At 65.8% G+C, this 54,938-nt stretch carries 56 protein-coding genes, 1 tRNA gene and 1 other RNA gene; 40 read left to right on the top strand and 18 right to left on the bottom strand.

The window, feature by feature from the left end:
- On the top strand, positions 1-1,055 hold a 1,055-nt coding region (locus tag RTN46_RS04100; protein ID WP_312179227.1), incomplete at its 5' end, for an AAA family ATPase.
- A 28-nt stretch (positions 1,056-1,083) separates the two neighbouring features.
- On the opposite strand, the gene RTN46_RS04095 is transcribed toward RTN46_RS04100, so the two are convergent.
- Positions 1,084-1,815: a glutamine amidotransferase gene (locus RTN46_RS04095; protein ID WP_312179225.1), complete on the bottom strand. Its 732-nt coding sequence runs from the start codon at positions 1,813-1,815 to the stop codon at positions 1,084-1,086.
- Complete coding sequence (locus tag RTN46_RS04090; protein ID WP_312179223.1) at positions 1,812-3,050, bottom strand: MFS transporter; 1,239 nt, start codon at positions 3,048-3,050, stop codon at positions 1,812-1,814. The genes RTN46_RS04095 and RTN46_RS04090 overlap by 4 nt, the downstream gene beginning before the upstream one ends.
- 77 nt (positions 3,051-3,127) lie before the next feature.
- On the opposite strand from RTN46_RS04090, the gene ftsY reads away from it, so the two are divergent.
- The gene (gene ftsY / locus RTN46_RS04085; protein ID WP_312179221.1) at positions 3,128-4,324 is read left to right on the top strand and encodes a signal recognition particle-docking protein FtsY; all 1,197 of its coding nucleotides are present in this window, start codon (positions 3,128-3,130) and stop codon (positions 4,322-4,324) included.
- A 117-nt stretch (positions 4,325-4,441) separates the two neighbouring features.
- Here ftsY and RTN46_RS04080 read toward each other — a convergent pair whose 3' ends face one another.
- Positions 4,442-6,112: a hypothetical protein gene (locus RTN46_RS04080; protein WP_312179219.1), complete on the bottom strand. Its 1,671-nt coding sequence runs from the start codon at positions 6,110-6,112 to the stop codon at positions 4,442-4,444.
- A 296-nt stretch (positions 6,113-6,408) separates the two neighbouring features.
- On the opposite strand from RTN46_RS04080, the gene RTN46_RS04075 reads away from it, so the two are divergent.
- The 15 genes from RTN46_RS04075 to RTN46_RS04005 all read left to right on the top strand — a co-directional run bounded on the left by RTN46_RS04075 (position 6,409) and on the right by RTN46_RS04005 (position 17,796).
- Complete coding sequence (locus tag RTN46_RS04075) at positions 6,409-7,704, top strand: ammonium transporter (protein WP_312179217.1); 1,296 nt, start codon at positions 6,409-6,411, stop codon at positions 7,702-7,704.
- Complete coding sequence (locus tag RTN46_RS04070) at positions 7,701-8,039, top strand: P-II family nitrogen regulator (RefSeq protein ID WP_312179215.1); 339 nt, start codon at positions 7,701-7,703, stop codon at positions 8,037-8,039. Before RTN46_RS04075 ends, RTN46_RS04070 begins: the two co-directional genes overlap by 4 nt.
- A 224-nt stretch (positions 8,040-8,263) precedes the next feature.
- Positions 8,264-9,847: a signal recognition particle protein gene (ffh, locus tag RTN46_RS04065; protein ID WP_312179213.1), complete on the top strand. Its 1,584-nt coding sequence runs from the start codon at positions 8,264-8,266 to the stop codon at positions 9,845-9,847.
- A gap of 134 nt (positions 9,848-9,981) precedes the next feature.
- Positions 9,982-10,689 carry an alpha/beta hydrolase gene (locus RTN46_RS04060; RefSeq protein WP_312179211.1) on the top strand — a complete coding sequence of 236 codons (708 nt, stop codon included), beginning with the start codon at positions 9,982-9,984 and terminating at the stop codon, positions 10,687-10,689.
- The gene (locus RTN46_RS04055; RefSeq protein WP_312179209.1) at positions 10,683-11,237 is read left to right on the top strand and encodes a GNAT family N-acetyltransferase; all 555 of its coding nucleotides are present in this window, start codon (positions 10,683-10,685) and stop codon (positions 11,235-11,237) included. Before RTN46_RS04060 ends, RTN46_RS04055 begins: the two co-directional genes overlap by 7 nt.
- Before the next feature lie 22 nt (positions 11,238-11,259).
- A complete protein-coding gene (locus RTN46_RS04050; RefSeq protein WP_312179208.1) occupies positions 11,260-12,147 on the top strand; it encodes a VOC family protein in 888 nt (295 codons plus the stop codon).
- Between the two features lie 194 nt (positions 12,148-12,341).
- Positions 12,342-12,749, top strand: coding sequence for a 30S ribosomal protein S16 (gene rpsP, locus RTN46_RS04045; RefSeq protein WP_312179206.1), 408 nt, complete (start codon positions 12,342-12,344; stop codon positions 12,747-12,749).
- Between the two features lies 1 nt (position 12,750).
- Positions 12,751-12,993 carry an RNA-binding protein gene (locus RTN46_RS04040; protein WP_055240819.1) on the top strand — a complete coding sequence of 81 codons (243 nt, stop codon included), beginning with the start codon at positions 12,751-12,753 and terminating at the stop codon, positions 12,991-12,993.
- Between the two features lie 124 nt (positions 12,994-13,117).
- Positions 13,118-13,687 (top strand): ribosome maturation factor RimM, encoded by a 570-nt coding sequence (gene rimM / locus RTN46_RS04035; RefSeq protein WP_312179204.1) that lies wholly within the window; start codon positions 13,118-13,120, stop codon positions 13,685-13,687.
- A complete protein-coding gene (trmD, locus tag RTN46_RS04030; RefSeq protein ID WP_312179202.1) occupies positions 13,688-14,500 on the top strand; it encodes a tRNA (guanosine(37)-N1)-methyltransferase TrmD in 813 nt (270 codons plus the stop codon).
- Positions 14,501-14,766: 266 nt separating this feature from the next.
- Entirely contained in the window at positions 14,767-15,126 is a 360-nt protein-coding gene (rplS, locus tag RTN46_RS04025) for a 50S ribosomal protein L19 (RefSeq protein ID WP_312179201.1), read from the top strand.
- A gap of 64 nt (positions 15,127-15,190) precedes the next feature.
- Positions 15,191-15,841: a signal peptidase I gene (lepB, locus tag RTN46_RS04020; RefSeq protein ID WP_312179232.1), complete on the top strand. Its 651-nt coding sequence runs from the start codon at positions 15,191-15,193 to the stop codon at positions 15,839-15,841.
- A gap of 11 nt (positions 15,842-15,852) precedes the next feature.
- Entirely contained in the window at positions 15,853-16,632 is a 780-nt protein-coding gene (gene lepB, locus RTN46_RS04015; protein ID WP_312179200.1) for a signal peptidase I, read from the top strand.
- Entirely contained in the window at positions 16,629-17,465 is an 837-nt protein-coding gene (locus RTN46_RS04010) for a ribonuclease HII (RefSeq protein WP_396157291.1), read from the top strand. The genes lepB (RTN46_RS04015) and RTN46_RS04010 overlap by 4 nt, the downstream gene beginning before the upstream one ends.
- A gap of 7 nt (positions 17,466-17,472) precedes the next feature.
- Positions 17,473-17,796, top strand: coding sequence for a DUF2469 domain-containing protein (locus RTN46_RS04005; protein WP_312179198.1), 324 nt, complete (start codon positions 17,473-17,475; stop codon positions 17,794-17,796).
- Here RTN46_RS04005 and RTN46_RS04000 read toward each other — a convergent pair.
- Complete coding sequence (locus tag RTN46_RS04000; RefSeq protein WP_312179197.1) at positions 17,793-18,428, bottom strand: GNAT family N-acetyltransferase; 636 nt, start codon at positions 18,426-18,428, stop codon at positions 17,793-17,795. The genes RTN46_RS04005 and RTN46_RS04000 overlap by 4 nt on opposite strands.
- Positions 18,429-18,479: 51 nt before the next feature.
- Here RTN46_RS04000 and RTN46_RS03995 point away from each other — a divergent pair, with 51 nt between their 5' ends.
- Positions 18,480-19,118, top strand: a complete 639-nt coding sequence (locus RTN46_RS03995; protein ID WP_312179196.1) for a hypothetical protein — start codon at positions 18,480-18,482, stop codon at positions 19,116-19,118.
- A gap of 48 nt (positions 19,119-19,166) precedes the next feature.
- On the opposite strand, the gene RTN46_RS03990 is transcribed toward RTN46_RS03995, so the two are convergent.
- Genes RTN46_RS03990 through otnK form a run of 3 tightly spaced genes read right to left on the bottom strand, consistent with a single transcriptional unit; the run spans position 19,167 to position 21,861 of the window.
- Entirely contained in the window at positions 19,167-19,973 is an 807-nt protein-coding gene (locus RTN46_RS03990; protein WP_312179195.1) for a DeoR/GlpR family DNA-binding transcription regulator, read from the bottom strand.
- 14 nt (positions 19,974-19,987) lie between these two features.
- The gene (locus RTN46_RS03985; RefSeq protein WP_312179193.1) at positions 19,988-20,635 is read right to left on the bottom strand and encodes a class II aldolase/adducin family protein; all 648 of its coding nucleotides are present in this window, start codon (positions 20,633-20,635) and stop codon (positions 19,988-19,990) included.
- A complete protein-coding gene (gene otnK, locus RTN46_RS03980) occupies positions 20,632-21,861 on the bottom strand; it encodes a 3-oxo-tetronate kinase (RefSeq protein WP_312179191.1) in 1,230 nt (409 codons plus the stop codon). Before otnK ends, RTN46_RS03985 begins: the two co-directional genes overlap by 4 nt.
- A gap of 179 nt (positions 21,862-22,040) precedes the next feature.
- Here otnK and RTN46_RS03975 point away from each other — a divergent pair, with 179 nt between their 5' ends.
- From RTN46_RS03975 to RTN46_RS03930, 10 genes are all read left to right on the top strand, one after another.
- Positions 22,041-23,411 (top strand): homoserine dehydrogenase, encoded by a 1,371-nt coding sequence (locus tag RTN46_RS03975; protein WP_312179189.1) that lies wholly within the window; start codon positions 22,041-22,043, stop codon positions 23,409-23,411.
- Positions 23,412-23,474: 63 nt separating this feature from the next.
- The gene (locus RTN46_RS03970; RefSeq protein WP_312179187.1) at positions 23,475-24,830 is read left to right on the top strand and encodes an SLC13 family permease; all 1,356 of its coding nucleotides are present in this window, start codon (positions 23,475-23,477) and stop codon (positions 24,828-24,830) included.
- A gap of 185 nt (positions 24,831-25,015) precedes the next feature.
- The gene (locus RTN46_RS03965) at positions 25,016-25,390 is read left to right on the top strand and encodes a YraN family protein (RefSeq protein WP_312179186.1); all 375 of its coding nucleotides are present in this window, start codon (positions 25,016-25,018) and stop codon (positions 25,388-25,390) included.
- A complete protein-coding gene (locus tag RTN46_RS03960; RefSeq protein WP_312179185.1) occupies positions 25,390-26,946 on the top strand; it encodes a YifB family Mg chelatase-like AAA ATPase in 1,557 nt (518 codons plus the stop codon). Before RTN46_RS03965 ends, RTN46_RS03960 begins: the two co-directional genes overlap by 1 nt.
- Positions 26,943-28,187, top strand: coding sequence for a DNA-processing protein DprA (gene dprA, locus RTN46_RS03955; RefSeq protein WP_312179184.1), 1,245 nt, complete (start codon positions 26,943-26,945; stop codon positions 28,185-28,187). Before RTN46_RS03960 ends, dprA begins: the two co-directional genes overlap by 4 nt.
- Before the next feature lie 61 nt (positions 28,188-28,248).
- Positions 28,249-28,773: a methylated-DNA--[protein]-cysteine S-methyltransferase gene (locus RTN46_RS03950; protein ID WP_312179182.1), complete on the top strand. Its 525-nt coding sequence runs from the start codon at positions 28,249-28,251 to the stop codon at positions 28,771-28,773.
- A gap of 31 nt (positions 28,774-28,804) precedes the next feature.
- Entirely contained in the window at positions 28,805-29,863 is a 1,059-nt protein-coding gene (locus RTN46_RS03945) for a tyrosine recombinase XerC (RefSeq protein WP_312179181.1), read from the top strand.
- Positions 29,864-30,049: 186 nt separating this feature from the next.
- Positions 30,050-30,553 carry a DUF3145 domain-containing protein gene (locus RTN46_RS03940; protein WP_312179179.1) on the top strand — a complete coding sequence of 168 codons (504 nt, stop codon included), beginning with the start codon at positions 30,050-30,052 and terminating at the stop codon, positions 30,551-30,553.
- Positions 30,554-30,698: 145 nt separating this feature from the next.
- Positions 30,699-31,166 (top strand): hypothetical protein, encoded by a 468-nt coding sequence (locus RTN46_RS03935; RefSeq protein WP_312179177.1) that lies wholly within the window; start codon positions 30,699-30,701, stop codon positions 31,164-31,166.
- Positions 31,159-31,467, top strand: a complete 309-nt coding sequence (locus RTN46_RS03930; protein WP_312179175.1) for a transcriptional regulator — start codon at positions 31,159-31,161, stop codon at positions 31,465-31,467. The genes RTN46_RS03935 and RTN46_RS03930 overlap by 8 nt, the downstream gene beginning before the upstream one ends.
- Before the next feature lie 125 nt (positions 31,468-31,592).
- Here RTN46_RS03930 and fabF read toward each other — a convergent pair whose 3' ends face one another.
- The 6 genes from fabF to aceE form a co-directional block, all read right to left on the bottom strand.
- Positions 31,593-32,834 (bottom strand): beta-ketoacyl-ACP synthase II, encoded by a 1,242-nt coding sequence (gene fabF, locus RTN46_RS03925; RefSeq protein ID WP_312179173.1) that lies wholly within the window; start codon positions 32,832-32,834, stop codon positions 31,593-31,595.
- Positions 32,835-32,930: 96 nt separating this feature from the next.
- Positions 32,931-33,176, bottom strand: coding sequence for an acyl carrier protein (locus RTN46_RS03920; RefSeq protein WP_055240832.1), 246 nt, complete (start codon positions 33,174-33,176; stop codon positions 32,931-32,933).
- A gap of 78 nt (positions 33,177-33,254) precedes the next feature.
- Positions 33,255-34,316: a beta-ketoacyl-ACP synthase III gene (locus RTN46_RS03915; protein WP_312179170.1), complete on the bottom strand. Its 1,062-nt coding sequence runs from the start codon at positions 34,314-34,316 to the stop codon at positions 33,255-33,257.
- On the bottom strand, positions 34,313-35,269 hold the full coding sequence (locus RTN46_RS03910; RefSeq protein ID WP_312179169.1) for an ACP S-malonyltransferase: 957 nt from the start codon (positions 35,267-35,269) through the stop codon (positions 34,313-34,315). Before RTN46_RS03910 ends, RTN46_RS03915 begins: the two co-directional genes overlap by 4 nt.
- A 109-nt stretch (positions 35,270-35,378) precedes the next feature.
- On the bottom strand, positions 35,379-36,611 hold the full coding sequence (locus RTN46_RS03905) for a helix-turn-helix domain-containing protein (RefSeq protein WP_312179167.1): 1,233 nt from the start codon (positions 36,609-36,611) through the stop codon (positions 35,379-35,381).
- A 77-nt stretch (positions 36,612-36,688) separates the two neighbouring features.
- Complete coding sequence (aceE, locus tag RTN46_RS03900) at positions 36,689-39,427, bottom strand: pyruvate dehydrogenase (acetyl-transferring), homodimeric type (RefSeq protein WP_312179165.1); 2,739 nt, start codon at positions 39,425-39,427, stop codon at positions 36,689-36,691.
- 369 nt (positions 39,428-39,796) lie between these two features.
- On the opposite strand from aceE, the gene RTN46_RS03895 reads away from it, so the two are divergent.
- The 5 genes from RTN46_RS03895 to RTN46_RS03875 all read left to right on the top strand — a co-directional run bounded on the left by RTN46_RS03895 (position 39,797) and on the right by RTN46_RS03875 (position 42,884).
- Positions 39,797-40,216, top strand: a complete 420-nt coding sequence (locus tag RTN46_RS03895; RefSeq protein ID WP_312179163.1) for a DUF3052 domain-containing protein — start codon at positions 39,797-39,799, stop codon at positions 40,214-40,216.
- A gap of 6 nt (positions 40,217-40,222) precedes the next feature.
- Positions 40,223-40,714, top strand: coding sequence for a peroxiredoxin (locus RTN46_RS03890; protein WP_312179161.1), 492 nt, complete (start codon positions 40,223-40,225; stop codon positions 40,712-40,714).
- A gap of 1 nt (position 40,715) precedes the next feature.
- The gene (locus RTN46_RS03885) at positions 40,716-41,672 is read left to right on the top strand and encodes an NAD-dependent protein deacetylase (protein WP_312179159.1); all 957 of its coding nucleotides are present in this window, start codon (positions 40,716-40,718) and stop codon (positions 41,670-41,672) included.
- Between the two features lie 84 nt (positions 41,673-41,756).
- Positions 41,757-41,829: transfer RNA gene (locus tag RTN46_RS03880), tRNA-Val, on the top strand.
- Positions 41,830-42,017: 188 nt separating this feature from the next.
- A complete protein-coding gene (locus tag RTN46_RS03875; protein ID WP_312179157.1) occupies positions 42,018-42,884 on the top strand; it encodes a serine hydrolase in 867 nt (288 codons plus the stop codon).
- A gap of 105 nt (positions 42,885-42,989) precedes the next feature.
- On the opposite strand, the gene RTN46_RS03870 is transcribed toward RTN46_RS03875, so the two are convergent.
- Complete coding sequence (locus tag RTN46_RS03870; RefSeq protein ID WP_312179155.1) at positions 42,990-44,189, bottom strand: cation:proton antiporter; 1,200 nt, start codon at positions 44,187-44,189, stop codon at positions 42,990-42,992.
- Between the two features lie 200 nt (positions 44,190-44,389).
- On the opposite strand from RTN46_RS03870, the gene RTN46_RS03865 reads away from it, so the two are divergent.
- Positions 44,390-45,910, top strand: coding sequence for a DUF2252 domain-containing protein (locus RTN46_RS03865; protein ID WP_312179153.1), 1,521 nt, complete (start codon positions 44,390-44,392; stop codon positions 45,908-45,910).
- Between the two features lie 175 nt (positions 45,911-46,085).
- Positions 46,086-47,522 (top strand): NADP-dependent phosphogluconate dehydrogenase, encoded by a 1,437-nt coding sequence (gene gndA, locus RTN46_RS03860; RefSeq protein ID WP_312179151.1) that lies wholly within the window; start codon positions 46,086-46,088, stop codon positions 47,520-47,522.
- 83 nt (positions 47,523-47,605) lie between these two features.
- Here gndA and epsC read toward each other — a convergent pair whose 3' ends face one another.
- The 3 genes from epsC to msrA all read right to left on the bottom strand — a co-directional run bounded on the left by epsC (position 47,606) and on the right by msrA (position 49,775).
- The gene (epsC, locus tag RTN46_RS03855; protein WP_312179149.1) at positions 47,606-48,190 is read right to left on the bottom strand and encodes a serine O-acetyltransferase EpsC; all 585 of its coding nucleotides are present in this window, start codon (positions 48,188-48,190) and stop codon (positions 47,606-47,608) included.
- Positions 48,191-48,232: 42 nt separating this feature from the next.
- Positions 48,233-49,168, bottom strand: coding sequence for a cysteine synthase A (cysK, locus tag RTN46_RS03850; protein ID WP_312179147.1), 936 nt, complete (start codon positions 49,166-49,168; stop codon positions 48,233-48,235).
- A gap of 76 nt (positions 49,169-49,244) precedes the next feature.
- Entirely contained in the window at positions 49,245-49,775 is a 531-nt protein-coding gene (gene msrA, locus RTN46_RS03845; RefSeq protein ID WP_312179145.1) for a peptide-methionine (S)-S-oxide reductase MsrA, read from the bottom strand.
- A 374-nt stretch (positions 49,776-50,149) separates the two neighbouring features.
- Here msrA and RTN46_RS03840 point away from each other — a divergent pair, with 374 nt between their 5' ends.
- The 3 genes from RTN46_RS03840 to RTN46_RS03830 all read left to right on the top strand — a co-directional run bounded on the left by RTN46_RS03840 (position 50,150) and on the right by RTN46_RS03830 (position 52,808).
- A complete protein-coding gene (locus RTN46_RS03840; protein WP_312179230.1) occupies positions 50,150-51,007 on the top strand; it encodes a Nif3-like dinuclear metal center hexameric protein in 858 nt (285 codons plus the stop codon).
- Positions 51,008-51,080: 73 nt separating this feature from the next.
- Positions 51,081-51,821, top strand: a complete 741-nt coding sequence (locus tag RTN46_RS03835) for a C4-type zinc ribbon domain-containing protein (protein WP_312179144.1) — start codon at positions 51,081-51,083, stop codon at positions 51,819-51,821.
- A gap of 3 nt (positions 51,822-51,824) precedes the next feature.
- Positions 51,825-52,808, top strand: a complete 984-nt coding sequence (locus tag RTN46_RS03830; protein ID WP_396157281.1) for a reverse transcriptase-like protein — start codon at positions 51,825-51,827, stop codon at positions 52,806-52,808.
- On the opposite strand, the gene RTN46_RS03825 is transcribed toward RTN46_RS03830, so the two are convergent.
- Complete coding sequence (locus RTN46_RS03825) at positions 52,805-53,587, bottom strand: peroxide stress protein YaaA (protein WP_312179143.1); 783 nt, start codon at positions 53,585-53,587, stop codon at positions 52,805-52,807. The genes RTN46_RS03830 and RTN46_RS03825 overlap by 4 nt on opposite strands.
- Before the next feature lie 43 nt (positions 53,588-53,630).
- On the opposite strand from RTN46_RS03825, the gene rnpB reads away from it, so the two are divergent.
- Both rnpB and RTN46_RS03815 read left to right on the top strand, forming a co-directional pair.
- An RNA gene (rnpB, locus tag RTN46_RS03820) (RNase P RNA component class A) lies at positions 53,631-54,012 on the top strand.
- Positions 54,013-54,207: 195 nt separating this feature from the next.
- The coding region (locus RTN46_RS03815; RefSeq protein ID WP_312179141.1) for an MFS transporter at positions 54,208-54,938 on the top strand (731 nt) is incomplete at its 3' end.

Raw genomic sequence — 54,938 nt, 5'->3', positions numbered from 1 at the left:
CCGACGCCGCCGCAGCGGTCAGCCGCTGGGCGGAAGCGTCCCTGGAAGCAGCAGTGGCCGAACGGGAGGAAGCCGAAGCGGTGCGCGCCGAATGGGACGCCGAGCTGGCCGCAGTGCGGACCGCAAATGCCGAAGCCGTGGCGGAACTGGCCAAGCTCACCGACTCGGTGCACCGGGAGGAGCTCCTCCGCGCCGAGAAGCTGCTGCGGATCGAGGCGCTGGAAGCCCGGGCCCTGGAAGAACTTGGCCTCACCGCCGACCATCTGGTCGCGGAGTACGGGCCGGACCAACCGGTGCCAGTGCCAGTGGAGGCTGCCGAGGCAGCGGGCAAATGGGCCGCGCTCCACGTGCCTGTTGATGATGGCGGCAACCCGCTCACGGAGGGCGTGCCCTACAACCGTGCCGAGCAGGAGAAACGGCTCAAGCGGGCCGAACGGGACCTCACTTCCCTGGGCAAGGTCAATCCGCTGGCGCTGGAAGAATTCGCGGCCCTCGAGGAACGCCACCAGTTCCTGAGCACCCAGCTCGAGGACCTGAAAGCCACCCGCAAGGACCTGCTGGACATCATCCGCGAAGTGGACCAGCGGGTGGAAGAAGTCTTCACTGCAGCCTTCCAGGACACGGCCGTGCAGTTCGAGCGGGTCTTTGGGCGGTTGTTCCCCGGCGGCGAGGGGCGCCTGGTGCTCACGGACCCCGGAGACATGCTCACCACCGGCATCGAGGTGGAAGCGCGCCCGGCCGGCAAGAAGATCAAGCGGCTCTCCCTGCTCTCCGGCGGCGAACGGTCCCTGACCGCCGTCGCGCTGCTCGTGGCCATTTTCAAGGCCAGGCCTTCACCGTTCTACGTGATGGATGAAGTGGAAGCGGCACTGGATGACACCAACCTGGGCAGGCTCATCACCATCTTTGAAGAGCTGCGTGAATCCAGCCAGCTGATCATCATCACCCACCAGAAACGCACCATGGAAGTGGCCGACGCGCTGTACGGCGTGTCCATGCGCGGCGACGGGGTTTCGGCTGTGATCAGCCAGCGGCTGGATAAAGCGGCCGTCTGACCGGAGCCGGTTAGCCGCCTCCGGACGGCTACTGCGCGTAGCGGGCCGTGAAGTTCCGGAGGATCAGCGGAGGATCGGTGACCTTCTGGAAGCGGATCGAGTCCATCACGGCATCGGCTTCCTCCGGCGGGAAGTACCCGGCGTTGCGGTAGACCGAGATGCGGGTCAGCAGGCCGGCCACGTCGAGCTCGGGATGGAACTGCGTGGCATAGAGGTTCGACCGCACCCGGAACATCTGCACCGGGCAGCCGGGAGAACCGGCCAGGTTGACGGCGTGGGCCGGGAGTTTGGAGACGGCCTCTTTGTGGCCGACAAACGCGGCAAAAGTATCAGGGAGCCCCTCCAGCAGCGGATCCCTGCGGCCCTCGGGAGTGAGGGACACAGGAACCGCGGCGATGGCCTCACCGAACTGCCGGTCAACGACGGCGCCCTGGTGCCGGCCCAGCGTGCCGACTCCGTAGCAGGCGCCGAGGAACGGGAAGTCCCGGGCCACCACCATGTCCAGCAGGGCGCCGAGCTCCTTCTCCACGCGCAGCTGCAGCGGAGATTTGGTTTCCTCCGCATCAGAGGAGTTGAAGGGGCTGCCGCCCACGATGATCCCGCTGTAGCGGTCGAGGTCTATCCCCGGCAGGGGAGCGGCTTCTACCCGGACTCTGTGCAGCTGCGCCGGCGAAAGGCCGCCGAACGTCAGGTAGGACTCATACTCCTCCTCGGCGGCACCGTCTTCGGCGCGCGAGGCCAACAGCAGGAAGGGCTTCATTCCTCGATGGTAGTTTGCGTCCTGCGGGTGCGCGTCACGCGCATCTCCGGAGCCAGGCTTTCGCGGGCGGTGAGCCAGACCAGCAGGGCCGCGGCAGCGATCGCGCCCGTCACGGCAAAGGCCCAGGTGTATCCGAGGCGGTCCGCCAGGAGCCCGGCGAGGATGGGGCCGAAGATCGCACCTGTATCGGAGGACATCTGGAAAGCCGCGAGGACTTTGCCGCCACTGCGGCCGGAGCCAACGACGTCGGCCACTGCTGCCTGCTGTGCCGGGTTCAGCAGTCCGGTGCCGAGTCCGGCGATCCCGGAGACGATGAGGAATGCCGTCACTGAACCGGAGAACCCAATGGCAGCGGTGGCGGCGGCGTTTATAGCCAGGCCGGTAATGACCAGGGGCCGCCGGCCCCAGCTGTCTGCGAGCCGCCCGGAGAAGGTCAGGGCGAGGGCTGTTCCGACCGCGAATGCCGTCAGCGAGATGCCCGCGATTTCCGGGCCGGCGGACAGCACGGCGGCTGCGAAAAGCGGCAGCAGGGAGTTCCGGACGCCGAAGGAGGACCAGCCATTGGCGAAGCTGGACACCATGGCCGCCCGGTACGCGGAATCGGAGAGGGCCTCTCGGACCGTCATGTGCGTCGGGGCCGGCGCATCGGAGGGGACGGGGCTGTTTCCCTTGGCATCCCGGAGCAGGAACGCCACCAGGACGGCGGTGACCAGCAGCGCCGCCGCATAGACGAGGAACGGCACCCGAAGCCCGAAGCCGGCCAGCAGCCCGCCGAGCAGCGGTCCGCCGATGTTCCCGAGGAGGAAGGAGGAAGCATACGCTCCCGAGATCCGCCCCCGGATGGCAGGCGGGGCCAGGCGGATGATCAGCGCCATCGCCGAAATCGTGAACATGGTGGATCCGATGCCGCCCAGGCCCCGGAAGATCAGCAGCTGCCAGTAGCTTCCTGCGAAGGCACAGGCCGCGGTGGAGAGGGCGACAATCAGCAGCCCCATAACGTAGACCGGCCGCTCGCCGAGTTTCTCCAGCAGCGCTCCGCCGGCTGGGGCGAACACCAGCCGGGTGAAGGCGAACGCACTGACAACCACCGAGGACGCTGCGACGCCCACGTTGAAACTCTGGGCAAACTGCGGCAGGACCGGCGCCACCAGGCCGAAGCCCAGGGCGATAAGGAACGCCGCAGCGATAAGGACTTTGATTTCGCGGGGGATCGGAATCCGGGGAGAACGCACCATGATGTTCTGATTCTCGCAGAATCCACGGTGTTTAATGCGGGTGCCCTACGGCTGTGGCGTATGACATGCTGGAAGACGTGAATGAGACTCTTTCGATTGTGATCTATGTGGTCATTGGGCTTGCCGTGATCGGTTCGATCGCCGCGCTGCTGGTGCGAACCCGGCGCATGCCCAAGGGCACGTACCCCACGACCCGCGATGCCGACGACCAGCCCGGAGGCAGTACCACCGTCCTGGACCGACCCGGGACTGCCGAGCCTGGGACGGACACCTCCGTCACGGTCCCCGACGATCTCCGGGGCCTGGAGGAAGCTCCGGCCGAACCCCAGGCCCCGGCGCTGGAGACGCCCGAACCTGTCCAGGGCCGCCTCGCCCGGCTGCGGGCCCGCCTCTCGAAATCCAACAACGCCTTGGGCAAGGCCCTGCTGGCGCTGCTCGCCAGCGACAAGATCGACGAGGACGTCTGGGACGAAATCGAGGAAACCCTGCTGCTGGCAGACCTCGGCACCGAACCGACCATGGAACTCGTGGACGCCCTGCGCGAACGTGTGCGGATCTCCGGCAGCCGCGACCCCGAAGAGGTGCGCGGGATGCTGCGTGAAGAGCTGATCAAGCTGGTCGACCCCACGATGGACCGATCGCTGGCAGTGGACCGCCATGCCGACAAGCCCGCCATTGTGATGGTTGTGGGCGTCAACGGCGTCGGCAAGACCACCACCGTGGGCAAACTTGCCCGAGTTCTCGTCGCCGAGGACAAGGACGTGGTGCTGGGCGCCGCGGACACCTTCCGTGCCGCAGCAGCCGAGCAGTTGGCCACCTGGGGCCAGCGCGTGGGCGTGCCCACCGTGAGGTCCGACGTCGACGGCGCCGATCCGGCGTCGGTCGCCTTTGAAGCCGTGAAGGCCGGAATCGACGGCGAAGTCGACACCGTGCTGATCGACACGGCCGGGCGCCTGCAGAACAAGGTGGGCCTGATGGACGAGCTTGGCAAGGTCAAGCGAGTCATCGAGAAGCAGGCCGAGGTGGACGAGGTCCTCCTGGTCCTCGACGCCACCACCGGCCAGAACGGACTGACCCAGGCGAAGGTCTTCGCCGAGGTCGTCAACATCACCGGCATTGTGCTCACCAAGCTGGATGGAACCGCCAAGGGCGGCATCGTCGTCGCCATCCAGCGCACCCTTGGCGTGCCGGTCAAGCTGATCGGACTCGGCGAGGGCCCGGACGACCTGGCCCCCTTCGATGCCGAAGGATTCGTGGACGCGCTGCTTTCCTAGCCAGCCCGGCAGGACTTCAGCAGGCAAACACAAAAGTGCGGCACCCCCGGAACATCCGGGCGTGCCGCACACTTGTCTGTTAGTGCCGAAAGCAGGCTGGGGCTGCCCGTGGTCTAGCTAGCGGTATTCGAAGTTCAGGACAGTGACCGTCCCAGCGGTCACCGGCAGCGTGAGCTCCCCGGTGCGTCCGGTTTCTGCGGTGTACCCGGGAATGCGGTCCCTGTCGGCTACGGGGATCTGGGTTCCGCCGTCGAGCAGAGTGGAGTCTGTGGACGTGTAGCTGTCGCCCGTCAGCTGGGACATACTGCCGTATCGGCTGCCTGCGGGAATTTTGAGCGAAACTGATGTGGGTGCCACCGCCTCCGGGTCATTAAGGTTCACGAGGACCACGCTGATCGATTCGTCCGGCTGGCGCAGGGCATACCAGTAGGTGTTGGTGCCACCCTCGGCTGAGCCGGTGAGGAAATCGCCGGTCCCCAGCATCCCTACGATCGAGAGCCCGTAATAATTTGCACGGGGCTCAAAGGCAAAGTTATTCGAACCCCATTCGCCGGTGGCGCACAGCACCGACATAGGCGGTCCGCCGCCGCAGGCCATCAGCGAACTGTGGAAAGCGATCCGGCTGACCCCGGCCCGGGCGGCCGTTAGGGCGAAGTTGGCGGACCACAGGGAGGAGGCATGTGTCTTGGTGTACTCATTACTTCCGGTGCAGGCGGAGGCGCTGGTCTCGGCCAGCCACGTTTCCAGCTTCGCATCTGAGCCGATCCGGACAGCAGCTTCGCTGTACTTGACGCTGCGCGCGGCGGTCTGCGGACTGACCAGGTTGGCCATGGTCGGGGCTTGCTCGGGGTCGGCCCCGGTGCAGCTTGAAAGCGGGTAATTGTGGTAGGCAACGGCAGCCTTGTTCGGAATCTCCGAAGCGGAAAACTCCTTCCACCAGTCTTTGGTGAAGGTTCCTGGACCTGCGATCGGAGTTCCCGGAGCGGCCGCTTCAATAGCCTTGCTGTACGCCGCGAGTTCGGTGAGGTAATCCTGTACGCTCCAGCCCGCAGGCCGGAGGTCGTTGTAGGCGCCAGCCGCCTCGCTGAGGCCATTGGGTTCGTTGCCCACAATGACTCCGACCAGCCGCTTGCCGAAGATGTCCCGGGCATGCTTTGCCTGGTCGGCAGCACGCTCGGGATCGTACTGCCCCAGAGTCACATTCATGATGATTGAGGCATTTACGGTGTTGGCCAACGCGCTGACCCGTTCCAGATCCGCCGGCGTGACAGTGGTAAATGGACCTCCGGAAGCGGCATTCCAGCCAGGCGGAACGGCTTCGTCGGAGGAAGTCCAGAAGAACCGGCGGTCCACTGCGTTGCCGCCGAAGCGGAGGGTGGGGCTGCCAAGTCCGCGCAGATGTGCCACCAAAGTGGTGTTGTCAGCGCTGAGCCGCGGATCGGCCAGGTCAGTGGCTTCCAGTGACAACCCCACGGAGCCGGCTTCCAAGGACGTGCCCGCTGGAGTATCGGAAATCGCCAGCGAGACCGGATCGGCGGCAGCCAACCCGGCGTCAGCCGACGGCGCCGCCTGCACATACTCTGGCCGCGAGAGTTTTTCGGAATCCGGCAGCGGAGCCGCTTCGGAACGTGCCGAGGCCTCCGGTCCGGTGTTGGAAGCGGCAGGTGGATCATCTGCAAGGAATGGCAGAACGGCGATCGCAGCGGCGCAGGTTACAGCAATTCCTGCAACACCGGCGAGCAGTTTGGTGCGGCGCGGCGATCGGCGGGGCGGCCGACGACGTTGCAATGCCGTGCCGTTGCCTGGTCCGGTTGGAGAATGGTCTGGGTATTCAGGAATCTGGTCCGTCCTTGGGGTGTGAGACTCAGGGAACATACTAGCCGCGGGCAGCGTGCAAGCCCTCGGGCAGCACCGGCAAGTCTTCCCAGATCCGGGTAACCTCCGCGAAACACCCCTGTCACCACGCTTTAACCCAGCGGGCTGCTTCGTAACCTTCCGGCAATCTGCCCGGGTCCCCGCGGAAATCTCTCCCCGGCAGAGTTCTCTACGCGGGAGATTCCCGCGGATCGTGGAAGGACGTGGAGATGGATCTGTCAGCAGGTCACGTCTGGGTGATGGTTTCGGCAGCCCTGGTGCTGCTTATGACTCCCGGAGTGGCATTCTTTTACGGCGGCATGACCCGCGCCAAGGCCGCATTGAACATGATGATGATGAGCTTCGTGTCCATCGGGCTCGTCGGTGTGGTCTGGGTCCTCTGGGGTTTTTCGATGACGGGCGGCGAGGGTATCGCGGGCCTCTTCGGCAGCCCCTTCGCGTCCTTCGGCCTTGAGGACCTGATTGGCACCGAGGACATGATCGGTGCCGGCTTCGGGGCAACGTTCGCCATCATCACCGTCGCCCTGATCAGCGGTGCCATCGCCGACCGCGCGAAGTTCAGCGCCTGGGCCGTCTTCGTTCCGGTCTGGGTCACCCTGGTCTACTGCCCGCTGGCCTTTATGGTCTGGGGCGGTGGCCTGCTCGGGGCCGACGGCGCCATCGGCTCGGTGGTCGGGGAGGCAATCGACTTCGCCGGCGGCACAGTAGTGCACATCAATGCAGGCGTCGCAGCCCTGGTCCTGGCCCTGATCATCGGCAAACGCCGCGGCTTCGGGACTGATCCAAGCCACCGTCCGCACAACATCCCCTTCGTAATGCTCGGAGCCGCACTGCTGTGGTTCGGCTGGTTCGGGTTCAACGGCGGTGCGGCCGGAACCGCAGAGGAAGCAGGCCTGATCTGGGTCAACACCCTCGCTGCACCCGCCGCCGCGATGGTCGGCTGGCTGGTGACCGAACGGATCCGGGACGGCCGTCCCACTTCCCTCGGCGCTGCATCGGGCATCGTGGCCGGCCTGGTCGCGATCACTCCGGCCTGCGCCAACGTCAGCCCTATGGGTGCCCTCGGGCTCGGCCTGGTGGCCGGCATCGTGTCTGCGCTCGCGGTTGGCCTAAAGTACAGGCTCGGCTATGACGATTCCCTGGACGTTGTGGGTGTCCACCTGGTCGCCGGCCTGATCGGAACCGTGGCCCTGGGCTTCATCGCCCTGCCGGTCGACGGCGTTGGCGGCGGCCTGTTCTACGGCGGCGGATTGACCCAGCTCGGCGCCCAGATCGTGGCGACGGTCGTGGCCATCATCGTCTCGGCCGTGATGACCCTCATCATTGGCCTGGCGATCCACAAGACCATCGGCTTCCGGGTCTCCGAGGAGCAGGAACTCAACGGCGTCGACCTCAGCGAACACGCTGAGACCGCCTACGAACTCGGCGGAGTAGGCGTAGGCGGCTCGTTCCGCCCGGTCGCCGAAACCGCACCCGCAGCCACCAAGGAGAGCGTCAACTCATGAAACTCGTAACCGCAATCGTCCGGCCGGAGAAGTTCGACTCGATCCGCGGCGCACTGGAAAGCTACGGGGTCCAGGGGCTGACGGTCAGCCAGGCCAGCGGCTACGGCCGCCAGCGGGGCCACACCGAGGTTTACCGGGGTGCGGAGTACACCGTGGACCTGCTGCCCAAGCTCCGGGTCGAAGTACTGGCCGCCAACGAATGGGTTAATGACATCGTGGACGTCCTGGTCTCCACCGCCAATACCGGCCGTGCCGGTGACGGCAAGGTCTGGGTCACCAACGTTGAGGAGACGCTCCGCGTCCGGACCGGTGAACGGGGAAACTCAGCCCTGTAACTACCCTCACGGGGCCTCACCCCGGGGACCACCCTGCTGGTTTTCAGCCGTGTGGTCCCCGGTTCTCGTGGCGCGGGTGCGCCGGTGCCGGCGGCCTGGGCCGCCCCACGGGCCGTCCGGAGGCAGATCGGGGGCATGCGGCGAATACCCACCGGTGCTTGGTACCCTTAACAGCTGGGCCTGGCAAACATGGCGAACTACCCGACGAAAGAAGTGCGCAGCGCGTGTTCAATTCACTGTCTGACCGGTTGACTTCCACGTTCAAGAACCTGCGTGGCAAGGGGCGGCTGACCGAAGCCGACGTTGATGCCACAGTTCGCGAAATCCGCCGGGCGCTTCTCGACGCCGACGTTGCCGTTCCCGTGGTCCGCAGTTTCACTGCGTCGGTCAAGGAACGCGCGCTCGGGTCCGAGGTCTCCCAGGCACTGAACCCAGGCCAGCAGGTCGTCAAGATCGTCAACGAGGAGCTTGTTGGCATCCTGGGCGGACAGACCCGGCGCCTCTCCCTGGCAAAGAATCCCCCCACGGTCATTATGCTCGCCGGCCTTCAGGGTGCCGGTAAGACGACGCTGGCCGGCAAGCTCTCCCGTTACCTCAAGGACCAGGGGCACAGCCCCCTGCTGGTCGCCGCTGACCTCCAGCGCCCCAACGCCGTAAAGCAGCTGCAGGTCAACGGTGAACGCGCCGGTGTTCCGGTTTACGCGCCCCACCCCGGCGTCAGCTCCGAATTCGAGGCCGCGACCGGCGATCCGGTGGCAGTTGCCCGCCAGGGCGTTGCGGAAGCCCGCACCAAGCTGCACGACATCGTCATTGTTGACACCGCCGGACGCCTGGGTGTTGATGCGGAACTGATGCAGCAGGCCGCGGACATCCGTGCCGCGATCACCCCTGACGAAGTCCTCTTTGTCATCGATGCCATGATCGGCCAGGACGCCGTCGCCACCGCGCAGGCGTTCAACGAGGGCGTGAACTTCACCGGCGTCGTCCTGACAAAGCTCGACGGCGATGCCCGCGGCGGCGCGGCGCTCTCCGTCGCGTCGATCACCGGCAAGCCCGTGATGTTCGCATCCACCGGTGAAGGGCTGAAGGACTTTGAAGTCTTCCACCCGGACCGGATGGCGAGCCGCATCCTGGACATGGGCGATATCCTCACGCTCATCGAGCAGGCGGAGAAGTCCTGGGACAAGGACGAAGCCGCCCGCATGGCGCAGAAGTTCGCCGATCAGGAGGACTTCACCCTCGATGACTTCCTGGCGCAGATGCAGCAGCTGCGCAACATGGGGTCGATGAAGAAGATGCTCATGATGATGCCCGGCGCAGCCGGCATGCGGGAGCAGCTGGAAAACTTCGACGAGCGCGAAATTGACCGAGTGGAAGCAATCGTCCGCTCCATGACCCCGCATGAGCGCGTGGCACCGAAGATCATCAACGGTTCCCGGCGTGCCCGCATCGCCCGCGGTTCCGGTGTCCACGTCTCCGAGGTCAACGGACTGCTCGAACGTTTTGTCCAGGCCCAGAAGATGATGAAGAAAATGGCTGCCGGCGGCGGTGTCCCGGGAATGCCCGGTCTCGCCGGTCCGGGCGGCTTCGGCGGCGGACGCAAGAAGCAGCAGGCTGCCAAGGGCAAAAAGAAGGCCCGATCCGGCAACCCGGCCAAGGCAGCCCAGGAGCTCGCCGAGGCTGAGGCCAGGCGCGCCGGTGCCCGCAAGTCCCTGCCCACGGGATCGGCATTCGGAGCGCAGGGCGGCGACTTCGATCCCTCGTCCCTGAACCTGCCCAAGGGCTTCGACAAGTTCCTCGGCAAATAGGCAGCTGAGCGCCTCCCCGTCCCGGCGGGGTGGCGCTCAACTGCGCCGGCGCACCGGCCCGCATGCGGCGATTGACGGAAGTGTCACACCGTCTGGGGTAAACCGGTGTCCCCGTGCGGCGATACGCTGTTTGGATGGCTCAGCAACGCGTTGTCTTCGTGCACGGTGCCGGTCGATTCGGGGCCGCGGCGTGGCCACGGCAGCACGTGCTGGCTGGCAGGTATGACTGCCTGTTCCTGCGCCGGCACGGCTATCGGCCCGATTTGCCGCCGGCACCGACCGATCACCGGGCCGACGCCGCCGCCGTCCTGGCAGCGCTTGGCGACGGCGGACATGTGGTCGCCCATGCCGAAGGTGCCATTGCGGCCATGATGGCAGCGGTCCAGTCCCCGGAGCGGGTCTGGTCCCTTTCCCTGTGCGAGCCGGCCGTCTTCTCCCTGACCCGGGACCTGCCGGCCACCGCTGCACACCGTGCACATTTGGACGCACTCTTCCGCGATGCCCGCCAGCTCGATGACGACGAATACGCTCGTGAATACCGCCGCCTGGTGTACTCCGCGGAGGCTGCCAGCGCATCCGCTGCCGATCCGCAGGCGGCCGCCCGGCAGCGGCTGCAGTCACCACCCTGGGACGCCCCGCTGGAGATAGTGCCCGGGATCCCGACGCTGGTCCTGACAGGGGAGTGGGAGCCGCTCTACGAAGAAGCCGCCCGGTTCCTGGCCTCCACCGGAGCGGACCACCGCGCCGTCGGCGGCAACCACCGGCCCCAGGACATCGAAGCGGGGCAGGAAGCGATCACCGGTTTCCTGGCCCGCTGCGCTGCAGCCTCGGTTGCATGCTGATGGCAGCAGTGCGGGCCGCCACGGAGGCCGACCTTGCCAGGCTGCCCGCCCTCGAGGCCGCTTCGGATACCCTGCTGACCGGTATGCCCGGCATTTCGAGTGGTGCGCTGCTTCGGCTTCCGCCCCCGGCCGCGGCCGGAGAGCTGGCTGCCGCCCTGCAGATCCTGGTCGCAGGCGACCCGGTAGCGGGGTTCGCCCGGATCGAGGAGGCCGGAGGGTTTGCCCATCTGGAGCAGCTCTCCGTCCACCCTGCTGCCGCCGGGGCGGGACTGGGACGGGCATTGCTCAACGCCGCGCTGCACTGGGCTCGGGAGCGCGGCTACCCAGGAATGACCCTCTGCACCTTTTCGGAGGTTCCCTTCAACGCACCCTTTTACCGCAGCGCCGGGTTCGTTGTGGTTGAGCCGGAGGGCGCGCTGGCCAGCCTGCGCCGGCATGAGGCAGAGCTAGGGCTGGACGACGTCGGGCCCCGGGTGGCTATGCGCGTGCTTTTCGGATCCGGCCTTCCGCCCTCGGATGATTCCAAGCATTCCCTTGGCAATACGTGAAGCTTCAAGTAATGTATATTGCATGAACCTTCAAGTAAATGCACAGGACCTGCTGCCTGCCGACCTGTCAATGGGTACGGTCATGCTCAAGGTGGGTGACCTGCCCAAGGTCGCCGCCTACTATCAGCAGGCCCTGGGGTTGGAAATCGTTGCGGAAGCCGACGGCGGACTTTTCCTCGGGCGCGGCAGCGTCCCCGTGGTGCATCTGGCTCCTGCCGGAGGGCTGCAGGTTGCGTCCCGCGGAGAGGCCGGATTGTTCCACACTGCCATCCTGTTCGAAACCCAGGCCGATCTCGCCGCCACCGTGGCATTGGCCGCCCAGTACGACCCGGCGGCTTATGTCGGCAGCGCTGACCACCTGGTTAGTGAGGCCTTCTACTTCACCGATCCCGAGGGCAACGGCATCGAACTCTACTGGGACCGTCCGCGCGAAAGCTGGAGCTGGGACCAGGCTGAGTCTGGAAGGACGGTAAGGATGGCCTCCCTCGCCCTGCCGCCGCAGGACTACTTCCGCACCCACCTCTCGCAGGAGGCCATGGATGGGCTGGCCGGCGCGGGGGCCGGGGTGGGTCACGTGCACCTGCAGGTGGGGGACACTGCCACGGCAGCCGCGTTCTACGTGGACACACTGGGATTCGAGCGGACCGCCGACCTGCACGGGCAAGCACTGTTCGTCTCGGCGGGCGGCTACCACCACCACATGGCCATGAATGTGTGGAACAGCCGCGGGGCTGGTCCGCGGCGCGACACGCTGGGGCTGGGTGAGGTGCTCATCAGCGTCCCGGGGGAGGACGCCGTCGGCGCCCTCGCAGACCGGCTAACATCCGCCGGGATCACCAGCCATCACACCGGAGCCGAACTGCGCTTCGAGGATCCCTGGCGTAACCGGATCCGGATCGCGGTGGGCTGACGGGACGGCGGCGCACCCCGTGCCGCCGGTGAGTCGCGAAAAAAGGAGTCATCTGGCACAATGGACAGGTACTCGATCTGCGCGGCCCCTCTCTCCGCGCATGCATCTTGTCCTTTTGAACCCCAACGTATGGCCCGCCCCACGGGAGCAGAAGTACGGGTTCGCCCCATTTCAGATCAGGAGTGACCACAAAAGTGGCCGTAAAGATTCGCCTTAAGCGCCTTGGCAAGAAGTTCTCAGCACACTACCGCGTTGTTGTCATGGATTCCCGTGCCAAGCGCGATGGCCGTGCCATCGAGGAAATCGGACTGTACCGTCCGACCGAGGAGCCGTCGTACATCGACATCAAGTCCGACCGTGCGCAGTACTGGCTCGGCGTCGGCGCCCAGCCGACCGAGCAGGTCGCAGCACTGCTGAAGATCACCGGTGACTGGCAGAAGTTCAAGAACATCGAAGGCCAGGAAGGTACCCTGCGTACCAAGGCTCCGAAGGAGCCCTTCGTGGCTCCCGAGAAGAAGTCAGTGATCGTTCCCGAAGCCATCACCCCGAAGGCCAAGAAGGAAGAGGCAGAAGCCGCTTCCACTGAGGCTGAGGCTGAGTAATTTGCTCGCTGAAGCGCTGGAGCACCTCGTACGCGGAATCGTTGACTCCCCTGAGGATGTCAAGGTTTCCGCCAAGAACAACCGCCGCGGGGAAACCCTCGAGGTCCGTGTTCACCAGGATGATCTCGGCCGGGTTATCGGACGCCAGGGACGCACTGCGCGCGCCCTGCGCACGGTGATTTCTGCCCTGGCCGGCAGTGACCAGGTCCGTGTTGACGTCGTCGACACCGACCGCCGCCGCTGACGCACCAGCAATTCCAAGCAGTTCCTAGCATCCGGCCCCGGCACCAGATAATGGTGAAGGGGCCGGATGCTTTTTTTACGGCTCCGGCCCAACCGGGCCGCACCAATCGATCCAAGGAGATTCCATGCAGTTACAGGTGGCACGCATCGGCAAGCCGCACGGCATCCGGGGCGAGGTAACCGTTCAGGTGCTCACTGACGCGCCCGAGGACCGGTTTGTGCCCGGCGCCGTCCTCACCGTCGAACCGGCAGCGAAGGGCCCGCTGACCGTGCTGAGTGCCCGCTGGAACAAGGACATCCTGCTGCTCGGCTTCGATGAGGTGGTTGACCGCAACGGCGCAGAGGAACTGCGTGGCGTGAAGCTGTTCATCGACACCGAGGAAGCCGACGCCGAGGACGACGGCGAGGGCTGGTACGAGCACGAACTGGTTGGCCTGAAGGCGAAGGTGGGCAACGACGTCGTTGGCACCGTCAGCGCGCTGCGCACCCTCACGGTGCAGGATCTCCTGATTGTCGAGGACACGGCCGGCCGCGAAGTGCTGGTTCCATTCGTCGAAGCGATCGTCCCGGAAGTGAACATCGAGGACGGATACGTACTGCTGACGCCGCCGGCTGGCCTGTTCGAACTGAACCTCCCGGAGGACAAGGACAAGGACAAGAATAAGGACATGGACAAGGGCGGGGCTGGACGCTAAGTGCGTATCGATGTCTTCACCATTTTCCCGGAGTACCTCGCTGCCCTTGACCTGTCACTGATCGGGAAAGCGCGTCAGGACGGAATCCTTGACGTCCGGGTCCAGGACCTGCGCAGCTTCACCACCGACCGGCACCGCACTGTCGATGACACACCCTACGGCGGCGGCGCTGGCATGGTGATGAAGCCGGAACCCTGGGCAGAGGCGCTGGCGACGGCGCTCACGGGTGGCCCGGCCAGCCCGGGTGAAGGGGACTCCAATGCTGACACCCGCCCGACGCTGATCGTTCCCTCGCCCGCGGGGGAGGTCTTCACCCAGGCCGCGGCGTACGAACTCGCGGAGAAGCAGCAGCTGGTCTTCGCCTGCGGCCGGTACGAAGGCATCGATGAACGGGTGCTGGAGTGGGCCGGTGAGCATTTCGATGTCCGCCCCATGAGCCTGGGCGACTATGTGCTGAACGGAGGAGAGGTCGCGGTTCTGGCGATGGTCGAGGCCATTGGCCGTCTGGTACCCGGGGTCGTCGGCAATCCTGAATCCCTGGTCGAGGAATCCCACTCAGACGGCCTGCTTGAGTACCCCGTCTACACCAAGCCCTCCCTTTGGCGCGAGCGGCCCATCCCCGAGGTGCTGCTCAGCGGTAACCACGCGAAGATCGCCCGCTTCCGGCGGGATGAGCAGCTGCGGCGGACCGCAGACCGCCGGCCGGATTTGGTGGCGAAGCTGGACCCGGCCACCCTGGATAAGGCCGACAAGGCCACCCTGGCAGCCCTGGGCTGGACTGTCACGGCGGAGATGGTCCTGCCGCAGGCCTGACTTACGCCCGGGCCGCAGCCCGGGCGCCAGTCCCGGCGCACATCCCCATGTTGGCCGGTCCAACACGGGTGTGGCAGAATGGATAGTTGTGTCATCTGGGTCCGCGCCTGCCACAGGGGGAGTGAGACCAACAGCACGGCACACCGGCAACCGATTCCCGGACCGCCGGTTTATTTAGCTTCGGCAGCATCTGTGCGCTTACGGGCGCATCCTTGCCGCCGTGACCAAAGTGGATGACCTGTGGCGTTCACCAGGAGTGATCAACAATGCACATCCTAGATTCTGTTGATGCAGCTTCGCTGCGTTCAGACATCCCCGAGTTCCGCGCCGGTGACACGGTCAAGGTTCACGTCAACATCATCGAAGGCAAGAACACCCGTGTTCAGGTCTTCCAGGGCTTCGTTATGAAGCGCCAGGGCGATGGCCTCCGCGCGACCTTCACGGTCCGCAAGGTCAGCTTCGGTGTCGGCGTGGAGCGTACCTTCCCGGTACACTCCCCGGTCATCGACAAGCTCGAGGTCGTCACCCGCGGTGACGTCCGCCGCGCCAAGCTTTACTACATGCGCGACCTGCGCGGCAAGGCTGCCAAGATCAAGGAAAAGCGCGACTTCCGTCCCGCCAAGTAACTTCTTCTTGTCTGATACATCCGCGGACGGGGCCAGGCCTCGGAAGCACACGAAACGCCGGTCCATTGTGGGCTGGCGTTTCGTGCTCTGGGCCCTTGCGGCCGCCGTCGTCCTGGCGGCCCTGGTCCGTGCCTTCGTGGTCGACGTCTACTACATTCCCTCGGAATCGATGGAACCGCTGCTGGAACCGGGAGACCGGGTCCTGGTCTCCCGGACCGAGTACCGCTCCGAAGGCATCCAGCGCGGCGACGTCGTGGTTTTCGACGGGCGTGGATCCCTGGCTCCGCTGCACAGCTCCGATCCGGTCCTGACACAGGGGGCGAAGAAGGTTGGGCAATGGCTGGGCCTGGCCGGCAGCGACACGGTGTACGTCAAGCGGGTCATCGGCGTTGCCGGCGACCGGGTCGCTTGCTGCACCGGCGACGACCGGCGCATCACGGTCAACGGAGTGCCCGTGGACGAGCCATACCTCTACCCGCGGGACACCCCAAGTGACCAGGCCTTCGACGTCGTTGTACCCGACGGACGGCTCTGGCTGATGGGCGATCACCGGTCCGAGTCGGCGGACTCCCGCTCCCTGCTCGGAGCGCCCGGCGGTGGCCTCATCCCCGAAGACCGTGTAATTGGACGCGCACAGCGAATCCTCTGGCCATTCGAAAGAAGCACGGAGATTGAGCGGCTAGAGTTGGGATCCGTATGGAATTCAGCGGAATAAGAGGACGGCACATGGCGCAGGACTTCCCGGAAGATCCCAAGGACGGGAACCCGCCCTCCGGCGAAGCGCGCTCCCATGCCGCCGGCAAGGACGGCCGGAACCGGGGGTTCGGATCCTGGCTGCGCGAAGTCGCAACGATCGTCATCATTGCGCTGCTGTTGTCCTTCCTGATCAAGACCTTCCTTTTCCGGGCGTTCTTCATCCCGTCCGGGTCGATGGAAGAGACCCTGGAAATCGACGACCGGATCTTCGTGAACCTGCTCGTCCCGCAACCCTTCGACCTCGAGCGCGGCGACGTCATCGTCTTCAAGGACACCAAGGCCTGGCTGCCGCCCATGGAAGACGGGGGCGGCGGGAACTTCGTCCAGGACGCCCTCACCTTTGTTGGCCTGTTGCCGGACGAGTCCGAACAGCACCTGGTCAAGCGGGTCATCGGGATGCCCGGCGACCATGTGGTGTGCTGCACCGCTGACGGCAAGATCACAATCAACGGGCAGCCTATCGACGAACCCTACCTGTACCCCGGAGCGCTCCCCTCGGAGACCCCGTTCGATGTTGTGGTGCCCGATGGCAAGGTATGGGTCATGGGCGACCACCGCAACGCCTCGGCTGATTCCCGCGAGCACCAGAACGGTGAGGGCGGCGGGTTCATCGACATCTCCGACATCGAGGGCAAGGCTTCCGTTATCGCCTGGCCGCTGGGGCGTGCCGGCTTTATTGGAAGCTACCCCGAAGTCTTCGAAAACGTGCCGGACCCGGCCGGGGCAGGCACAACAACAGGTGCGCCGTGACGGCTGAGCCACAGCAAAAACAGCGCGGCCCCGTCGGTGCGACAGCGGTAACAGCCCCGGTAACTACGCGGGCTGTCCGGGTTCCCAAGGCAAAGACCGCCACGGCAAAGACTCCTGGGGCAAAGGCTCCGACCCTGCGTTACGAGCGGACCTTCGCCGCCCTCGGGCACGGCGTGCTCGCCGGCTGCGACGAGGTCGGGCGCGGTGCCCTGGCAGGACCCGTCAGCGTAGGCCTGGTAGCAGTCCAGCTAGACACCGTTCGGTCGCTCAAAGGCGTGAAGGACAGCAAACTGCTATCCGCCGCCGACCGTGAAGCAATGGTCCCGCTGATCAAAAAGTGGTGCCCAGCCTGGGGCGTTGGCCACGCCAGCGCCGCGGAAATCGACCTGCTGGGTTTGATGGGCGCCCTGCGCCTGGCCGGGACCCGCGCCTGGACGCAGGTGTGCGAAACCCTGACGCCCGACGTCGTACTCCTGGACGGCAATCACAATTGGCTTTCGCCGGCGGTCCAGGCCAGCCTCTTCGACGATGTGGAGGAAGAGGACGCCGCGGCCTGCACGGCACCGGTCCATACCCGGATCAAGGCGGATATGACCTGCCTGAGCGTTGCCGCGGCCTCGGTCCTGGCCAAGGTCGAACGCGATGCGATGATGACCGAATATGCCGAACTGCATCCGCAGTACGGCTGGGAGATCAACAAGGGATACGCCACTGGGGCGCACCGCGCGGCGATTGACTCGCTCGGTCCCTCACCGCTGCACCGCCTCTCCTGGCGGCTGGGTTCGGCGCGATCCGAGGACGCAGGGCCCGCCCAGGGCCCGCTTGGGGGATGATAGGGCCATGAGCGCAGAGGATCTTGAGAACTACGAGACGGATATGGAGCTTCAGCTCTACCGCGAATACCGGGACGTCGTGGGACTGTTCAGCTACGTCGTCGAAACCGAACGGCGCTTTTACCTGGCCAACCACGTGGACCTGCAGGCCAGGTCAGCCGATGGGGAAATCTACTTTGACCTGACGCTGCAGGACGCGTGGGTGTGGGATGTCTACCGCTCGGCGAGGTTCGTCAAAAGCGTGCGGGTGATTACGTTCAAGGACGTCAACGTCGAAGAACTGTCCCGGAACGATGACCTCACGCTGCCAAAGGCCGAAGACCTCAGCTAGCCGGGCGGCCTTCCGCTGTCCGGCGGCGGGGGCGGGACCCGGGGAACATCCGCCTGGGGGACATCCGGCAGCAGCCGGAGACAGTCACTCCACAGGATCCTGGGTGTCCGCGCGGCCTCGGCCTCCAATTCGGAGAACCAGCCGTCCACCATCTGCCCGCGGTGGGCGAGCATCCGGGGCACCGCCACCGGCAGCGGAAACCCATTGCGCCAGACCGGCTTGTAGCTGCCAAGGTTCCCGACGTTCGAGGTCCAGTTGACCCGTTCCCAACCCAGGGTGTCGAAGGCGAACGCGACCGCGAGGCGAACCGCCCGGCTCATCAGTCCCTGTCCGCGGAACTCCGTAGCCGTCACGAAGCCCAGGCCACCGGTTCCCGCCCCCTGCCAGCGCAGGTCAATGCTGCCCGCGTAACTGCCGGCATATTCCATGGCCCACGCGACTCTGTCCTGCTGTGGAACGCCCACCGCAGCGATGTAGTTCAGGGCCATTTCGCGGGTGTAGTCCAATGGGACGGTGGTCCATTCGATGGTCAGCGGGTCCCTGGAACGCTGCAGCACTCCGTCAGCATCCGCCACTGTGTGAGGCCGCAGCAGAAGTGATTCGTCCTGCAGCCGCGGGATCTCCAGCACCATTTTTCCAAGGTACCGCGCAGGCGGGTGCCGGCGGCATCATAGACTGCGTTCGTGGCCCCTTCGCTGCCTGATCCAGATCCCGGCCCCCGCCGCCCGCTGCTTCCCGGTGTACCTCCCGGGGCGCGTATCTATGCGCAGCTAAAGCCTGACGACGCCGGGCTGGCGGAACTGCTCCGGTTGCAGTCGGTGGCCCGGGAACGGGCACCGGGGACCCGGCGGGTGTCCGCGGAGCGGCTACACCTGACCCTGATCCATTTCGGAAGGGCTGACAACGCCTTTTCCAGGCTTACCGTAGCCACCGGTGTCGACGCGGAGGCTTATGGCCGGGCCCTGTCCGGCTACCTTCACGCGACAGTTGGGGCCCTGCCCAAAGACGCATTTCTGTTGGAACCGCGCGGATTGGCGGGCTTCGGGCGGGACGGTTCCACCCTGGCCGTGGAGTATGCCACTACGTCAGGGCTCGACTCGGTCCACCGCACCCTGTACGGCCTGCTGCTGGAGTTCCTGTCCGCCTGCGGGGTTCCGGACCCGGCGGGCTATGCGGCGCAGGACCCGGCATTGGGTTTCGCGGCGCGGCTGCATCCTCATATCAGCCTGCTGCACGGATTCCATGGCTTCAACGGGCCGCCGCCGCTGCTGGACCTGGGGCCTGCGCGGCTGTGGGCGACGCCGGTGCTGTACCGGAGCTGACCGGCCCGCGGAACCCAGGGGTGGACTGACCGGCGGCCTGAGCGACGCCTAGCGGAGGGCTGGGGCGGGCAGGAGGCTCTCCCGGACAACCTCGACGCCGCGCTCCTGAATCTGGCCTACAGCGCTTTCGGCGAGGCCCGAATCGCTGATGATGAGGTCAAGTTCTTCCAGGGCCAGCACCCGGTACTTGGCGTAGCGGCCGAATTTACTGCTGTCCGCCAGCAGCACCGTCTTCTCGGCGGATGCCATGGCGGCGCGCTTCGGATCCACTTTGGCCTCCACCGGCGTCGTGATCCCGTGCTGGACATCCCAGGAACTGGAGGAAAGAAACGCGATGTCCAGGGACAGCTCGGCCAGGGTGAGGGTGGCCAGGCGGCCGATCATCGACTTGTTGTCCCGGTCCACCCGCCCGCCAACACAGATCAGCTCGACGCCCGGAAACTCGAGGAAGGCTGCGGCCGTGGCCAGGTCGTTGGAGACGACGGTGAGGTTCCGGCGGTCCTGCAGGTAGGGGCACATGGCCTGGACGGTGGTGCCGGCGTCCAGGTAGACGGTCATGGAATCGGCCACCAGCCCCGCAGCCTGGCGGGCAATCGCGGCCTTGGCCGGGAGATCGGCTGCTTCCTTCACGGAACGGCTCGGTTCCTCCAGGAGCCTGCTGACGGCGAGGACGCCGCCCTGCGTCACTTCAACGTCTCCCGCCTCGGCGAGAGCCGCGACGTCACGGCGGGCTGTCATGTGGCTGACGCCGAGCAATTCGGTGATTTCCCGGTAGCTGAGCACTCTTTGGGCGCGCAGGTGCTGGAGAATCTGCTGCCTGCGCTGCTCTGGAATCAGGGATATCGACTTTGCCATTGGTGCCTCCCGGATCAATCTACCGGAGAATGCGTCCAGGGACTGTTCCACCGCTCAGCGAGCTCGCCGATCTGGATTGGCGTGAGTTCGCGGCGTGGGGAGTTCTCCGTCAGCAGGGCGATCCGGCACGCTTCCTCCAGTTCGGCAGCCCGCTCGACGGCGTCGTCCAGGTCCTTGCCGGACACCACGGACCCGTGGTTGGCCAGCAGGGCGGCACGGAAAGGTCCCCGCGCGCAGCGGATGTCTTCGCCGAGTGCCGCGTCGCCGGGATGCCGGTAGGGGAGCAGGGGGGTCTGCCCGACCCGCATCACGAAGTACGGAGTGAGCGGTGGAACGGCGTTCGCGTCCGACCAGGGGGTCCGGCAGGACAGGGCGACGGCCTGCGGAGAGTGCAGATGGACGATCGCCTGGTGTTCTGCGCCCCGCTGGTAGAAACCGGCGTGCAGGGGTGTTTCCTTCGAAGCTGGAGCGCCGCCGAGGTGGACGCCGGTGAGCGAGACCCTGGCGAGGTCAGCTTCGGTCAGATGCCCCAGGGAGGCGCCGGTCCCGGTGATGAGGAAGCTGTCCCCGTCCCGCAGGCTCAGGTTGCCGGTGGCTCCCGGGCTCAGCCCCATATCAACCAGCCGGCGTCCGGCGGTAATGAGCTGGTTCTGGATCCTCATGCCAGGTGCTCCCATGCCGAAACGAAAAGGTCCTGTTCGCCGAAGTTGCCGCTCTTGAGGGCCAAGGCAAACGGGCGCCCGCCGGCCTCCGCCGTGGACCAGCACACGCCCGGCGCGAGCTCGGGGCCGATCTGCAGGGACTGGATGCCCAATCCGCGCACCACGGCTCCGCTGGTTTCCCCGCCCGCGACGATGAGCGCGGAAACGGCTGGGTCCGCCGTGAGGTGAACGGCAATCTGAGTCAGCACGTGTTCGATGACGGGCGCGCTCTCCACGCCGTCTACCAGGGTGTGGACGTCATCCCGGCTCCGGGCCGCGCACACCACGGGGGTGGAATCCGGTGCCTGCGCCAGGAACCAGGCGGCCAGGTCGGCGGCCACCGTCCCGGGATCGGAGATGGCGGCGCGGACGTCGATCTGCCGCACCGGCTGGGTGCGTGCGGCGTGCGCAACCTGGGCCAGGGTGGTGCTGGAGACGCTCCCGCACAGGACCCCTCCCCGCCCGCGGCGCGGCGGCGCCCAGGAAGCACCGGACATACCGGGGCCGGTCATGCCCAGAGCCAGCCCGGATCCGCCGGAGACCAGCACATGCTCCGAAACGGCCGCGGCAATGATGCCAAGGTCCTCATCGTCGATGGCGTCAACCACCACGTACCGGCCCTCGGCTGCGTCGATCGCTGCGCGCAGCTCCGCTGCCCCGCTCCGGACCACCGGCCGGGCAACTTCACTGACCGTGTGCGGGGTCTGCGGGCCCAGCAGCTCGGTCAGACGCGAGCGGGTCATGGGCGTCAGGGGATGGTGCCGCATGGAGGAGTTCTCCAGGAGGACACCGTTCACAAAGAGGTGACCGCTGTAGACGGTGCGTCCGTTGGCCGGAAGCGAAGGCACCACAACGCATCTTTCCGCGCCGAGCTCATCCGCAACGGCGTCGAGCACCGGCCCGATGTTGCCCTCAGCTGTGGAATCAAAGGTGGAGCAGTACTTCACGTAGAAGCGGGCAGCACCCCAGGCGCGCAGCCGGCGGAGCGCATCCAGCGAGGCGGCGACTGCGTCCTCCTTTGGTTCGGACCGGCTCTTCAAGGCAATAACGACGGCGTCCAGGCCGGCCAGTTCCCCGGCGGCGGGCGTTCCGCCCTCGATGACGACGGCCACCCGGTGGCCCGAGCGCCGGAGCATGGTGGCTATATCCGTGGCGCCAGTGAAGTCGTCAGCGATGATTCCAAGCACTTTTGTGATCCTTTCCGAACCGGCCGTTGAGGCGGCAGTTATCGGACTCGACTGTAACACCGCACTGTGAATCGGTGTTAAGCATTGGTAATTTGTTGTACGAAATTAGAAATGTGTGTCACAGTGATTCCCGGCACGTTCGAAGGTCGAGCGGTGCTCACGAAGATTTGGACGCCACCGTGATTCTCCCTCACCGCGCTCGACGACGAGCTCCCCTCCGCGTAGCCCTCACCGGGGCTAACGGCGGTTACGGGCGTACGTTCCTTGCCCAGCTGGCCTGCACCCCCGAAATCCTGCCTGCGGTCCTGGTGGATCCGGATGCCGCCGGTGTGCTGGCCATGCTCGAAGAACTGGGCATCCCCGCCTCCCGTGCCGCCGCGTCAAGCGGCCCGGCACAGACCGCGGAAATTATCGCCAGCGGCCGCATTGCGCTGGTCGGCTCGCTGGACGCCCTCGACTGGGCAGGCATCGACGTCCTGGTTGAGGCCTGCGGCCGGGTGGGCGCCGGCGCCGCCTACGCAGAGGCAGCGCTGGAGAACAACACCCACGTGGTGATGGTGAGCAAAGAGGTGGACACCGTTGTCGGCGTCGAACTCAGCGCGCGTGCGGCGGACAAGGGGCTCAGTTACCTCCCGGGCGACGGCGACCAGCCGGCCAACCTCCTCCGGCTCGTGGACTGGGTCAGCGCCGTTGGGCTGGATATCGTGGCGATCGGCAAGGCGGGGGAGTACGACCTCCAGTTCGACCCCGCGACCGGCCGCGTGAGCCAGGCAGGCGAAAGCATCGAGGCCCCGCAGCTGACCGGACTGCTGGAGCTTGGAAGCAGTATCACCTCCACCCTGGCCCAGCGGGCCGAGGCGGTCAGCCCGCTCAAGCGGGCAGCAGCAGCCGATTCATGCGAAATGACGGTTGTCGCCATGCGCACCGGCATGATGGCCGACGTGGAGGCCATGCATTATCCCGTGGCCCGGATCAATGAACTTGCCGACATCTACGCCGCACGCGAAGACGGCGGGATCCTGGCGAACGACGGCGTGGTGGACGTTTTCTCCGCCCTCCGGCTGCCGGGGGAGGCGAGCTTCGCCGGCGGCGTCTTTGCCATCGTCCGCACCGGCGATCCTGCCACCTGGGAAATCCTCCGGGGCAAGGGCCACGTCGTCAGCCGCGACGGCAAGTACGCGTGCATCTACTGGCCGTACCACTACATGGGTGTGGAGACACCGCTCACGGTGCATGCCGCCGTCGACCTGGTTGAGGCTCCTCCGGCGGTGCCGGGAATGATCCTCGCCGGCCGCGCCCTGTGCGACCTGCCGGCCGGAACCGATCTGGCCGTAGCAGGACACCACCACGAGATTGACTCAGTTGCGCCCGTGATGATCGCGGCTGACCCCGCGGCCTCCCCGTTCTACCTGCTCGACGGCGCCCGCCTGATCCGGCCGGTTGCCCAGGGCAGCCTGATCGGCTTTGCCGATGTCGAAGGCGTGGACGCCGGAGCCCTGACCCTGTACCTCGCGGGAGCTTCCCGCGGACGAACCACCCGATCGGAGTAAATCAATGACGTTCTTTACTTCCCCCGCCCCCTGCCGAGGGCTCGTCTCCTTTGAGCGCGCGGCATGAGCCCCGAGATTATTGCCCTCATCGGGCTCGCGGCAGTGTTCACCATCTCCTCTGTCCGCAACGTGCACATGGGTGCACTGGCCCTCGTGGCCGCCTTCATTATCGGCATCGGCGTCGTAGGCGAGAGCCTGAAGGACGTCCTCGGTGGCTTCCCGGTGGACGCCCTGATCATCCTGGTGGGCATCACCTATCTCTTCGGACTGGCGCATGAAACCGGCACCATCAAATGGCTGGTTGACCGTTCCCTGGACCTCATCGGCGACCGTGTGGCCCTGCTTCCCTGGGGCCTGTGGGCCATTGCAACGGCAGTTGCCTGCATGGGCACCTCCCACGCCGCCTTCGCCGTCGTTCCCATTGCGATGACCCTGGCGCACAGCCATAAGATCAACTCCACCATGATGGGCATCGCCATGAGTTCGGCGATTGTCGGCGGCGCGCTGGCGCCCACCAGCATCGTCGGCATCACCGTCCAGACCGTTGCCTCCGAAGCTAATGTGCCCTACAACGCCGCGCTGATGTTCGGCCTCTCCATTGGTGTGAACGCCCTCGTTGTCCTGGTGGCCTTCTTTATGTTCGGCGGACGCGAACTCATTGCCCGTACCCGGGCCGGCTCGGCTAACCGTGGCCGTAACTCCGGCGATTACCCGGTCTCGGGCGGGAACCGCACCGACGGCGGCGGAACGCTGACGCTGAACCGGACCGAGACCAAGGCGAAGGCTGCACCGCGTCCGAAACTGGAACCGATGCAGATGCTGGTCATTGTCTCCATCTTCGTGCTCGTGGGCGGGTTCTTTACCCTCAACCAGCTCGACGTTGACGTCAACCTTGGCGTGGTTGCGCTGACCATCGCCGTCATCCTCTCCCTGGTCAATCCGGATGTGGGACGCAAAGCCATCACGCGCATCGACTGGAGCACCACACTGCTGCTTGGCGGCATCATCACCTACGTCGCCGTCCTGACCCGCCTCGGCGCCATCGACCAGCTCGGGGAGGCAGCCCGCTCGGTAAGCCAGCCGCTGCTCGCAGCGTTTGTCATTTGCGTTATTGCAGCCCTGGTCTCGGCCTTCGCTTCCACGATCGGCATCATCGGTGCATTGATTCCGCTTGCGGTGCCGCTGCTGGTTCCCGGCGGCGGACTGGAGATGACTGGTTTCATCTACGCACTGGCTATCTCGGCGTCGCTGGTGGACTGCGCCCCGTTTGGAACGACCGGTGCGACCATTGTTGCCTCGACCGTGGAGGAACACCGCGCCACGGTTAACAAGCACCTCACCATCTGGGGGCTGGCAATGGTCATCATTGGCCCTGTCATCACGCTCGCAGTGCTCGTGGTTCCGTTCCTCTGGGCCTAGGCCTGACACTTCCCTGCAAGGGCGGACGCTGCCATCAGCAGTGTCCGCCCTTGCGGTGTTTCCGAGGCAGTATTCCACAGGGGCGGGGGCTGGCTTCTCCTGCACAGCCGTGACGCCGGGCTGCTCTGTCCACATTCCGGTCCCATCCCGAGCCGGCACCTGATCCGCCGGTCCAGACTCGGGTCATGAAAGCCAAAGACGTATTGGGCAGGACGGGCGAGGAGCTGGCGGCGGATCACCTCACCGCTGCCGGCTACGCCATCATCGAGCGGAACTGGCGGTGCCGGCAGGGTGAAATCGACCTCGTTGCGAGGGACGGAGCGACGCTGGTGGTAGTGGAGGTCAAAACCCGGTCCTCCCTGGACTTCGGGCACCCGTTTGAAGCAGTCAGCTCCGCTAAGCTGACCCGGCTGTACCTGCTGGCCGCCGCCTGGGCCAGGGCGCACCCGGCTGCCGCCCACGACTGGCGGGTGGACGCCGTCTCCGTGCTGCTGCCGGGATCCTTCGCGTCATCCGGCAGCCCTGACCCCGTGATCGAGCATCTCAAGGGGATCGGCTGATGGGGCTCGGACGCACGTACGGGATTGGCCTGACCGGCCTGGAGGGCCGCATCGTCGAGGTCGAGGCCGATATCGGCCAAAACCTTCCCGCCTTCATCCTGCTGGGACTTCCTGATGCGTCCTTGAACGAGTCCCGTGACCGCGTGAAGTCTGCGGCGAAAAACTCCGGCCTGCCGCTGAGCCGGCGGAAGATCACAGTGAACCTTATGCCGGCGGATGTCCACAAGCGCGGCTCCGGCTTCGACCTGGCGATCGTAATGGCGGCGTTGGCTGCTGCAGGCGACATCCGCAGCACCGGGAAGACCGTTTTTCTTGCTGAGCTGGGATTGGACGGGAGGCTGCGTCCGCTGCACGGTGTCCTACCCTCGGTCATGGCAGCGGTCGACGCCGGTTTCCAGGACATCGTCGTGGCGGAGGCCAATGCAGCCGAAGCGGCGCTGGTTCCTGCTGCCCGGGTCAGTGGCTTCATCTCGCTGGCGGCTGTTGCCGAGGCGTTCGGGGCCGGCCATGAGCATCTGGTCTTCCCGCCGGCTATCCCGCCTGACAGGCAGGCCCGGGGGCTGGGAGAGGAAGGGGAAGGGGCTCCGCGGGCGCAGCTTCCTGACCTCGCGGACATTGCGGGTCAGTCCGAAGCCCGGTTCGCACTGGAGGTTGCCGCGGCGGGCGCACACCACCTGTTGATGACCGGCCCTCCCGGAGCCGGAAAGACCATGCTGGCGGAACGCCTGCCAGGCCTGCTGCCGGATCTGGGGGATACAGCTGCCATGGAGGTCACCGCCATTCATTCCCTGAATTGGCGGGGTGGGCCCTGCACCGGATTGATTCGCCGCCCGCCGTTTGAGAGTCCGCACCACACTGCGACAGCGGCGGCAGTCATCGGGGGAGGGGCAGGCATCCCAAGGCCGGGAGCCGCTTCCCGCGCCCATCGCGGCGTCCTGTTCCTGGACGAAGCACCCGAATATGAGGCACGGGTACTGGATGCCCTGCGCCAGCCGCTGGAGAGCGGCACCCTGGTGTTGCACCGCGCCGCCGGCACGGCCGTTTACCCCGCACGCTTCCAGCTGGTCCTCGCAGCCAACCCCTGTCCATGCGGCCTGGCCAGTGGAAAGGGTATCGACTGTACCTGCAGCGCGCAGCAGCGGCGGCGCTACTTCGGCAGGCTCTCTGGTCCGCTGCTGGACCGGGTAGACCTGCAGCTGGAAATCCGCCGCGTTTCACTGCCGGAGTTCGCCGCGGCAGGGAAGGCGGAGGGAACGGCCGACGTCGCCCGGCGGGTTACCCAGGCGAGGCAGCGTCAGCGGAAACGCCTGGCCCCCTGGGGATGCGAGACCAACGCGGAAGTCCCTGGACGGGTGCTGCGCGGTGCCTTGAAGCCGGAGGCGAACGCCACCAGGGCCCTGGACCGCGCCATGGACCGGCAGTTCCTTACCGCCCGGGGTTATGACCGCGTCCTGCGGGTAGCCTGGTCAATCGCTGATCTGGCGGAGCATAACGCGCCTGACGCGGATGACATCGGGCAGGCACTGGGTTTCCGGCAGCAGGCGGTGGCGGCATGAACCGGCCCTCTCAGGAAGTGCTGGCAGCGAGGGCGGCCCTGTCCCGGCTGGTTGAGCCCTCCGATGCTGTGGGCCAGGCCCTGGTTGCGGCCGTCGGTCCGGAACGAGCCGCCGGGATAGCAGCGGGCCGGGAACCTGCTCGTGCAGCAGCCCGCCGCGGTGTCGCATCACTGCTGGAGGACAATGGCTTCCGCGGCAGCGGCCAGGCGTTGACCGAGGCCCTGGAACGCTGGCGGCCCCGGGCCGCCAGCCTCGCACCAGAGCGGGACCTGGCCACAGTTTCCCGGTTCCGCGGAACGATGCTCGTTCCGGAGGACGACCTGTGGCCGCAGGCACTCCACGAACTGGGGCTGGGCATGCCGTTCTGCCTGTGGACCCGCGGGAATGCCGCTATCCCGCCTGCCGGGAAATGCGTCGCCGTGGTTGGTTCCCGGGATGCGACGGCGTACGGGCTCGCCGTCACCGGAGAATTGTCGGCCGGGCTGGTCCTGCGCGGACGGACGGTCGTCTCCGGCGGAGCCTACGGAATCGATGCCCAGGCGCACCGGTCGGCGCTCGCAGCAGCCGGCACCAACGGGCCGGACGCAGGTGAGCCCGTACGCACCCCCACAATCGCCGTGCTGGCCGGCGGCATCGACCGCTTTTACCCGGCGGGGAACGAGGACCTGCTTCGAGCAGTAGCGGACCGGGGCCTGATCCTCAGCGAAGTACCGCCAGGCTCAGCGCCCACCCGGTGGAGGTTCCTGCAGCGCAACCGGCTCATCGCTACCCTCAGCGCCGCGACCATCGTAGTGGAAGCACGCTGGCGCTCGGGAGCGCTGAACACCGCCCACCACGCCGCCGGACTGGGCCGGGGCGTCGGCGCGGTGCCGGGCCCGGTCCACTCAGCCAACTCGGCAGGCTGCCACCGGCTGCTTCGGGACGGAAGCGCGGTCTGCGTGAGTGACGCCGCTGAGGTGCTGGAGCTTGCTGATCCCTTCGGCGCGGGCCTGGCAGAGAACAGCTCGGGGAATGTACTTCCGGGACAGAACCAGCCCGTACGTGCGGACCACGATGACTTGGCGGTTGAGGACATCCTGCTGCTCGATGCGCTGCCGCTGCGGAGCGGGTCACCGGTGGAGAAGCTGGCGATGGTCGCAGGCCTGGGCATCCCGGCCGTGCGGGCAGGGCTGGCACGACTGGAACTTGAGGGCTTGGCCCGGTGCTCGGGTTCCGGGCTATGGCGGCGGGCCGGACGGTGAGGAAACGGGCAACAAGATCACCGGAACATCCGATTTCTCCAACAACAAAAGGACTAACATCATGCGTTTTCACAAGGTCATCGCCTCACCCCTGGGAATCCTCACCCTGGTCGCAGAGGACTCCGTCCTCGTTTCTGTGGAATCATCAGCGCCCGACCCGGCGGCACCGGTCGCTGCGCGATACGGTCTGGCCGCGGAGAGCGGTTTCGAAACGGCGGAACGGCAGCTCGAGGAGTACTTTGACGGGCGGCGGTGCTGCTTCGGCCTTTCTGTCGCACAATCCGGAACGCCGTTCCAGCAGCAGGTGTGGACCGCCGTCAGGGCCATCCCGTACGGCCAGACGCGCAGTTACAAGCAGCTGGCCCTGGAACTTGGCGACGCAGCTAAGGCACGCAGCGTCGGTGCTGCGCTGTCCCGCAACGCACTGAACATTGTGGTGCCGACCCACAGGGTAGTCGGCACCCGCGGTGCCCTCACGGGATACTCCGGCGGGGTGGATGCCAAACGTTCCCTCCTGGAGCTGGAAGCGGCTCCCGGGAACGAGGCGCTTCGCCAGCAGTGTTCCGGGGCCGGTGTGCCTGCTTGAAGCCGGCCGGGAAAGCGGGGAAAGTGGGACAGTGAGCCACACCAGCAGGAATACCGCAGAGACCGGGGGACCAGGACACGGCTCCGGAGGCCCGTCCGGGAAAGCCGCCGTCCCGGAAACTGGCGCGGCTAACGGGACCGCGGGCAACACGACGGACCGGCGCAGGCCGCCCGGGGGCAGGCCGGTTGAATTCAGCCAGGCACTTGAGGCCTTCTGCAGCTACCTTTCTTCCGAACGCGGACGCTCGGAACACACCGTCCGTGCCTACGAGGGAGACATCGCGGGACTGGTGGACTACGCTGCCGGACTCGGACTCACTGCGCTGGCCGAAATCGATCTATACGTCCTCCGCGGATGGCTGGGAACACTCAACGAGGCAGGACTTGCGCGGGCGACCCTGGCCCGCCGGGCGGCGACAGCACGGTCCTTCACCGGCTGGGCGCTGCGGGAGGAACGGATCTCCGTGGATCCGGCGCTTCGCCTGAAGGCCCCGAAACGGACCAAGACACTCCCCGGTGTGCTCCGCCCTGCCCAGCTTGAGGCCTTGTTCGAGACGCTCGCTGCGGCCGCCGCAGATGGGGGAGCGCTGCCCCTCCGTGACAGGGCGCTGGTGGAAGTGCTTTACGCCACCGGCATCCGTGTCGGGGAGCTCGCCGGGCTGGACGTTGACGACCTGGACCAGGACCGGCGCACCCTGAAAGTCCTCGGCAAGGGCAACAAGGAACGCACCGTGCCCTACGGGCTCCCGGCTGCCCTTGCATTGGACGACTGGCTCCGCCGGGGGAGGCCCGCGCTCGCCAAACCGGAGAGCGGGCCAGCGCTCTTCCTGGGCCAACGGGGACGGCGGATCGACCAGCGCCAGGTTCGTGCCGTCACCTCCGCGCTGTTCGAATCCCTCGGGGACACCTCGGCCAGCGGACCCCATGCCCTGCGGCACAGTGCCGCCACGCATCTCCTGGACGGCGGTGCCGACCTGCGCAGCGTGCAGGAGATCCTGGGGCACAGCAGCCTCGCCACAACGCAGCTCTACACCCATGTCTCCGTGGACCGGCTCCGCAAGAGCTACCAGCAGGCGCACCCCCGTGCCTGACCTTTCACTTACAACCAAGTAGTTTCATTGGCGTAATTGCGTAACATACGGCACAATGATGCTAGGTCTCACACCTAGCAGTCCCGCGATGCCGTAGGACTGCGACAGTTTCAGGGCACACAGGCAGATTTTCGTCCCGCTATGCAGGTCGTTGGGGAAGACGCACCTACAGCTACGGAGGATGGAATGACTGTTGTGATGGCGCACGGCGTATTGTTCGTGCACTCAGCCCCTTCTGCGTTGTGCCCTCATATCGAGTGGGCCATCGGATCCGTCGTTGAGAAGCGCACGGATTTCAAGTGGATCCCGCAGCCTGCCGCGCCCGGAATGGTCCGCGCCGAACTTGCCTGGTCGGGCCCGCAGGGCACCGGTTCCCTCCTCGCCTCCGCACTGCGGGGCTGGGCGCACCTCCGCTACGAGGTCACCGAAGAACCCAGCGCAGGCGCTGACGGCAGCCGCTGGTCCCACACTCCGGAACTCGGGATCTTCCACGCCACCACGGATGTGCACGGGAACATCATGGTGACCGAAGACCGCATCCGCTACGCCTACGAAAACGGCGCAGGCGACCCCGCCGCGGTCTACCACGAACTTTCCCTCGCCCTGGGCGAGGCCTGGGATGACGAGCTGGAGCCTTTCCGCCACGCTGCCGACGGCGCTCCTGTCCGCTGGCTGCATCAGGTCGGCTGACCTTCGCCCACCCCCCCCGCGGCCTATCACGAAAGACCGTCTGAAGGAGACGCTCCGGGAAGACGCGTACGTCATCCGGAACCGGTCGACATAACATTTCTGAAGTGACTTGCCACAACGGAAACCATTTATTAGTGTTTCCATTATGGAAAGTGAACATAAACGACCGACGCGCGCCGAGGCGACCAGCGCGCTGAGCGCATTGGGAGCCGACCGGGATCGGCTTGCGGAGAGCATCCGGGTTCCCTGGCCGCTCCTGGCCGGCTTTGGGGCAGCGGCTGCATTGTGGGTCGGAGCGGCCGCCTCGGCATCGCCCGGCCAGGGCTACGACCCGCCGGCATCCGGTGCCCTGCCGCTGGTCATGGTCCTGGTTCTCCTTTACCTAGTACGGCGGGAAACGGGTGTCCGGTTCCGGAGCATGGGGGTCCGCGCAGCGTTGGCCGTGGCCGGAATCGCTGCCATCTGCCTGGCGCTGTTCAGTACGTCCCTTGGATTGGTGTCTTTCGGTCTGCACTGGGGAGTCCTCTTCACCAGCGCCGCCGCGTTTGCCCTCACAACGTGGCTGGCTGCTGTGGCCTACCGGTCCGCGGCCGTAAAGCTGCGCCGTGGATGAGCCGCGCTTCGACGAGGTCATCCACGCACCGCTGCGCCTGCGGATCTGCGGGCTCCTCCACCCCGTCGACCGGCTCGACTTTGGAGTACTGCGGACCGCCTTGGGCGTCTCGGACGCCACACTGTCCAAGCATGTGAAAACCCTGGCGGAGTCCGGTTATGTCCGCACCGACAAGGCAGCAAAGGCGGACCGTGGAGACGCCCGCCGGGTTATGTGGCTATCACTCTCCCGGACGGGCCGGGCAGCCTTTGAAGCACACGTGCGGGCACTTCAGCAGATCGCCGGCACAGCCGCAAAGTAGACAACCCCAGCAGCTGCCCTCAGCAGCCTGCCGAAAACCCGCTGCTCCTCGGCGCACCTCCTCCGCTTAAAGCCGAAGGCCGGGACCCCATCAGGGTCCCGGCCTTCGGCTTATGCAGTGGGCCTTTAGTGGTTCCGCAGGGCGACGACGGCGTTGTGCCCGCCGAAGCCAAAGGAGTTGTTCAGCACCACAATGTCACCGGACGGCAGGTTGCGGGCCGAGGTGACGACGTCGAGCGGGATCTCCGGATCCTGGTTGTCCAGGTTGATCGTGGCCGGAGCCTGCCGGGTGTAGACGGCCATCGCCGTCATTACCGCTTCGACGGCGCCGGAAGCGCCGAGGAGGTGGCCGGTCTGGGACTTCGTCGCGGAGACGGCCACATTGTCCACATGGGCGCCAAGGGCGCTCTTCAGGGCGGTGTACTCGGGCTTGTCTCCCACCGGGGTCGACGTGGCGTGCGCGTTGACATGCACTACGTCTTCGGCGTGCGCGCGGGCATCAAAGAGGGCGGCCTTCAGGGCGCGGGTGGCTCCGAGACCCTCGGGATCGGGTGCGGTGATGTGGTAGGCATCCGCAGTGACCGCTGTTCCGGCCAGCTCCGCGTAGATCCGGGCGCCGCGGGCCAGGGCATGTTCCTCCGCCTCAAGCACCAGGGCACCGGCGCCTTCGCCCATCACGAAGCCGTCGCGGTCCTTGTCGTACGGACGCGAGGCACGCTCGGGATCGTCATTGCGCTTGGAAAGGGCCTGCATCGAGGCAAAGGAGGCCAGCGGCATGGGATGGATGGCTGCTTCCGCGCCGCCGCAGACCACGACGTCGGCCTTGCCCGAGCGGATCAGCTCGAGGCCCTGATGCAGGGACTCCGTCCCAGAGGCGCAGGCAGACACCGGTGTATGGGCGCCGGCGCGGGCACCGAGGTCAAGGCTGACGGCTGCGGCGGGGCCGTTCGGCATCAGCATGGGAACCGTCATCGGCAGTACCCGCCGGGGGCCCTTTTCGCGCAGGGTGTCCCACGCGTCGAGCAGGGTCCAGACGCCGCCGATGCCGGTGGCGAAGGAGACGGCCAGCCGGTCGTGGTCAATGTCCGACTCTTCCAGCCCGGAGTCGGCCCACGCTTCGCGGGAGGCGACGACGGCGAACTGGGTGGAGGGGTCCATCCGCTTGGCTTCGACCCGGGAGAGGACCTCAGAGGCAGGCGTGGACACGCGCGCCGCAAAAGTAACCGGAAGACTGTACTTCTCGACCCAGTCGTCTTCCAGGGTGCGGGCACCGGAGACGCCCTTCAGTGCGTTCTTCCACATGGTCGGAACATCTCCGCCGATCGGCGTTGTTGCGCCGAGGCCGGTTATGACTACTTTGCGGGCCATGATTCACTCTCTCGGAAAAATTGGTGGTTCGCCCGGGGGCGATGCGAGGTGCTGCAAAGGGCGGCCGCTGCACCGGCAGCGGCCACCCTCCACGGGCTACGCCTGGGCGTTGGAGATGAAGTCCACCGCGTCGCCAACGGTCTTGAGGTTCTTGACCTCTTCGTCGGGGATACGCACACCGAACTTCTCTTCGGCGTTGACCACGATGGTCATCATCGAGATCGAGTCGATATCCAGGTCATCCGTGAAGGACTTGTCGAGCTCAACGGCCTCGGGGGCCAGGCCGGTTTCCTCGTTCACGATCTCGGCGAGACCGGCCAGGATTTCTTCGTTGCTAGCCATGGGGGCTCCTTCTTTCTGTGGTACCGGTGCTGGACCGGTCTGGGTTTTCCAACCGCCTCAGGCGGTGTGGCTTGGAAACTAGGGGAGGACGACTACCTGCGCGCCGAAGACGAGCCCGGCGCCGAAGCCGATCTGCAGTGAGAGTTTTCCGCTCAGCTCGGGGTTTTCGGTGAGCAGGCGGTGTGTGGCCAGCGGGATGGACGCCGCGGAGGTGTTGCCGGCGTCGGCAATGTCCCGGGCGATGACCACGGACTCGGGCAGCTTCAGCTGCTTGGCCATTTCATCAATAATGCGCATGTTCGCCTGATGCGGGACGAACGCGGAGATATCCTCGGCGCTGACGCCGGCCGCGTCAAGGGCCTGCTGGGCGGCCTTCGCCATTTCCCAGACTGCCCAGCGGAAGACGGTCTGGCCGTCCTGTCGCAGCGTGGGCCAGAGCTTGGTCTCGCGTTCGGCGAGGACAGACGCGGGAAGCGTGCCGTCGTCTTCCGCGGCCAGGGAGAGCTCCCGCACCTCCAGCATCGAGTGGGTCATGCCGATGGCGCCGGACTTGCTGCCATCCGAACCCCAGACGGACGGACCGATGCCGGGCGTGTCCGAGGGGCCCACAACGACGGCGCCTGCGCCGTCGCCGAGCAGGAAGGAAATGGTGCGTTCGGTGTTGTCGATGAAGTCCGACAGCTTCTCCACGCCGATGACCAGGACGTACTCTGCGGTGCCGGAGCGGACGAGGGCGTCTGCCTGGGCGATCCCGTAGCAGTAGCCGGCACAGGCGGCGGAAACGTCGTAGGCCGGAGCTGGAGTGGCGCCGAGCCGGTCAGCGATCTGCGTGGCTGCGGAAGGCGTGGCGTAGGGATGGGTCACAGTGGAGACGATGACGGCACCCAGGGCGGACCCGTCGATCCCCGCCTTTTCCAGCGCTTCGCGTCCAGCCATCTCGGCCATGTCCACCACGGACGTGCCCTTATCAGCGCGGTGGCGGGTGATGATGCCCGTGCGCTGGCGGATCCACTCGTCCGAGGAGTCAATCCACTGGCAGACGTCGTCGTTGCTGACGATCACGTCGGGCCGGAAAGCTCCGATCCCGTGGATGCGGCTGAACTCGTGAACCGGTGACTGCTTCAGGGTAGGCGTGCTCACGCATTTCCTTCTTGTGTCGTAACTGCTGCGGCGCCGGAATGCTCTGCCACGAAGGCCCGGGCTGCTGGGAGGTCTTCAGGAGATTTCAGGGCCAGCGACGGGACGCCGCGCATGCCCCGTTTGGCCAGACCGGTCAGGGTGCCAGCCGGCGGAAGCTCCAGTATGCCGGTGACTCCCATCGCTGTCATGGTTTCCATGCACAGGTCCCAGCGCACAGGACGGGATACCTGGGCGATCAGGCTGTCCAGGTTGGACCCGCCGCTGACTACCGCGGCGCCGTCGTAATTGGAGAGAAGTGTGGGCCGCGGTTCGGCGGGGGAGAGCGTGGGGCGCAGGGCCTCCAGAACGCTGGCCGCCGGTGCCATGTGAGAGGTGTGGAAGGCCCCGGCAACCTTCAGCGGAATGACGCGGGCCTTGGCGGGCGGATTGGCGGCCAGTGCCTGAAGCTGTTCCAGCGTGCCTGCGGCTACAACCTGGCCGCCGCCGTTGGCGTTGGCCGCCGTGAGTCCGGCTTCCGCAAGTACGCGTGCGACGTCGTCCGGGTCGCCGCCCAGGACGGCGCTCATACCGGTGGGCTGTTCCGCTGCGGCCCGGGCCATGGCGTTGGCCCGTTCCCTGACAAAGAGAAGTGCATCATTCTCGGACAGCGCCCCGGCGACAGCGGCGGCGGTGATCTCGCCCACCGAATGCCCGGCGACGACGGTGGCAGCGGTCAGCGCCTCGGTGTCCAGGAGCAGCCGCGCGGCCATCAGGCCGGCAGCGACGATGAGCGGCTGGGCAACGGCAGTGTCCTTGATGGTTTCCTCATCGGACACGGTGCCGTGCGCCACGAGGTCAAGGCCCGCAACGTCGGAGAGGGTTTCAAGGTGCTCCCGAGCTCCGGGCAGTTCCAGCCACGGAGAAAGGAAGCCGGGCGTTTGTGACCCCTGGCCGGGGCAGACGATTGCTAGCACGTATCAAGCTTTCCAAAGTTGGCGGGAATTCCCGGGTGTTCAGGTGAACCAAGCTCACCGGAGGGCATTGTAGGAAGTCTACAAGTACGGCCGGTGCTGGCAAGTGTGGTTAGCTGCGGGGCACGGGCCGTTCCGGAGCCGCTTTCCCGGCAGGGGAAAGCCGTCCAACCACCAGGGCTGTCTGCAGGACGAACGCTTCCCGCGGCAGCATGGGGTCCCATCCGGTGATGTCGCAGACCCGCCTCAGCCGGTACCGGACGGTGTTGGCATGGACGAAGAGTTCGCGGGCAGTCGCCTCGAGGGAATGACCCAGCGAAAGATAGGCGGAGAGGGTCTCGGCCAGTCCGTTCGAGGCTGCCAGCAGCGGACGGTAGATGCTGCGCACCAAGGCCCGGCGTGCCGATTCGTCCCCGGACATCACGCGTTCGGGCCAGAGGTCATCGGCCGCCACCGGCCGCGGGGCGGCAGGCCAGGCGCGGGCCGCAGTGAGCCCGGCGAAGGCAGCCTGGGCAGAGGGCCCGGCTTCGACGAGGGATTCAGCAGGGGGTCCATAGACCACGGGGCCGGGGCCGAAAAGGTCGGCCAGCCGGGCGTAGGACCCGGATTTGTCCGAGAGCCCGCCCAGGACCAGGATCAGCCGGTCGCCCTGGATGCCGACCAGGATGTCTTCGGCAAGCCGTCCGGCGACGCGGCGCAGCTCATTGACGAACGTTGGGTTCGGGTCTGCAGGGGAACTTCCGACAATCACGGTGACCCCCGCCGTCGACGTCCAGCCCACCGCCGCGATACGGGACCGCAGGGCGTCCGAGCTTTCACCGCGCAGGATCGCATCCACCACGAGGGCCTCGAGCCGGGTGTCCCAGGCGCCACGGGTTTCCGCGGCCCGGGCATAAACGTCTGCTGCCGCGAAGGCGACCTCGCGGGAGTAGCGCAGCACGGCTTCGCGCAGTGGTCCCTGCACTGAACCGGCGGCAAGCTCCGGCACCCTGTCCTCAACGACTTGAACGACCACGCGGATCAGGGCAAGGGCCTTCTGCAGGCTGATCGCCCGGGTCAGTTCGGTTGGTGCAGTGCCGAACACGTCACTGAGTACCCAGGCCGGCGACGCCGGACGCTCGTACCAGTTGACGAAGGAGGCAATGCCCTTCTGTGCCACCATGCCCAGGGCGGAGCGTTCGTCCGGACGAAGTCCCCGGTACCAGGGCAGCGACACATCGAGCTGCTGCAGGGTGGCAGTGGAAAGCTTGCCGATGTTCGCTTTGAGGCGCTCCAGGATCAACGGATCGGCGCCGCCCTCTTCGGGCGCAGTCGAGGCAGTGCGGATGGAGCGGGTGACTGGCATGTCTTGAGCTTACGACTTCCGGGAAACAACCTCCATTTTGTGTGAAGGCTACAACTTGCGGCGCTCCAGCGTGGGCCTCAGGCATCACCGCCGGGATTGCCGCTGGTGCCCTTCGTGACATCGAGCAGGTGGTACTTGTCGATGGCCTGTTTGGGCGCTTCGCCGTCCACCTCGCCGCGCCGGGCCAGCATCTCCAGGGCGCGGACCACCATCGAGTGGCTGTCGATCTTGAAGAAGCGGCGCGCTGCGGCACGGGTGTCGGCGAAACCGAAACCATCCGCCCCGAGGGCCGCGAACTCGTTCGGCAGGAACTGCCGGATCTGGTCCGGAACGGCCTTCATATAGTCGGTGGACGCCACGATAGGCCCGGTGGCACCGGACATCTGCTGCGTCACGAACGGCACCCTGGGCTCGGCATCCGGATGCAGGAACGCTTCTTCCTCGGCAGCCAGGCCGTCGCGGCGCAGTTCGTTCCAGGAGGTGACCGACCAGACGTCCGCGGAAACACCCCAGTCATCGGCGAGCAGCTGCTGCGCTTCCAGCGCCCAGGGAACCGCGATGCCGGAGGCGAGCAGCTGTGCGCGTGGTCCGTCGACGACTGCGGGGGCGAGCAGGTAGATGCCCCGGAGCACGCCGTCGACGTCGAGTTCCTCCGGCGCCTTGGGCTGCAGGATCGGCTCGTTGTAGACCATGAGGTTGTAAATCAGGTTCGGATCCTTGGAATCCGGGCCGTACATCTCGTCCAGGCCGTGGCGGACGATGTGCCCGATCTCGTAGCCGTAGGCCGGGTCGTAGGTCTTCACCGCGGGGTTGGTGGAGGCCAGGACCGGGGAATGCCCGTCGGCGTGCTGCAGGCCTTCACCGGTGAGGGTAGTCCGCCCGGCCGTTGCCGAAATCAGGAAGCCGCGCGCCATCTGGTCAGCAGCTGCCCAGATAAAATCACCGGTGCGCTGGAAACCGAACATCGAGTAGAACACGTACACCGGGATCAGCGGCACGCCTTGGGTGGCATACGCCGTCCCCGCTGCCGTGAATGCGGCGATCGAGCCGGCCTCGTTGATGCCCACGTGCACAATCTGGCCCTGCGGGGACTCTTTGTAGGCCAGCATCAGGTCCCGGTCTACGGAGAGATAGTTCTGGCCCTGCGGGTTGTAGATCTTCGCGGTCGGAAAAAACGAGTCCATGCCGAAGGTCCGGGCCTCATCCGGGATCACCGGGACGACCCGCATTCCGAATTCCTTGTCCCGCATCAGGTCTTTCAGCAGCCGGACGAAGGCCATGGTGGTCGCTGCCAGCTGCTTGCCCGAGCCGCGGTTGGCGACCTCGTAGGACTTTTCCCCGGGCAGGTGGATCGGTTTGAAGTCCACACGGCGCTCGGGCAGGAAGCCTCCCAGCGCCCGCCGGCGGTCCAGCATGTACCGGATTTCCGGCGACTGGGGTCCGGGGTTGAAGTAGGGCGGGCGGTAGGGGTCCGCCTCGAGCTGTGCATCGGTGATGGGGATGCGCAGGTAGTCCCGGAAGACCTTGAGGTCCTCCAACGTCATCTTCTTCATCTGGTGCGTGGCGTTGCGGGCCTCGAAGTGCGTGCCCAAGCCGTAGCCCTTGACCGTGTGGGCCAGGATCACGGTGGGTTTCCCCTTGAAGTCCATGGCGGCCTGGTACGCCGCGTAGACCTTCCGGTAGTCGTGGCCGCCGCGCTTGAGGTTCCAGATCTCGTCGTCGGACAGCCCCGCCACCATCGCCTTGGTCTGCGGACTCTTGCCGAAGAAATGGTCCCGGACAAAGCCGCCGGACTCCGCCTTGTACGTTTGGTAGTCGCCGTCGAGCGTGGAGTTCATGATCTCGACCAGCGCGCCGTCGTCGTCCTTCTTCAACAGCGGATCCCACTCGCGGCCCCAGACCACCTTGATGACGTTCCAGCCGGCACCGCGGAAGAAAGCCTCCAGCTCCTGCATGATCTTCCCGTTGCCGCGCACCGGCCCGTCCAGACGCTGCAGGTTGCAGTTGACCACGAAGGTCAGGTTGTCCAGCTTGTCGTTGGCGGCCACGTGCAGCAGGCCGCGCGATTCCGGCTCGTCCATTTCGCCGTCGCCCAGGAACGCCCAGACATGCTGGTCGGAGGTGTCCTTCATGCCGCGGTTGTCCATGTACCGGTTCAGCTGGGCCTGGTAAATCGCATTCATTGGCCCGATGCCCATGGAGACAGTGGGGAACTCCCAGAACCTGGGCATGGACCGCGGATGCGGGTAGGAGGAGAGCGCATGCCCCTCGCGGGACTTCTCCTGCCGGAATCCGTCCATGTCCTCTTCGGAGAGGCGGCCTTCAAGGAAGGCCCGGGCATACATGCCCGGTGCCGCGTGGCCCTGGAAATAGATCTGGTCGCCGCGGCCGGGGTGGTCCTTGCCACGGAAGAAGTGGTTCATGCCCACCTCATACAGCGTCGCTGCACCGGCGAACGTGGAGATGTGGCCGCCGACGCCGACCCCGGGCCGCTGGGCCCGGTGCACCATCACGGCCGCGTTCCAGCGCATCCAGGCCCGGAAGCGGCGTTCGATCTCCTCGTCGCCGGGGAATTCGGGTTCCTGGTCCACCGGGATGGTGTTGACGTAGTCGGTGGTGGTCACCATCGGCACACCGACCGAATGTGCGCCGGCCCGCTGGAGCAGGGAACGCATGATGAACTGCGCCCGCTCGGTGCCTTCGGTCCGGACCAGGTCGTCGAGGGACTCGATCCATTCGGCGGTTTCTTCCGGGTCACTGTCCGGCAGCTGGCCGGTGAGCCCGCTGAGGATGTCCGTTCTGTCTTCTGCGGCCACGAAACTCTCCTATGCACAGATTGTGTCTGGACATTGGTCCTGCGCTGGGTGTCTGGTGCCCGGTCCCTGTCCGCCGGACGGGTTGGTAGGATGGGCGGCGGCCGGCCGTGCCGGCTGCCCGTGCCTGTGCTTGGTCCTGTAGTTCACTGTAGACCGGCGCGGAACCCTTGCGTAGCCTTCCCGGCGAACCTCGCCTTCGGCGCGGGCGCACGCGGCTAGCGCGTCATCAGCGCCCTCGCTCCCGGTCCGTACATCGGCCCCGGGCCCTTGAAGCTTGCCGCTAAAAGGTGTTCCCTTGTGTCAGGGAAAGGGCAGTTCGCGCGAAGATGTGATTCCCTTGTAAACATGCAGTCAACCAGGAGGAGTGAAGTGAGCGAGGCCGATGCCGTCACGGAGAGCAACGTGGCGGAAAGAATGGGTTTCAAAGACGGCGACCTGATTCAGGAATTCGGCTACGACGACGACGTCGACTTTGACCTCAGGGAGGACCTTGAGGATCTTGTCGGCGGTGAGCTCCTCACAGAGGACGACCACGATGTGGTCGACGGCGTCATTCTGTGGTGGCGTTCCGATGACGGAGATCTGGTCGATGCGCTGGTCGATTCGCTGACCACGCTCGATGACGGAGGAGTCGTCTGGGTCCTGACCCCTAAGTCCGGCCGGAACGGTTACGTTCCGCCGGCGGATATCGAAGAGGCAGCACCGACTGCCGGGCTCCATGTGACTACCTCTCCCGGCGTCTGCCAGGACTGGGCAGCCACACGCCTGGTGAGCCGCAGGAAGAAATAGCCAGCTTTGGCTCTCGTTCCTGCCGGGGGCCCCGGAATCGGGGACCCGGCTCCGGGCTTTGAACTTCCCAACCAGTTCGGGGAGCCGGTAAGCCTGGATGGGCTTGCCGGCCGCTCCGTTGTGCTGGTCTTTTACCCCTTCGCGTTTTCGCGGGTCTGCTCCGGTGAGCTGGCCAGCCTCGCGGAACTCCAACCCGAGTTCGACGCCGCCGGTGCAACCCTGCTTGCCGTTTCCTGTGATACGAAGTACTCGCTGCGCGCCTGGGCGGCCGAACAGGGGTGGGCATTTGACCTGCTCGCCGATTTCTGGCCGCACGGAGAGGTCGCCAGACGCTATGGCGTCTTCGACGGCGTCCGCGGGCTGGCCACACGATCCAGCTTCTTCATTGGTCCGGATAGGACCGTGCACAGGATCCTCCGCTCGGGGATCAACGACCCAAGAGACCCGCGGGAGTACGTCAGGGCACTCAGGGACCTGCCCGCTGCGGAGAGGCGCTGACATGGCTGATTCCCCGACGCCCCGGCCCGCTTCGGGGGCCGGACTTACCGGGTTCGTGACCCGTGAGGCTGCCGAGGCGGCCGCCGAACCAACGGAAGCTGAACGCAGGGAACTGGATGCCGCCGTCGAGCTGCTTTCGGGGCGGCGGATGGCGCTGCTGACCGGGGCCGGCCTCAGCACGGACTCAGGCATCCCGGATTACCGCGGCCCCGACGCACCACCGCGGAATCCGATGACTTACCAGCAGTTCGTCGGTGATCCCGTGCTGCGCCAGCGGTATTGGGCACGTAACCACGTCGGCTGGCATCATCTGCGGCACGCCGTACCCAATGCCGGCCACGAAGCCGTGGTGCATTTGGAGGAGCGCGGCCTGCTGACCGGGGTCATCACGCAGAACGTGGACCGGCTCCACAGCGATGCCGGCAGTGTCAGGGTTATCGACCTGCATGGCCGGTATGACCGTGTGCTCTGCCTCTCCTGTGGTTCCGTGTACACCCGGGAAGGGATTGCCCGGCTGCTGGAGCGCCTGAACCCCGGCTACCTGGAACGCGTGGAGGGGGAAATCGCTCCGGACGCGGACGCTGAGGTCGCTGATACCGGGGACTTCGTCGTCGCGGACTGCCCGGTCTGCGAAGGGATGCTGAAGCCAGACTTCGTGTATTTCGGCGAGAATGTTCCCAATGAGCGTGTCCGCCTGGCCTACGCGGCAGTGGACGACGCCGATGCGCTGCTGGTTGCCGGATCTTCACTGACCGTCATGAGCGGGCTGCGGTTTGTCCGGCATGCGGCCAAGGAGGGCAAGCCGGTCGTGATCATCAACCGCGGCCAGACCCGCGGAGACGCACTCGCTGACCTTTTGGTCAATATGGGTGTCGGCACCGCACTTCAATACCTTGCCCGGACCCTGCCGGATGCCGGTCCCGGCCCGCGGAATCACGCGGGCCGTCATTCGGATTAGGTGATCGGCGGGCAGGTCCGGTAATGTAATTCCTCGTGATGCGGCGCTGGCCGGGTTTTCCCAGCTGGCATAACGGGTCACGTCGGGTCTTTAGCTCAGCTGGTAGAGCGCCACGTTTACACCGTGGATGTCATCGGTTCGATCCCGGTAGGACCCACCGGCTAAACCCGCCTTCAGGAAACACTGCAGGCGGGTTTTTTCGTACCCGGGCCTGCCCCGCCAGGGTGCAACTCTGATTCAGAGCGGCCGGACAGACAGCACACACCCAAATCAAAGCCTGCCGCGGTACGAAGGAACAGGTGCCTCCCGCACCGCTGTGCTTCCGGCACCTGAAGGAAAAACACCTTGCGCACTGCTTTCCTCAAGCCATTCCTGGCCTTCCTGCTTACGGCAGGCCTGCTGGTAGCGGCCGCCACCGGATGTGCCGGTGAACCGGATGCGCGGACCGTGACGGTGCCCGGTAGCCAGGCGACGCCGTCGGCCAGCGCCGAACCCGAACTGGGACTCCGAGCTGAGCTGGACAGCTATGCCGCCGAGACCGGCATTAGCTTCTCCGTCGCGATCTATGAATACGATTCGGGGCGCGCCTGGTCCTACAACCCGGAGCGGCGCTACCTGGAAGCCAGCCTCGTCAAGGTGCCGATCCTGCTCACCCTGCTGCGCCAGGCCACCGAGGAGGAGAGGGAACTCACCGAGGACGAGCAGCTGCTGGCGGACTGGATGATCTCCCAGAGCGACAACGTTGCCACTGACGAGCTTTATGCCTCCGTGGGCGGAGCAGAGGAGCTGCAGAAGACGTACGGCCTCCTCGGCGTCGGTGAAACGGAAGCCACGGATGTCTGGGGCGCGAACGAGACGAACGTCGAGGACCAGCTGCGGATCGCCACGGCGGTGGCCCTCGGAGTGGAATGGATCAGGCCTGACCTGAAGGACTACGCGGTGAGCCTCCTGGAAAACGTGGCGCCGGAGCAGGCCTGGGGGATTACCACGGGCATCCTGGACCCCGCCGCCGAGGTGGGGCTGAAGAACGGCTGGCTGCAGGATGACCTCCTGGACTGGAACGTTGGAAGCTCCGGGTTCGTCCTTGGAGGGACCGCGGACTACAGCATCGTTGTGCTGACCTCCGGCACGGCGACCCTGGACGAAGGTATTTCCATCCTCGAAGGCGCGGCCGCGATCGTGAACCGCTGGGAACTCGGCGACCCCGAATAGGTGAGGTGCGGTGGGTGGCGTCCTGATTCCGGGGCCGTTCGCTGGTCCGGGCGCTGCTTTTAACCGGACGCTCCCATCATCCCCGCCGCTACTATCATCCCGCCGCTATTGGCCGGGGCCGGCAGCCCAGCGCTGGTAGGCGGCAATGAGCGGCTTGGCCGAAAGCCCATGTGCGAAAACGCTCAGGCCCACTGTGACGACCACCGTTGTCAGGAGCGTGGTTGCGGCCGGGGGGCCCCGTTCATAGGCCAGCAGGGCGAATACGACGGAAGCCAGTCCGCGGGGGCCAAACCAGCCCATAAACGCCCGGGTCTGCCATCTGGTGCCGCTGCCGATCATCGCGGCGGCGACTGGCAGCATCCGCACGACCGTCAGGCTCAGCACAGCGTAGGCAAGAACCTGCCACGTAATGTGTGGGAGCGCGGTGAGGACCGCGGCAGCACCGAAAACCATCCAAGTCGCCGCGGCCAGGGTGCTCCCTACCTCGCCGGTGAAGTAACTCGTGTCAACGTTAGCGGCACCCTTGACCAGGCGATACGCCAATCCCGCCACGAACGCCGCGAGGAAGGCGCTGCCGCCAAGCGAAACCGCCGCCGCATAAGCGCCCACGGCTACTGCCAGCGTTCCAGGCTGGCGCCACTCCGGTTGGAACCACTCTCGGCTGGAAGCTACCCGCAGCACATATCCGCCTGCTCCTCCCATCACGACCCCGGCCAGCAGCCCCCAGCCGATCTGCTCCGCGATGGCAGCAACGACAGCCGACCGAACACCTCCCTCCAGCGTGGACATCGAGATGTCGAGGGATACCAGGAAGAAGGGCACCGCGATTCCGTCGTTCAGCCCGCTTTCCACATTGAGCGCTTGGCGCACCTTTCCGGGCACTGCGGGGTCCTCGACAACCCGGTGACCGAGCGCGGCGTCAGTTGCGCAGAGCATTGCGGAGAGGAGGAAAGCACTGGAGAGGGGGAGCCCGGGAAAGAGCACCAGCCCGGCACCGAAGCCGAGGAGGAGGGTCAGCGGGAGCCCAATCGTTAGCAGCCGCCCCGGCCATCCGATGCTTCGGCGCAGCAAGCCAAGGTCAACCCGGGCAGCGTCGGTAAAGAGGAGGAAGACCAGGGCCAGCTCGGCTACCCCTAGGACGGCGTCGTTTTCCAGGCTTAGCCCGTGCGAGCCATCGAATGCCACGCCGAGGATAACTCCGGCCAGCAGGAAAGCCATGGCGGACGTCACACCGCGCCGGCTCAGCGGTCCCGAAAAGGCGCTGACCACTATCAACACCACGGCTGCGAGCAGTAGCGCGATCATCTGTTCCTTCCCGTCCGGGTTCAACCTACGAGAAAGGGCCCACGACCGTCGAGAGTCCAGCGCCGTCGAGAGCGTGCCCAGTCGAGAGTGCAGCCCGGCGCAGACGGACCAGCCAGGAAAATGGCGGACAGGAATCGGTCCTACGGACGCTAATGCGGCTGGACCCATCCCGTTAGGGGTGGGGAACCGATATTCTTTGGATGTCGGTTGCCGTGCAGGGACTGACCGCGGAATTCACGCAGGGCCCGGTGGCGCAGCAAGCCGTCATAGAGAGGTCGCCGATCATGGGCGGGACCAAAGTCAAGCACCCGAGCGTCATAGAACGAGTGGCAGCCGGAAAGCAGTGCCGGGAGGCAACACCGGTCTCCGCCCACAAAGGTTGGGTTCCCGCTCCCGACCGCCCGGACCCAGTTGCGCTGATCGAAGAACAGAACCTCACCCGGGAGGCAGACCTCGTTCCGGTGCGTCATGGGCGGATGCTGGCTTCTCCGTTTACGTTCTACCGCGGTGCCGCCAAGGTCATGGCCGCCGACCTCAAAAACACTCCCCGGGCCGGTCTGACCACCCAGCTCTGCGGTGACGCACATTTGTCCAACTTCGGGGTGTTCGCCTCGCCGGAGCGGATTCTGCTGTTCGATCTCAACGACTTCGACGAGACACTTCCTGGACCGTTCGAGTACGACGTGATGCGGATGTCCGCGAGTTTCACGATTGCGGCCAGGAACAACGCCTTCACCGATAAGGAGGCGCATGAGGTGACCCTTGCCTCGGTTCGGGCTTACCGCGAAGCAATGCGCCAGTTCGCGCAAATGGGCACCATGGACATCTGGTACGCACGCCTGGCGGAGCAGGATCTTCTGTCAGCGATTCAGCTGGCCGTGGACACCAGCAAGGGCAAGGGGCAGAAAAAGGCGGCGAAGCAAGCCGAAAAGACCGCCGAAAATACCGCCAGGAAGGCACGCTCCCGGGACAGCCTGCAGGCGCTTTCCAAACTGGCCGAGCGGGTGGACGGGAAATACCGGATTGTCAGCCAGCCGCCGATCGTTATTCCTGTCCGGGAGCTCGCTGGTTCGCTCGGTTTGTCCGCAGACGAGCTGCGCAACGCAGCCCGTGAACAGCTGCGGTCCTATCGGGCTACGTTGCAGGAGGACAGGCGCCACCTCCTCGAGCGCTTCGAAATCGTCGACGTCGCACGCAAAGTGGTGGGGGTCGGAAGTGTTGGCACCCGGGCCTTCATCGCGTTGCTGCAAGGCCGCGATTCAGAGGATCCACTGTTTCTGCAGGTCAAGGAAGCGACCCGGTCAGTCCTTGAGGACCATCTGCCTAAAAGTAAGTACCGTCAGCCGGGTGAGCGTGTCGTGCAGGGACAGCGGATGATGCAGGCCGCAAGCGACATTTTCCTGGGCTGGACCAAAGGAGTACAGGAAAACCGGTACCTGTACTGGCGCCAGCTGAGGGATATGAAGGGCTCAGTCGTCGTCGAAGCCATGAAACCCCTTGGTATGGAGTTTTACGCCCGCACCTGTGGCTGGACTCTGGCGCGGGCCCATGCCAGATCGGGTGATCCGATTGCGATCGCCGCGTATCTTGGCAAGAGCGGGAAGTTCGATGATTCAATCACAGACTTCTGCGAACGGTACGCAGATCAAAACGAACGGGATTACCAGGCCTTCGCGAAGGCGGTGCATGCTGGACGCCTGCCGGTAATCGAAGGGCTCTAGCTCCCGAACCATCACCGTATCGGGCCCCTGTGACCAGCGGACGTGTCGGGCGTCGCATCCCCCTGTGTGGCGTGGGTAGCCTCCGGGCGAATAGGCTGGAGCCTGAAGACGGCGCGTTCGGTGCGCCGACACCGTGCTGCGGCAAGCGGCACCTGAAGAATCCTTGGAGTGAACTTTGAGCGCACAGATAGGTGTGACCGGCCTAGCCGTCATGGGGGCGAACCTCGCCCGCAACCTGGCCCGCAACGGCTACACGGTGGCCCTGCATAACCGGTCGGTGGAGAAAACGGATGCCCTCCTCTCCGCCCACGGCGACGAAGGCGACTTCGTCCGTACCGAGACGTTGCAGGAGCTCGTCGATTCGCTGGAGAAGCCGCGCCGTGTGCTGATCATGGTGAAGGCCGGAGCGCCTGTCGACTCGGTTATCGACCAGCTCGTCCCGCTCCTGGAGGCCGGTGACATCGTCATTGACGCCGGTAACTCGCACTACGAGGACACCCGCCGGCGCGAAGCGTCCCTGGCCGAAAAGAACCTCCACTTCGTTGGCGTCGGAGTTTCCGGCGGCGAGGAAGGCGCACTGCTGGGGCCCTCAATCATGCCCGGCGGATCACGCGAGTCCTACGACTCCCTGGGCCCGATGCTGGAGAAGATCTCCGCTAAATACAACGGCGAAGCATGCTGCACCTGGGTGGGCACCGACGGCGCCGGCCACTTCGTGAAGATGGTCCACAACGGCATCGAATATGCCGACATGCAGGTGATCGGCGAGGCCTACGACCTGCTGCGTTCCGCCGCAGGAATCGAACCGGCCGAGCAGGCAGAGATCTTCACCGAATGGAACAAGGGCCAGCTGAGCTCCTTCCTGATCGAAATCACCGCTGAAGTCCTGGCCCACACGGATTCGGCGACCGGCAAGCCGTTTGTCGACGTCGTCGTAGACTCTGCGGGGCAGAAGGGCACCGGCCGCTGGACCGTCGTCTCCGGCCTTGACCTGGGCTCCCCGGTCTCGGCGATTGCCGAATCGGTCTTCGCCCGCGCTCTCTCCTCCCAGCGTGGCCAGCGGGAGCTGGCACAGGGCATCCTGGCCGGCGAGGAGAACGCCGTCGAACTGCCGGAAACCTTCGTGGAGGACGTACGGCAGGCGCTCTACGCCTCCAAGCTGGTCAGCTACGCTCAGGGCCTGGACATGCTCACCGGTGCTGCCAAGGAGTACGGCTGGGACCTGAAGCTGGACGAGATTGCCTCGCTCTGGCGGGCAGGCTGCATCATTCGGGCGGAACTGCTGGACGACATCATGAAGGCCTACGCCGGAGGCCAGGCTCCCGCCAACCTCCTCCTGGCTCCCGCGTTCGCCGAGTCCATTGCAGCGGCCGTTCCGGCCTGGCGCCGCGTTGTCTCCGTTGCCGTGCAGCTGGGCATTCCGGTACCGGTCTTCTCCTCGTCGCTGGCCTACTATGACGGACTGCGCCGTAAGCGCCTTCCGGCCGCCCTGACCCAGGGCCTGCGCGACCTCTTCGGAGCGCACACCTACAACCGGGTCGACGCCGAGGGCACCTTCCACACGCTGTGGAGCGGTGACCACTCAGAGGTCGAAGCCGTGGATACCCACTAGGTAGCCCGGACAAAAACGCCAAAGGCCGGCCGCTCCCTTTCGGGGCGGCCGGCCTTTGGCGTTTGTACGGACTCGTTGCCGCGCTAGATGTAGATAGCCGGATCGATGTACTCAGCTGGGTCGACGGCCGGCTGAGTCATCTTTGCATCGCGGTGCCGCCAGGTGGCCGGGATGCCGGTGATGATCGAGTCCGCCGGGGCGTCCTTCACTACGACGGCGTTGGCACCCACGGCACTGTTGGCACCGATGGTGACCGGCCCCAGGACCTTGGCACCCGCGCCGACGGTGACCCCGTCACAGATCGTCGGGTGCCGCTTGACCTTCGCCAGGGAGCGTCCGCCCAAGGTGACACCGTGATAGAGCATCACGTCGTTGCCGATTTCCGCCGTCTCGCCAATGACCACGCCCATGCCGTGGTCAATGAAGAACCGCCGGCCAATGGTCGCCCCCGGATGGATCTCGATGCCGGTGACGAACCGGGTGAACTGTGACAGTGCCCGCGCCGGGAAGAGCAGGGAGGGGTTGGCCCACATCTTGTGGGTCAGCCGGTGCATCCAGATCGCATGCAGGCCGGAATAGACAACAATGTTTTCAAGCGAACCCCGTGCTGCCGGGTCATGGGACGCGGCAGCACTGAGGTCTTCACGCAGTCGTGACAGGAGGCTCACGTGGGACTTTCTGCTTGGGATTTCCGCCCGGAGGCGGGCTGGCTAGCCGCGGATGTCGTCGTACAGAACCGTGGAGATATAGCGTTCTCCGAAGTCGCAGACCACAGCCACGATCAGCTTACCGGCGTTTTCCGGTCGCTTGGCCAGCTCGAGTGCCGCCCAGACTATCGCACCCGAGGAAATGCCGCCCAGGATGCCTTCCTGCGTTCCCAGCGCCCGGGCAGTCGCCACCGAGTCCTCGATGGAAGCATCAAAGACCTCGTCGTAGATTCCGGTGTCCAGGATCTCGGGAATGAAGTTAGCGCCGATGCCCTGGATCTTGTGCGGTCCGGGGGAGCCGCCGTTCAGGATCGCCGAGTCCTTCGGTTCGACTGCGACAATCTGGACCCCGGGCTTGCGCTTCTTCAGCACCTGGCCCACACCGGTGATGGTGCCGCCCGTGCCGACGCCGGAGACGAAGATGTCTACCTTCCCATCCGTGTCCTCCCAGATTTCCTCCGCGGTGGTGGTGCGGTGGATTTCCACATTGGCCTCGTTGGCGAACTGCTGGGCCCAGATGGAGTTATCGGTGGCGGCCACGATCTCCTTGGCCTTGTCCACTGCGCCCCGCATGCCGTCGGCACCCGGGGTGAGCACGATCTCCGCGCCAAAGGCACGCAGCATCACCCGGCGTTCCGTGGACATGGTCTCGGGCATGGTGAGGATGACCTTGTAGCCGCGGGCTGCGCCGACCATGGCCAGGGCAATGCCGGTATTGCCGGAGGTGCCCTCCACGATGGTGCCGCCCGGGCGGAGTGCGCCGGCTTTTTCGGCGGCGTCAACTATGGCTACGCCGATGCGGTCCTTGACGGAGTTGGCGGGGTTGTAGAACTCAAGCTTGACCGCAACGTCACCGGGGAGTCCTTCGGCGAGACGGTTCAGGCGGACCAAGGGGGTCCCGCCCACCAGCTGGGTTACATCATCGTAGATTCGTGCCATGTGAATTTTCCTCTGTTCGTAAATCCTGGGAACCGGTAGCGGAATGTAGTTTCTTCAAGCGTATCGCCACGCATCATCAGGATTCGTTGTCAAGCCATTCGGCGTAATATTTCCTGGCCTTGGCCAGCTTCGGGTTGATGATTATCTGGCAATATCCCTGCTCGGGGTGCTTGGCGTAAAAGTTCTGGTGGGTTTCCTCGGCCCGGTGAAATGTCGGGAGCCGTGTGATTTCGGTGACAATCGGGTCACTCCAAAGTGCCTGTGCCCGCTGGCGCGCCTTTTCCATTTCCTCCCGCTCCTCTTCCGTCCGGTAGAACATCGACGAGCGGTACTGGGTGCCGACGTCGTATCCCTGGCGGTTCAAGGTTGTGGGGTCGTGGGAAATGAAGAACATGTCGAGGATGACCTCGGTGGGAATAATGTCCTCATCGAAAGTCACAGCCACGACTTCGGCGTGTCCGGTCAAGCCGGAACAAACCCTCTCAAAGTCAGGATGCGCGGTGAACCCGCCGGTGTAGCCCGAAACCACGCTCTGCACGCCGCGGGTCTTCTGGTAAATAGCATCGAGGCACCAGAAGCAGCCTCCGCCTAGAACATACGTCTTCATGCCTTTATATAAGAGGCGGGGACCGCCAAAGATTCCCGCGGAGCGGAACGGGATAAACCAACCACCTGCGCCGCGGGCCTGCGGCGTCGATGCGAGGCCGGCCGGCGGGCCGGGGTGCGCAGCCCGGGTGACACTGGCCACCAGGGCAATTCCGGAGCCTGTTTCATCTGCCTACAAGCAGTGCCGGTGGGGTAGAACTAATACCTATGGAAACCCCACGCAACGGCGAGCACGACGGCGGCAGCGAACCGCTGGCGGAAAGCCCGGCCAACCCGGAAATCTCGAACAGCCACGACGCCCAGGCAATCCGCTCCAGCGAAGCCCCGACGCCAACCGACGCAGCTGGGGAATCACCGGAGGCCGGCCCCGGCAGCATGCCGGAGAATGACGGCCTGGCGCTGCCGACCGTAGGTGACGTCCTGGTGGCTGTGGAGGAGTTGTGGCCGGAGTCCCTGGCAGAGGACTGGGATGCCGTGGGCATGGTTCTCGGGCGGCCCTCCGCTGTGGTCCAGCGGATCCTCTTCGCTGTCGATCCCACTCATGAGGTCATCGACGAAGCCCTGGACTGGGGTGCTGACCTCCTGGTGACCCACCACCCCCTGCTGCTGAAACCCGTCCATTCCGTGGCCGGCACGGGATTCAAAGGGGATGCGGTGCATCGCCTGATAGAAGGCGGCTGCGCGCTGGTGACAGCGCATACCAACGGTGACAGCGCGGTCGGCGGGGTATCGGATGTGCTGGCCGATGCCTTCGGCCTCCAGGACACTGTTCCGCTGGCTCCCGCCGCCAACGGACTGCCCGAAGAGGGCATCGGCCGGGTGGGTAACCTTCCTGACGTGATGTCGCTCGGAGATTTCGCCGAGCTGGTCTTCAGCATCATGCCGGCCGTCGCCGGGGGAGTCCGGGTTGCCGGCGATCCCCAGGGACTGGTCCGCCGGATAGCCGTCTGCGGGGGAGCCGGGGACGGCATGTTCGACGCCGTCCGCGCCGAACACGCAGATGTCTACGTAACCGCTGACCTGCGCCATCACCCCGCTTCCGAGGCCAGGGAAGCCGCCGTGAACGGGCGCCCGTATCTGATTGACGTTTCACATTTTGGCAGCGAATGGCTGTGGCTCACCCCCGCCGCCGCCGCCTTGGAAAACGTCCTGGCGGACCAGGGCTTCGGTGTCGAGACCAGGGTCAGCACCTGCAACACCGACCCGTGGGACTTTGTCCTGACGCCCGGCTGAGAAACCGGGCCGCAGGTGACATAGGCTAGGAGAGCCGCACCAGCCAGGCAAGCGGATTAAGTGGAGGTATTTGGTGGCAAAAGCATCACCGGCGGAGCAGTTGAGGCTGCTGGACCTGCAGGCATTGGACAGCAGGATGAAGCAGCTGGACACCCGTGCCCGCTCAGTACGTGAGAACCCGGACCTTGCCGCGCTCGCCGCGAAGGCTGCCGCCGCCCGGACCGCACTGGGTGCTGCAGCCACGGAAAGCGCGGACATCGAGCGTCAGCTTACCCGTGCCGAGGCTGATGTGGCGTCCGTGACGGCACGGCTGGAACGGGACCAGAAGCACCTCGACAGCGGTTCGGGCGGGTCGAAGGAACTGACCGCCCTGCAGAGTGAAATCGAGTCGCTGAGCCGCCGCCGGTCGGATCTTGAAGACACCGAGCTCGAAATCATGGAGCGCCTCGAGGCCGTCAAGGGCGTCGAGGCGGAGCGACGCGCCGAAGCGGGCGCAGCCGAAGCCGAGCTTGCCGAGCTCGAAGCGAAGCGGGACGCAGAGTTGGCCGACATCGGAGCTGAGCGCGCTGAGACCCAGCGCCAGCGCACCGAACTTGCGGGACGGTTCGCCCCCGATCTGCTCGCCGTCTACGAACGGACCCTTTCCCGGCACGGAATCGGCGCGGCGCGTCTTTTCCATGGAACGTCGGAAGGCTCCGGAATGCAGCTCAGCCCTGGCGACCTCGCCGACATCCGCAAGGCAGCAGACGACGACGTGGTGTTCTGTCCGGATTCGGGCTGCATCCTGGTCCGTTCCGCTGAGTGGGGCAGCTGATCCGTGACCTTGTTTGACCCATCGGACACCCCCGTCCATCCCGCGCCGGCCCGGCGCACACTGGTGGTCGAGGCCGACGGCGGCTCCCGGGGCAACCCCGGGCATGCCGGCTACGGAGCGCTGGTACGGGATCCCGAAACCGGGGAGATCCTGGTGGAGAAGGCCCAGTACCTGGGTATCGTCTCCAACAACGTCGCCGAGTACTCCGGGCTCATTGCTGCCCTGGAACTGGCGCATGGAATCGATCCGGACGCCTGGATCCTGGCCAAAATGGACTCGAAGCTCGTTGTGGAGCAGATGAGCGGGCGCTGGAAAATCAAGCACGAGGACATGCGGCGGCTCGCGGCCCAGGCCCGTTCCGTCGTTGACCCCCACCGGGTCAAGTACCAGTGGATCCCGCGGGAGATCAACAAGGACGCTGACCGGCTCTCGAACGAAGCCATGGACGCCGGCATCGCCGGCGTTCCGTGGAAGCCACGGGAGCTGAAGGGGAAGGCTGTCGCCGCGTCCGGCGGCCGTGCACCTGCTTCATCTGCTGGGGGCACCGGTGAGCAGGATGACGCCGAAGAGATCCCCGCTGAGCGGAATGCCGCAACCGGCCGTATCCACCACATCGAGATCTGGGTGCGGGACTTCCCGCAGGCTGAAGCCAGCCTGGGCTGGCTGCTGGAACGCCTCGGGTTTACCCGCCGGGATTCCTGGTCCACAGGTGCCAGCTGGCAGGGGGCCAACGGCTACGTTGTCCTCGAAGCCGGGCCGGAAGTGCTGCCCGAAGGGCACGAACGCCGAAGGCCCGGGATAAATCACCTGGCGTTTGGTGCGGGGTCACCCGCCGACGTCGACCTGCTCGCCCGGCGCGCATCCAGCCACGGCTGGTCGCTGCTCTTCGGTGACAGGCATCCGCGGGCTGGGGGAGCGGACCACTATGCCGCCTACCTGGAGAACGCGGACGGCTTCGAAGTTGAACTGGTCGCTGACCGTCCCTAACGCTGCTGCTGGTGGTCTTCGGGCAGGATGAGGTTCAGCTGGTACGGCTTGCGGCCCGCTGCGGGTACGAGTTCCGCTTCCCACTTTTCTGCCGCAGCGCTGCGCAGCTGCTCGAGCGTTGCCGGTGCTGCCCCGCCGCGCGTGAGCAGGTGCCTGGCCAGTTCGCCCCGGGTGTGCTTGGCGAAGTGGGAGACGACTTTGCGCTGGCCGCCCCGGATCTGGAAGACGTTGACCGCCGCCGTCATCCCCGGATCGGGCCGCCAGGCAGCGGCGTAGGTGCTTGAACGGCAATCCACGACCAAGCGGCCGGCAGCGTATTCGTCCAGCGGCTCCGTTAGCGCGGCTTTCCAGAAGGCAGCCAGCCGGCCGATGCCTGGCAGGTTCGTGCCCATGGACAGCCGGTAGGCAGGGATTGGATCGGCAAACCCGATGGCGCCCCACAGTGCGGACGCGACCACAACGGCGTCGTCCGCTGCCGCACGCTGGCGGGCAGTAAGTGAGTCGTAGCCGAGCGCGTCGTAGAGGACACCCGAATAGACCTGGTGGGCCGGAGCGCAGGGCTCGGCATCAAGGATGGTGTTCCTTGCCACCTCGGCGGCAAGTGAAGCGCCTATTCCCAGGATTGCCTGGGCGTCCGGAGATGCGCTGGTTTCCATTAGGGAGGAGAGGACCAGCTTTCGGGCATCGGCCAGCTCGGGAAAGCGAAGGAGGGAGGGGTCCAGGACCGGGCCGGCGTCGGGCCGTGTTTTGCCCTCTGAGGGCGGCAGCAGGATCAGCACTGATTAATCCTACGTTCCGCGGGCGGGTACGATTGACCCGGGACGGGTTGGCCAGGCAATCGCGTTGGGACGGCTTCGGCCGGACCCAGCGAGGAAAGTCCGGGCTCCGCAGGGCAGGGTGGTGGGTAACGCCCACTCGGGGAAACCCGCAGGCTAGTGCCACAGAGAAGAGACCGCCCGCGTTTGTGCGCGGGTAAGGGTGAAACGGTGGTGTAAGAGACCACCAGTGTCCCGGGTGACCGGGACAGCTAGGTAAACCCCACTCGGAGCAAGGCCATACAGGGTGCGTTTGAAGGCTGCCCGCCTGAGTATCCGGGTAGGCCGCTAGAGGGTATCGGCAACGGTGCCCGCAGATGGATGATTGCCACCTGCAGGCCGGTGACGGCCGGCAGGCACAAAACCCGGCTTATCGGCCAGCCCGTCCCACTTTCTTATAGCACCGGCTATCGAGTGCCGAGATTGCACAGTATGTATGGTTATCGGCGGTAGGGCGAATTTTATTTAGCCCTGCCGGGATGCGCGCACAACCAGCGTTGCCGGTTTCTGCACTATTTTGTGCGACTTTTCCACACTGGCACGCCGCGTCATGCTTTCGCATGAGGCTCGGCTATTCTGTGGCAATGGTCACCAACCCGGCACCGCGTAAACATCTGGTGCGGCGCAATGCTAATTTCCGCGCTCTATGGCTTTCTTCGACCATCGGAATCCTCGGCGGTTCGGTCACGGCCATCGCCCTTCCCATTATTGCCGCGGTAGAGCTTGGAGCCAGCGACTTCGCTGTGGCGGCCCTCTCCGGAATGGTGTTCCTGCCCTGGCTCCTTTTCGGCCTGCCGGTCGGCGTGATTGTGGACCGGCACCGGCGCCGGCCTATTATCCTCGCTTCGCTGGTTCTCCGGGTCCTCCTTTTAGCCACGCTTCCGGTTGCCTATTGGCTGGATGTGCTGACTACTGAGCAGCTGTTCATTGTCTCCTTCCTGACCGGTCTCACGGCCGTGTACTTCACCCTCGCCGAGGCAGCCCTCATCCCGCGGGCGGTCGAGCGCGAGGAACTGATCGAAGGCAATGGGCTGATGACCGGCTCGGGTGCCTCGGCCGACGCCGTGGGGCGGGGGCTGGGGGGATGGTTGACCCACGCGATCGGCGCGTCGAACTCACTGCTGGTGCAGGTGGCGGCCTCCATCGCATCCTTCGCGGCGATCCTGCGCCTGAAAGTCGACGAAGAAGTGCCCGCCGCTCCCGGCAGGCGGCGTATCTGGCGGGAAATGGGATCAGGCCTGCGCTACACCATGAGCACCTCGCCCCTGCGGGTACTGCTCCTGGTAGCCGCGCTGTGGAATCTGGGCGGCAACAT

It is taken from the genome of Arthrobacter sp. (genome assembly GCF_031988865.1).
In the GTDB taxonomy this organism is placed as follows: Bacteria; Actinomycetota; Actinomycetes; order Actinomycetales; family Micrococcaceae; genus Arthrobacter_B.
Note: the sequence above shows the minus strand (reverse complement) of the source record. Positions and strands in the feature narration are given on the sequence as shown.

Bases quoted from the DNA above. Each gene is read 5' to 3' on its own strand.
- RTN46_RS04095 (WP_312179225.1), bottom strand. From the start codon at position 1,815: ATGAAGCCCTTCCTGCTGTTGGCCTCGCGCGCCGAAGACGGTGCCGCC.
- RTN46_RS04090 (WP_312179223.1), bottom strand. From the start codon at position 3,050: ATGGTGCGTTCTCCCCGGATTCCGATCCCCCGCGAAATCAAAGTCCTT.
- RTN46_RS04075 (WP_312179217.1), top strand. From the start codon at position 6,409: ATGGATCTGTCAGCAGGTCACGTCTGGGTGATGGTTTCGGCAGCCCTG.
- RTN46_RS04070 (WP_312179215.1), top strand. From the start codon at position 7,701: ATGAAACTCGTAACCGCAATCGTCCGGCCGGAGAAGTTCGACTCGATC.
- RTN46_RS04060 (WP_312179211.1), top strand. From the start codon at position 9,982: ATGGCTCAGCAACGCGTTGTCTTCGTGCACGGTGCCGGTCGATTCGGG.
- RTN46_RS04055 (WP_312179209.1), top strand. From the start codon at position 10,683: ATGCTGATGGCAGCAGTGCGGGCCGCCACGGAGGCCGACCTTGCCAGG.
- RTN46_RS04050 (WP_312179208.1), top strand. From the start codon at position 11,260: ATGAACCTTCAAGTAAATGCACAGGACCTGCTGCCTGCCGACCTGTCA.
- rimM (WP_312179204.1), top strand. From the start codon at position 13,118: ATGCAGTTACAGGTGGCACGCATCGGCAAGCCGCACGGCATCCGGGGC.
- rplS (WP_312179201.1), top strand. From the start codon at position 14,767: ATGCACATCCTAGATTCTGTTGATGCAGCTTCGCTGCGTTCAGACATC.
- lepB (WP_312179200.1), top strand. From the start codon at position 15,853: ATGGCGCAGGACTTCCCGGAAGATCCCAAGGACGGGAACCCGCCCTCC.
- RTN46_RS04005 (WP_312179198.1), top strand. From the start codon at position 17,473: ATGAGCGCAGAGGATCTTGAGAACTACGAGACGGATATGGAGCTTCAG.
- RTN46_RS04000 (WP_312179197.1), bottom strand. From the start codon at position 18,428: ATGGTGCTGGAGATCCCGCGGCTGCAGGACGAATCACTTCTGCTGCGG.
- RTN46_RS03990 (WP_312179195.1), bottom strand. From the start codon at position 19,973: ATGGCAAAGTCGATATCCCTGATTCCAGAGCAGCGCAGGCAGCAGATT.
- RTN46_RS03985 (WP_312179193.1), bottom strand. From the start codon at position 20,635: ATGAGGATCCAGAACCAGCTCATTACCGCCGGACGCCGGCTGGTTGAT.
- RTN46_RS03970 (WP_312179187.1), top strand. From the start codon at position 23,475: ATGAGCCCCGAGATTATTGCCCTCATCGGGCTCGCGGCAGTGTTCACC.
- RTN46_RS03965 (WP_312179186.1), top strand. From the start codon at position 25,016: ATGAAAGCCAAAGACGTATTGGGCAGGACGGGCGAGGAGCTGGCGGCG.
- RTN46_RS03960 (WP_312179185.1), top strand. From the start codon at position 25,390: ATGGGGCTCGGACGCACGTACGGGATTGGCCTGACCGGCCTGGAGGGC.
- dprA (WP_312179184.1), top strand. From the start codon at position 26,943: ATGAACCGGCCCTCTCAGGAAGTGCTGGCAGCGAGGGCGGCCCTGTCC.
- RTN46_RS03950 (WP_312179182.1), top strand. From the start codon at position 28,249: ATGCGTTTTCACAAGGTCATCGCCTCACCCCTGGGAATCCTCACCCTG.
- RTN46_RS03940 (WP_312179179.1), top strand. From the start codon at position 30,050: ATGACTGTTGTGATGGCGCACGGCGTATTGTTCGTGCACTCAGCCCCT.
- RTN46_RS03935 (WP_312179177.1), top strand. From the start codon at position 30,699: ATGGAAAGTGAACATAAACGACCGACGCGCGCCGAGGCGACCAGCGCG.
- fabF (WP_312179173.1), bottom strand. From the start codon at position 32,834: ATGGCCCGCAAAGTAGTCATAACCGGCCTCGGCGCAACAACGCCGATC.
- RTN46_RS03920 (WP_055240832.1), bottom strand. From the start codon at position 33,176: ATGGCTAGCAACGAAGAAATCCTGGCCGGTCTCGCCGAGATCGTGAAC.
- RTN46_RS03905 (WP_312179167.1), bottom strand. From the start codon at position 36,611: ATGCCAGTCACCCGCTCCATCCGCACTGCCTCGACTGCGCCCGAAGAG.
- RTN46_RS03885 (WP_312179159.1), top strand. From the start codon at position 40,716: ATGGCTGATTCCCCGACGCCCCGGCCCGCTTCGGGGGCCGGACTTACC.
- RTN46_RS03870 (WP_312179155.1), bottom strand. From the start codon at position 44,189: ATGATCGCGCTACTGCTCGCAGCCGTGGTGTTGATAGTGGTCAGCGCC.
- RTN46_RS03865 (WP_312179153.1), top strand. From the start codon at position 44,390: ATGTCGGTTGCCGTGCAGGGACTGACCGCGGAATTCACGCAGGGCCCG.
- cysK (WP_312179147.1), bottom strand. From the start codon at position 49,168: ATGGCACGAATCTACGATGATGTAACCCAGCTGGTGGGCGGGACCCCC.
- msrA (WP_312179145.1), bottom strand. From the start codon at position 49,775: ATGAAGACGTATGTTCTAGGCGGAGGCTGCTTCTGGTGCCTCGATGCT.
- RTN46_RS03840 (WP_312179230.1), top strand. From the start codon at position 50,150: ATGCCGGAGAATGACGGCCTGGCGCTGCCGACCGTAGGTGACGTCCTG.